The organism is Legionella steigerwaltii, from assembly GCF_001468065.1.
GTDB classification, from domain to species: Bacteria; Pseudomonadota; Gammaproteobacteria; order Legionellales; family Legionellaceae; genus Legionella; species Legionella steigerwaltii.
This window is the reverse complement of the sequence record NZ_LNYZ01000030.1, coordinates 38,880-96,550: the sequence shown is the minus strand read 5'-3', so window position 1 is coordinate 96,550 and position 57,671 is coordinate 38,880. Positions and strand designations below refer to the sequence as shown.

The window sequence follows — 57,671 nt, the reverse complement described above, 5'->3', positions numbered from 1 at the left end:
TCAATGGAGAGCCGGTTGCGCGATATTCTTGAAGCTATGGAATCGGTGAGGCGTGGTGATTTGTCCAAACGTCTAAAAAAGGATCAATATGATATTTTTGGAGAAATCGCGGATTCCTATAATAGTATGATGGAAGGATTGAGCAGCTTTACTTCAGAAGTAACCCGTGTTGCTCGTGAAGTGGGAACCGAAGGTAAATTAGGCGGTCAAGCTCTGGTTCCAGGCGTCACAGGTACATGGAAAGAATTAACCGATAACGTGAATGCGATGGCTGCAAACTTAACCAACCAAGTGCGTAATATTGCCCAAGTAACCACTGCAGTTGCCAGTGGTGATCTCAATCAAAAAATTACTGTTGAAGTAAAAGGCGAAGTGTTGGAATTAAAAAATACGATCAACAAGATGGTTGATAATTTAAGATCATTTTCTGGCGAAGTAACGCGGGTCGCGAAAGAGGTAGGTACCGAAGGTAAATTAGGTGGTCAGGCGCAGGTTCCCGGAGTGACTGGAACATGGAAAGAATTAACCGATAACGTCAATGCGATGGCTGCAAATTTAACCAACCAAGTGCGTAATATTGCTCAGGTTGCGACTGCGGTTGCAAAGGGTGATTTGAATCAAAAGATAACGGTTGAAGTTCAAGGTGAAATGCTGCAACTGAAAGAAACCCTTAATAAAATGGTGGATAGTTTGACGATTTTTGCTTCAGAAGTAACACGGGTTGCCAAGGAGGTGGGTACGGAAGGAAAACTGGGCGGTCAAGCACAAGTGCCAGGTGTTACGGGAACGTGGAAAGAATTGACCGACAACGTCAATGCGATGGCTGCCAATTTAACCAGTCAAGTGCGCAATATTGCGCAAGTTGCGACCGCAGTCGCAAAAGGTGATTTGAATCAGAAAATTACTGTAGAAGTACTTGGGGAGGTATTACTGCTGAAAGAAACAATTAATAAGATGGTTGATAGCTTAACGATTTTTGCTTCAGAAGTAACGCGGGTGGCCAAGGAAGTGGGTACGGAAGGAAAACTTGGTGGTCAAGCACAGGTTCCTGGGGTGACTGGAACATGGAAAGAATTAACTGATAACGTCAATGCGATGGCTGCAAACTTAACCAACCAAGTGCGCAATATTGCACAAGTTACGACAGCGGTAGCGAGTGGTAATCTGAATCAAAAAATTACCGTGGAGGTAAAAGGCGAAGTATTAGAATTAAAAAATACCATCAACGACATGGTGGATAACTTAAGATCCTTTTCAGGTGAGGTAACGCGGGTAGCGAAAGAAGTAGGTACTGAAGGTAAATTAGGCGGTCAAGCACAGGTTCCTGGAGTGACTGGAACGTGGAAAGAATTAACCGATAATGTGAATGCGATGGCAGCAAATTTAACCAGCCAAGTGCGCAATATTGCCCAAGTTGCAACCGCGGTTGCTGATGGCGATCTGAATCAAAAAATTACGGTTGAGGTCAGTGGAGAAATTCTTCAGCTTAAAGAAACACTGAACAAGATGGTTGATAACTTAAATCTTTTTGCCGCTGAGGTAACGCGGGTTGCTAAAGAAGTGGGTACTGAAGGAAAGTTAGGTGGTCAGGCATCAGTGCCAGGAGTGGGTGGTACTTGGAAAGAGCTAACCGCAAACGTTAATGCGATGGCATCTAACCTTACTGATCAGGTGCGCAATATTTCAAAAGTTGCGATTGCAATCAGTGCAGGGGATTTGACGCAAAAGATTACTGTTGAAGCCAAAGGCGAAGTATCACTTTTAAAAGAAACCATCAATAAAATGGTTGACGACCTCAATCGCTTAGCGAGTGAAGTATCCCGAGTTGCTCAAGTAGCGGGTAAAGAAGGCCGATTAAATGAGCGCGCTAATGTTGAGGGTGTTGGTGGCAGTTGGAAAGATATTGTTGATAAATTAAATAACCTTCTTAATTCCATTGCTACACCAGTGCAAGAGGTTATTCGTCTCGCGGTCGCACTTTCTATGGGTGACGTGTCGCAACGAGTCAGTATTGAAACCCAGGGTGATATCAGAACATTATCTGATGCACTGAATAAATCTTTTGATGATTTGGGTGCGTTAATTCGTTTTGCTATGGACAGTTCTACCAAAGTTTCTGGCGCGTCAGTGCAGCTAGCGGATATTTCCAAACAAGTCAGCAGCACGCTACAGCAGGCTGCGAGCACGACGCAACAAATAGCCGTTGGTGCGAAAGAACAAGCGAAAAAACTGGAATCCAGTACGCGGATCGTTACGGAACTTTCTAAATCGATTCAGCAAGGAGCCACAAATTCACGTACCGCAGCGGAAGTCACGCAAGAAGCAGCAAAACTTGCAAGCAGGGGTACCGATGCAGGAAAACAAGCGGCAACAAGGCTTAAGTCTATTGATGATATTGTGAAGTCTAATACCGATACGGTAAAAGATCTGGATAAACGAGCCAAAGAAATTGGGGTCATCGTCGGTACGACAAAAGACATTGCCGATCAAACAAACCTTCTGGCATTAAACGCAGCTATTGAAGCAGCACGTGCTGGCGAGGCGGGTCGGGGATTTGCTGTTGTGGCCGATGAAATTAGGAAGCTTGCTGAAGGTACTAAAAAAGCAGCGGTTCAAATTGAGGGTATGGTTAATACGATTCTTGAGTCGACTACCCAAGTGGTTGAAGGTATGACTACTGGTACGCAGAAGGTTACTGAATCAATCGATATTGTCAATGAAGCGTTAAGTATTCTTGGGCAAATTAGTTCTGGGACTCAGGAAATCACAGTCAAGGCGCAAGAAATTTCTACTGCAACATCAGAGCAAGCTAAGGCAGCCCTGGCTGTTGCAAAAACAACCGAAGAAATTTCGGCAACATCAGAGCAAGCAGCAGTTGGTGCAGAACAGATGTCTTCGTCAATTCAGCAACAAACTGCCAGTATGCAACAAATGACGGTGTCTGCTTCGAATTTATCAGTCCTTTCTGATGAATTAAGAACCGCATTGAAACGATTTAAAGTAGTATATATGACTTCTGAAACACAAGTGCTCAGAGGTGAATAATGCCAAATAAATCCTCATTAACACTTAAATCAAAAGAACAACGGTTGGTGCAACTTATTGTATTTCGCTCGGGGAATGAAGAGTTTTGTATCCCAATTAGTGAAGCACAAGAAATTATCAAGGTCGTCCCTATAACGCCTATTCCCGATTCGCCTTACTTTATACTCGGGTTGATCAATGTGCGTGGTGATATTGTAGCTATTATTGACATTAAGACCCTTTTTTTTCTTCCCTCGACCAATAACGATAATCCAAAGCACATTATCATCACAAAACAAAAAAGTGGGGTTTTTGGTCTAATGGTTGATGAAGTAGTAGAGGTTTTGCGGGTGAATGAGGCTGATATTAATCAGAATCCTTCCAGTATTATCAATATTCATGAAAAATATGTGAGTGGGGTAGTTATTGATGAAAATCGGTTAATCATTTTATTAAATTTATCGAGCATCTTAGCGCAAGAGGAACTTATAAAGCTATCAGCTGTAGAGCGTAATTAAAAAATGATTGCTCCGGAACTTCCGGTGGTCAGTGCAAACATGCCATACATCCATGCCGCTCGCAAAGGGCATCTTACCTTCGACAGTTTGCAAAAAACTGATCTGATTACCGGATTACTAGAGAATAGACGCTGTACATCTCAGTTGAGGAGAATATGATGGGTAAGATGGTGATGATTGTAGATGATTCCAATTTCATGCGGATAATTTTAAGAGATATCTTAAAAAATAATTTCGCAGATCTGGATATCATAGAGGCCGATGGCGAAAAATCTGCCTTACTTCAACTTAAAAAAAAATTACCCGATCTCGTCCTATTAGATGTAATCATGAATGCAAGTGAAACAGAAGGAATACAGCTCTTAGAAAAAATTCATGATAAACATCCCCACATAACGGTATTAATGATTACATCTGTTGGTCATGCATCGATTAAAGAACAGTGTAACGCCCTCGGAGCAAAAGGGTATATTCAAAAACCATTTGAGATTGAACAAATCACAAATGAACTAAAAAAATATTTATAATTCACCATAGGTGTCGTTAATGAATGATGACATGAATAAATACATAGAGGATTTTCTTAGTGAGGCAAATAATCATATCAAAAATATGAATTTGGCTCTTATTGATTGGGAAAAACATCAAGATAATAAGAAAAACCTGCAAGATATCTTTCGCTATGTCCATACATTCAAAAGTATTTCTGCAACCATGGGGTTTCAAAAAATAGCTAATCTAAGTCATGCTATTGAAGATTTACTCGATGCAATTCGCACTCAAAAAATTCCGCTCAAAAAGTGTATCAATCTTTTATTTAATTGCTTTGATTTCTTAAAAGAAGCTTTAAAAGAAATCTCAGAAGGAAAACCTGAGCCTGCTACAAAGGCAATGATTGAAGAAATTAGCTTGCTATTATCGCATGATGAGAAGCAAACTGCTGATCCAGCTGTGATCAAATCATCGAATACTGTGGAATCGGTTACAAGCATTGAAGTAAAAGTCGACCGTCTCGATAAATTACTCAATCTTACTAAAGAATTGCTTATTAATAAAATGAGATTGGAAAGTTTAAGTGAAACGATTCAATCCCCTGAATTAACTGCAACCGTAGGGATTTTGGATCAAACGCTCAATGAGTTACAGTATTACGTCATGCAAATTCGACTCGTGCCTGTAGGATTTGTTTTTGATCGTTTTTCCCGTATGGTCAGAGATCTCGCGAAACAGCAACAAAAACAAGTAGAATTACATACAGAAGGCAGAGACATTGAGGTCGATCGTTCATTAATCGACTCTATAAGTGAGTCTCTTGCCCACTTAATCAAAAATGCGATTGATCATGGTTTAGAATCCTCTGAGGTGAGAAAGACGAAAAAAAAATCTGCTGAGGGAAACATAAAATTAAGCGCGAAACGCCAAAAAGAATCAGTAGTCATTGAGGTGAGTGACGATGGTGCTGGACTTGATCTCGAGGCGATTAAAAACATTGCGATACGCCACAATTTATTACCAGTAACAGCAGCAAAATCCGAGGTAACAAACGCGATTTTTTATGGAATTTCCACTGCGGAAAAAGTTACGGATATTTCAGGAAGGGGACTCGGTTTGTCTATTGTCAAACAGACCATTGAATCCATTAATGGGACGATTGCGGTCACAACTGAAAAGGGAAAAGGGACTCAATTTACGATAAAAATTCCCTTAACCTTAACCGTTATTTTTGTTTTACTGGTGCGTCAAGGGAATCAGACCTATGCGCTTCCCTTAAATAGTATAGAACGTTTAATAACGATATCTCGCCAAGAGACAGCAAATCTCTTGCATCAAGAAGCTTTTGTATATGAGCAAATAAACGTTCCTCTTTTGCGTTTGTCCGTTCTTTTTAGGGAAAAAGTAGCAACCGAAGAACGGCAATCTATTGTTGTATTAAGCAAAGAAGAAGAATTATTGGGTTTAATTGTAGATACACTGCTTACCACGGAAGAAATTATTACTCAACCGATTAACCCAACCATTCGAGGGAGTAAATTGTTCTCTGGCACAGCATTATTAGGATCGGGCGAGACGATTTTAATTTTAGATGTCGACGAGCTTTTTCTATGTTTAAAATCAAAACAAGCAGGATGAATCATTATGAAGATAGAGAAACGATTCAATGAATTAATGAGCTTTGCAGCATCAGAAGCGACCTTTGCATTCTCAAAATTATTAAGCCAGCAGATGACATTAGCAAGTGCAGATGTCAGTGTTAACGTAAGTGAGGTACAAAGTAGCATCAAAGAGAGCATTAAAGAGGAAGTAGCTCAAATTAGTCCTGATATGGGAGGTGCTGTAATTATGACTACTCCTTTGCTTGGCACTTTAGAGGGCTTCGGTTCCTATATTTTACCAGGAACTTCTGCTTTAAGAATATGTGATGTTCTTTTGCATAGAAAGTTAGGGTCGACCCTACAATTAGGAAGTCTCGAAGAGTCAGCACTATTGGAGACTGGAAATATAATTGTCGGCTGTTTTTTAAATGCATTAGGCTATGTATCCGTATTAGATAATATTTTGCATAAAAAAATGACTCTTACAGTCAGTACCAAGAGTGAAATTCCTAATTTAAGTTATATTAGTTCTAATGGTGAATATAGAGTTCGCATTAGCTTTTACATGAAACATATTGTTCAGGACGAACGTCAGCGTATTGATATTGATGGAATTTGTGTTTTTTTCTTTGATAGTGCTAAAGTTACCGCGCTATTAAATAGGCCTCGCAATCCTGAAAAAAGCTTTTGAAATCATAGTAGATTTTAACTGCTTTTTTGGCAGGCGCCATACATTATTCTGAAATTAATCGTCTTGCAAAAAGCCGTTTATTGCTTATATACCGCCAGTCACTAAAGAAAAAGAAGAAAAAAAAAGCACTTAATAATAAATTAATATTAAAGTGGTACTATATAGGTGTAGCGATAATACTCCTAGGTTATAAATCACATTTCTATCGCTACACCAACTTCTTCACGTAAAAACTGCAAACGCAAATTAATTCAATCAAAGAGCTTTTTTCTATCTGAGGCAATGCTTGTTTTTTTAATGCTGTGTCACTAATTCTTAGTGCTTCTGGCCAATTATATTTGTCGGGCCAAGGCCCGACAAATAGGTCGTAATCATTACTTACCCTTGGTACACGTTGTAGTGCCGGTGTCTTTTCCGGATTGGGATATCCAGTTGCCTTGCAGCGATCCGTCTGGTTTTATTGTAATGGATAATACGCCAATTATCGTGTTATCTGCTACACCCCAAAAAGAACTGGACATAAAATTATTTACATTCGGACTCATTAATCCCGTACCATACAGCACCGGATTACCAGTACTATCATCCCATTCAGAGTTATAAGTATCGCCAGTTTGCGATATGGTAAGAGAAAAGTTCTTATTACCTAATAAAGTGCCATTCCATTGACATTTATAATTTCCTGCAAGTGATGGAGATGTGCTGGCAGTAGGATTGTCAGCATAAATTGTTGGGGTAATGAAATATAATATGGCTGTTAAAGAGATACCTGCCACTGCTGCTTTCATAACAAACTCCTTTTGTTAATTCACTATATACATGCTACGTTAAGATGATTTTTTGCAACTAAATGTGGCGGCTTGATTCCTACCGCTTTGCGCCCATTTACCTTCTAAAGTACCGTCAGGCTTAACGATGAAAAATTGAGCAAAGGTAGTCGTCATATCTTTAGACCACCAAAATAAAAATGCGTAAGCATTATTTAGATCCTTATTTTGTAAACCAATCCCAACAATACTTGGTGTGGTATCATTTATTCCTTTTTTCGACATTCTGTAATTATTGTCGCTGCCTTTTTTAATGGTAAGTATTTCTGTACCATCTGGCGGGGTAGAAAAAGGATCATGGAAACTGCATGAATAGGTGCCTGAAATATCTGTCGTTGAAGTTTGAGTTTTAGGTGCATCTGCAAAAGCGTTAGATAAAAAGGCGAAACAACTAAATGTCCCTAACATAATTGAGCGTGAAATCCGATTCATAGAAATCATAAAAAACTCCTTTTATTTATTTCATCATGTCCAACATCTTTAGCTTTTAGAATTCCGTTGTAAATATTATAGATTATCTTGCAAGAGTTAATAGAGCAATAACTAAATTATAGAAAGCGGGTTGTACTTAAAATGCTCGCCTTTACACGTGAAATGTCAATTTAGCCCCACTTACTCTCAACTTAGATCTATAATTAATCAATATCAACAAAAAAGAATATATATGCCCTACACAACAAAGCTATTAAATGCTCAAAATGAAGAACTGGCTTTTCAAACTGTAGTGAAGCCTTCACCTCGAGGTAAGAAATATCTGGCTTTTGAGGTTTATATCGGCGAAGGGAAAAATCGTAAACTTGTAGGCGCGATGGATTACAATGTGCGACCGCACTGTATTCACATTAATCGCATGGATAATTTTCAAAATGGGTTTCCACCCCAAAATCCCCAGTTTATCAAACACATGGGCTATCTATTTCTTGAGCACGCATTACGAGAGAGTTTTGCCAGAGGATTTCAAGGTAAATTGGAATTAGAAGCGATTGAGTATTCTCCTATTGCCTATTTTAAATTTGGAATGAGAAAAGACAGTCGTATGGCATGTGAAATGTCTGACTTATTTCTTGCAATCAATATGATAGAAAATTTTAATGAATCCATGCCTATGGATCAACGCAAACAGTTTCGTAGCGAACTACTTGATAGTTTGTGTTTTGGAAACTTCTTATTTAACAGCGAAGATCTTGAAACAAAGAAAGCACTTGAAATGGCAGTTGATAAAATGCTTGCAGGCGAGACTAAAGGACAGATACTTGAGGCTAAAGAAGACTTGCTTCAATTGATTGAGAAGCGGATGAAATTAATCAAGGAATCTACGTGGGGAATACCTTATCAATTATTACTCAGTACGGCTGCATCACAGTTAGGTATTCCAAAAGATCAAAGTGATACTTTAACTTTTAAACAAATCATCGAGTATGGTTGTCAAGATGTTGATAATTTAGAATTTTCTAATTGGGTAACGAATCCAGAAACGGCTAAATTACCCCCAGAAGAATTTGCTAAAGCCTATTTATCGCAAATGTTAAAGTGTAGGATGCAGAGCTCGATGCATCTTCCTGAAGCTGCCAGACAAAAAAAGATGCTTGAGCTTCAGATTGATCCGCAAAAACCATTTCATGGAATAGAACATCATGAGGATAAACGCATTCCACTAGTCGATAAAATGATTGGCAAATTAAGCAAAGTACCTTCGTCAAGTCATTTAAACTATCTGTTAGGGGAGCTTAAAGAGAATCTTCTTAAAGGCAACGAGGATTCTAAGTCATTACTACATGACATTGAATCAATAAAAACCAAAATAGAGCAGAAAAAAAAGCTTGCCCCTAAAGTCGATAAAAAGGAAGAGTCTGAATCGGGTCCATTTTCTTTTTGGTCAAAGCCGACTGACGTTTATGACGAATTGATGGACTTAATAGGACAACTTGAGCAGATTGCAAAAAACTCATCAAATTTGACTCTACAGTAATCAAAAAATCAATAATCAAGCGAGTTGCGAGTCATCACATCTTCTCATGGTGTGCAAATAACGATATAATTGCACAACGATTAAGAATACATTCTGTTAATAAACTCAATCGTCCATTATCCTGATTTAAGAAGAAGTCATTATGCAATCCACCAGATTCCAGCTACCGCTTGTAGCGCTCATTGTTATTTCACTATTAGGTTGTTGTATGGAAATCGATATTTCCTTACCCAGTTTTCCTAGCATTATGACTTTTTTCGGTAGCACTGAGGCACAAGTTCAAAACACATTAAGTCTTAATTTTTTAGCATTCTGCCTCTCTGGTTTGTTGTATGGACCATTATCCGAAACTTTAGGACGACGTGGGTTAATGATTTTTGGAGCGACCTGTTTCTTAATTGGAGCAGTTGGTTGTGTGTTTTCATTTTCTATTTACCAATTAATGCTTTGGCGTTTTATTCAAGGTTTGGGTGCCAGCAGTACTTTAGTGATGGGTTTTGCCATGATCTCCGATCGGTATAGTGGCGAAGTGGCTGCTCGTTATATTGGTAAAATTAACGCCTATGTCACGATTTTCATGGCAGCAGCCCCCATTTTAGGCAGTGCCATTATCAACTATTTTACTTGGCGAGCTAATTTTTCCTTCGTAGCGATTATTGCTCTGATTTCATGGCTTTTTCTGCTATGGCAATTACCGGAAACCAAAACAGAAAAGCAGCCTTTAAAGGTTATGAACATATTTAAAGACTATTGGACCGTTTCCACGCATGGAAAGTTTTTAATTTATGCCAGTATGCCCAATATGTTAGTTACGGCTTATTTAACTTTTGTAGGTAGTGCTTCGTTTTATTATATTAATACCTGTAAATTATCTTATTTCCAATTCGCTATGCAGCAAGGGCTCATTGTATTACTGTTTTCTCTCACCAGTTTTTATGCTGAAAAAGTAATCTCAAGAATCGGTAGTCGCAAAGCAGTCCATTTGGGGATAGTGTGTTGTGCAATATCCATTGTGCTGTTCACTTATTTTGCGTTCCAGTATCCTGATTCGCCACGTTTGATTACCTTTGCAATGTGCTGGATGGCGGTAGGTTGCGCATTTCCAATGAGCGTGACTTTTGCACAATCTTTAGAAATTTTACCTAATCTCAAAGGAGTGTGTTCTTCATTCATTATGTCAACTCGTTTGTTTATTTCGTCAGGAGCCGTTGCTTTAACGGGTCTATGGTTTGACGGCTCGATGCGTCCTGTTGCTCTTGTTATTGATGGAGCTATCATTTTAGGAATTGGCATGTATTTTATCATAGAACGAATGATGCTCCCAAAGGAAAGTCTATTGGAAACAGCTTGATTCTTTGTTGTGTTGGGCCAAGGCTCAACCTATCTTTATTGTTTTTTTCCTAATGTGTGCCCAAGGTGAAGTTGTGCAGAAAAAAATTGAAATCTTAAATCGTTACAAACCAGTTTCTACTATCCGTTTAATTTACAATAGGCTACAAATACTCTCTTTTGATGTTCGTACTGAGGCAACTAAGAAATATGGAACTTACTTTTTAGATCGGGTCATAACACCTAAAGGACTTGCGACGGTTATTGGAGTACATAATGATCATCTATGGTTTTGGGTTGATAATTCTACAGGCCCAAGCTATTGGGATAATATTGTTGATAATATTTTCCGTCCTCCTTATAACTTTCGTGAAAGTGCAGATACCAATTATCCTGTGGCAGTGCAAGAGGCACTCAATAAAGCGGTTGAATTTAGTATTCCCTTTAGGAAACTTAACCAATCTATTGATTTATTAATTTTGTTAAAGCAATTAGATGAGCATAACCCTGAATTTCTGGTGAACATGTTGAAGTTGGCTTTAAAGGAAAACCCAGGCGAGATGAACAAACAACTCGGGTCATTGATTCAAGAATTTGAGACTTTATCTGTTTCGGATCTGGAGTTTGTTGCGGAACTTGCTGAATCAGCTCAAGAGTCCAAAGAACCACAGTTGGCTCATTTTTTGCACGATACAAGGATGAACAAGGTGGCGATGATTCAAGCGATAACGGTCAGTAATGTGGTGAGTAATTTGCAAGCTCAAATCGATGCGCTTGAAGAAAGACTGAAACTGTTGAAGCAAGAAAGCCAACCTGTTCTTTATAGTAAGCTTGGTGCACTGAAATTAAATCTGGAAGAAAGCCGGAATAATTTACTCAAATCTGTTGAAACATTGAATGCCGTAGACTCCAAAGTCATTCAACTAAAAAAACTAAGCGCATACAAGTCTTTTCATTCTCTTTTAAATGCACTCATTGATGCATATTATGAGTTGCAAATCAATCAAAACGCCCCTGCGGATTTAGAGCATTATCTTGCAGGAGCCGCCAGAATCACGCAATTTTTATATGATCATGGTCATCATTTCTTTGATATGGAAGCTGAGTCCGCTTCCAGTAATGACAATAAACAAGAACAGTCTGGGTCATTGAGTCGACTTGAGCTGATGTATCTTTTCTTATTGTTGAGCGGTGGTGCTGCGATGTCCAAAACGTTACAGGCACGCGTTTACTTTCAGATCTTTGAAGCACTCAACATCAAGCCCAGTGATAATGAGAATATGCCTGAGACTTTTAATTTAGTAAATTTTGTTACGAACAAACCCGATGAGTTTGTAAAACTCTATCGTAATTTCTTTGTGATTGAAGGGCCATGCAAACAAAAGGTTGAGGAGCTGATTGCGAAAAAACACCCTGTCTTATTAGCGGAATTAGGTAAGTTGACCAACTATTACGCTGCAGCTTTGAACGCGAGTGTCAAGCAGTCTGATGCAAAACCTGGAGCCAAACAAGAAGCAAATTATTATTTTAAACAGGGGATCAATTATCTCTTACAGTCCCTAAAACAGGGCACACCTCAGGCAGTTGAGGCGATTGATATTCTGATGACCACAGATAAAGAGCATCAAATAGAGGGGATTGGTGAAATCGCAAAAGAGCTGGCTGCATATTTTACTCATACCAGGAACTTTGCTAAAGCACACCATTATTTAACGGTTGCCTTGGAATGCCAGGATCAGGGATCTAAGGAGCTGCAAAACGAATTACACATGCTGCAAGTCAAACTCACTCTTTTAGAACGCAGTGGTGCCGAGCAAAAAGGAGCTCTTGCGGTATTAATGCAAAAGGTAAAAGAAGGCGATCGATCTGCTCTTGCTTTACTTGAAGAATTAAGCGCCCATGTGCCTGCAGTTGCTTTTGCTGCGGTAGTTTATTGGCATGATGAAGACATCACGAAACTGTCATCCGCATTGTTGGAGATTGCAGCAAAGGAGAGCCCTGACCTTGTTGCATGGTATCAAAATCGCTATCGAGTAGTGTGCCAAGCACAAAAGCCTTCTCTTGATTTAATCTTGAAAGCAGTAAAAGCTGATTTTGCTCCGGCGATTGCGGAGTTTAATAGGTTACTCGATCCGATATACATACAAGATAAAAAAGACACGTTGTTACCAATTATTTCGGATTTTGAGATCTCGCAACATATTGATCCAGAGATTTTTATGAGGATTCTTGTGCACTATCGTACTGCACAAGATTTATCGAATGAGACTTTGAATCAGATCATAAATTCTTTAGCTCATACTTCTTTTAAGCAGCCAAACAGATATTTTGCACTGCTCTCGCTTGGGCTCTATGATTTAAAACATTGGATTGGCACCGAGGAGTTTATTGCCGTTCTTTACGCAATCAAAAGAACAGGATTACTGACTGATAAAAATGATATCTTATTGAAAACGATAGCCGGTCTATTTATCGATCTAGGCGCTGAAAATCATTCGATGTTTTATGCTTTTCTTCAAGAGTTTATCCAAAGCTATCCAGAGTTAGCTCATGCGCTTTATCAAAACTCCGATGCATGGGCTACGTTAAAAAACAATGACCAAATAGCCAGTATTGTTTCTAGAGTTGTGAAAGATAAGAAAGGACCTGAAGAAGGAAGCGCTCTCAGTAACTTGTCTCTATTTAATGATAAAAATAATAAAGAAAATCAGACCAAATTATCAAAAGAAGAAATCGATATGAAAACTGATGCCCAGGCGTTTCAAAAGGATGTTGACGGATCAGCTACAGTTGGGGATTCTGAAGAACGAGATCATGTTAGCTCCCCTAAATAAATGATTTTTTAAAACCAAATAAGGAAGATGTAGGTTGGGCCAAAATGCTGCGTTTTATGTGATTCGATACATTTGTACAATTTTTATCCACATAAACGTGTTTGTTTTTATTAGATGATTATGTTAAAAATCATCTACTTAAGATTGCAATAAATTTGCAAATATCTTTTTATCAAGAGATTTTCATGGACGAAAATAATAATAAATCCCTAACTTTCCATGTCTGGGTGGTCTGTGCACTGGGTTTGTTCATTGATGGTTATGATTTATATATTGCTTCAGTCGCTGAACCGTTCATTAATGCGATATATCATCCTTCTTCTCTTATGATTGGCCTCACTCAGGCTGCAGCACCTCTTGGTGCTGTATTTGGTGCGATCATTGTTGGGCGATTGGCGGATATGTTGGGTAGGAAAAGCATGCTCATTATCAATCTTATTTTTTTTGTACTGATTGCCATTTGTTCCGCATTTGCCTGGAGTATCACCTCTCTTTGCGTTTTTCGATTTTTACTTGGTTTTGGGGTTGGTGCTGATTATCCAATTTGTGCAGCCTATTTGGCTGAAATGATACCCGCTCGTAAAAGCAGCCAATTTATTGCAACTGCTATGTTTATCAATTGCCTTGCCTCTCCAGTAGGCGTAATTGTTGCCTGGTTTTTATTTAAATTGCATCCTCAACTTGATGTTTGGCGGTGGATATTTGCTTCAGGAGCGATCCCTGCAGTGATAGGGTTGTTATTTAGAGCCAAGCTACCAGAAAGTTTTTTATGGAAAGTTCATCATGGTTTAAAACCTCAATCAAGACGTTCTGTCTTTACACAATACCAATTGATTTTTTCTCCAAGAATGATAAGGATTACTGTTTGTCTCTGTTTTTGCTGGTTTTTATTAGATATCTCTTATTACGGAATAGGGCTTTTCACACCTTATGTCTTACAGGCATTTAATTTGTCTAGTGAGGCCAATTTTTTGAGTGCACAAACCGAAGTGCTGAAAAGCACTTTAGTGGTCAATGTTTTTGTTTCCTTAGGTGCTTTTGCAGTTATTTTTTTTGTTAATCAGGTATCGTTGATTAAACTGCAGATGATAGGATTCTTATTTTCATTTTTGGGATTATTAATCCTTAGCATAAGCTATCTGTTCCCAAGCATTGGCATTATTTTTACTGGTTTTATATTATTCAACTTTTTTATAAACTTTGGTCCAGGAATTACAACGTATCTTTTGCCTGCAAAAATCTATAATCCCGAATTTAAAGCCACAGGACATGGATTAGCTGCTGGAGCCGGAAAATTGGGTGCGTTTATTGGAACCGTATTTTTGCCGATTTTCCAAGCTCGATTGGGTATCTATATGACCTTAGCGATTCTTGCCAGCACTCTGTTACTAGGCTGGTTGCTAACAAAATGGCTAGCACAAGAAGAGGGTAAATTAGCTAATTTACCGGATTCAATTTCTGAAAGTACCGTGTTATCAACGCCTTGAAAGGGGAAATTATGGATTATCAATTGAGTGAAGAACACCACAGTTTTTGGAAGGAACAAGGATTTGTGATCTTGCGAGATTTTCTCTTTTGGGATATGAAACAACATCTGCAAACTTGGTGTGATGAATTAACATCTTGGCCTGAAACACCAGGAAAGTGGATGAAGTATTTTGAGAAAAATGCTAAGGGAGAGCGTCAGCTTTGTCGCGTTGAAAATTTTATTGATTACCATCAGGGTATGTATGAGGTTGCCAACAGCGCACGTACCTTAAATCTAGTCTCTTCATTGATGGGAGAGCAAGCGGCGATTTTCAAAGAAAAAATTAATTATAAATTTCCTGGTGGAGGAGGATTTAAGCCGCACCAAGATGCTCCCGCATTTATTAGCTTTAATCAGCGATTTCACATCACCATGATGGTTGCCATAGATGATTGCACCGTAGAAAACGGTTGTTTGCAAGTGGTTCAAGGGGGCGCTAATAAGCCTACTATTCTTCCTCAAGAAGTGGACGGTTCAATTAAAAAAGAGATTGCTACAGAGTTTCAATGGTCGCCAATTGAATGCAAAACAGGAGATGTTATTTTATTTGACTCCTATTTGCCTCATTATTCTGAGGCTAATCGTACGAATAAACCGCGTCGGGCGATTTTCATTACCTTTAGCAAATTTTCTGAAGGTGGGGTTAAACGAGAAGCCTATTATAAGGATAAGAGAGAAAAATTCCCTCCAGATTGTGAGCGCGATCCTAATAAAGATTATTCGGCAGGCGCTGCCATTTATAATGTTGCCAATCCTATTTCTGAAATGATGCTATGAACACAATGAATTACATAGACCAAAAAATTGATAGGGCGTTTCAATATTTGTATCGTGCTAAAGACCTGGATTACATAGGTGAGCACATTTCACAATTTGAGCACGCGCTACAGTGCGCTTATTTTGCCGAGCAAGCAGGACATAGCCAGGAAGTCATCCTTGCTTGCTTATTTCATGATATAGGACATTTTGCTTTGAATACCAAGCAAAATAAGATGGCAGATTTAGGCGTAGTGTATCATGAATGGATCGGTGCGAGTTTAATATATGAGTTAGGATTTTCTGCAAAAATCGCCTTACTCATCGGTAATCATGTGAATGCCAAGCGCTATCTTGCAGGAAAGAAAACAGATTATTCTGAGCGTTTATCTGAAGCAAGTAAGAAAACACTTTCTTTTCAAGGCGGGGTGATGTCCGAGGATGAAATGTTTCGTTTTGAAACGAACATCCATTTTAAAGATATATTGCGAGTACGGGTTAACGATGAAAAAGCCAAAGAAATAGGTTTGGTGATTCCCGAACTCGCTTATTACCGTCCTTATTTATACAAACATTTTGAAGAAACTGTTAAATCAACTGAGAGTATAGTGCTACCTGATTATGTTGATGAGGTATGGGTGGAAGAGTTTAAGGTATTTCTTGAGAGTGAGTGCAATGAGAAAGGGGTAATTTCGGGTTGATATCCCCTTGTTCCCTAGACACCCCGCTTTATGCCCGGTATCTAGAGATCTTGTAGAGGTAGCCTGGGTGCAGCGAAGCGGAACCCGGGAATGCACTATTACTGATCCCGGGTTCCGCTTCGCTGCACCCAGGCTACATTTCTGGACTCCGAATCGCTTTGAGTAGAATATTTTTTCTTAATTACTGCAAGAGAGGATTTATAACTTCTTGTGCAACAGGAGGTGCCGGATAAAAGAAATAAAAAAGCAGTAATATCAAAAAAATAAGCGTAGAAACATAGAATATAATTTTTGCAGGAAATATTGATGCAGGATTTGTTCCCTTAAATCTGATGTATCCTGAAATTATCGCTATAACTAAGAAAATAAAAGCTCCAGTCAACATTTTATCTTTTCCTTCTTCAGGTACTTATAAATAGTATAACATCTCTTCAGAGTTAGGTTATTTGGTTTTCCTGTGTTCATTGATCTTAATTGTCTGAGTTGACCAATTTTCTGTTTATAAATTGGCGCACTTCAACAGTTTTTAAAGTGATTCAATAATTGCTCTTTATGAAAAAATATAGTTCTATCGAAAAAAATGTTAGAATAATTGTTGATCGTTCAAGTCGGTTGTCCGATTATCTCTCAAAAGCCAAGAATTAAAATGCAAGCAACTCATGAAAAAAAACAACTCTGGGTAATTTTACTAATTGTTTTAATTAGTTTTCTCGGTTCATCCATTGCTTATCCTATTCTTCCACCTCTGTTTTTACAATCCACCGATCAGTTAATTATCTCTCCGGAATGGAGTGAAACCAGCAGACGTATTTTACTGGGGTTAACCCTTGCAATTTTTCCTCTGGGTCAATTCATTGGCTCTCCCATTTTAGGTAGAAATTCTGATTTGTATGGACGTAAAAAAATACTGGTCATCAGTTTGGCAGGAAGCATGCTTGGGTATTTATTGACTGTCATATCGTTTTGGACAAACAGTTTCTGGCTTTTATTATTCAGTCGCTTTTTAACAGGATTCATGGAAGGCACCTTTGCTGTTGCAAGGGCATTCGCATCAGAGCTGACCACCATTAACAAGTTTGTCAGTTTTGGTCGGATCAACAGTATGGCCGGTATTGGTTACATCATTGGACCAATCATTGGGGGCTTATTGTCCAATTCACGGATTGTTCCTTGGTTTTCATGGTCATTCCCTTTTACTGTTGCAGCACTGGTGTCCGTGATAACTCTGTGGCTTGCCTGGTGGAAATTGCAGGAGCATAAAACCCTACACAAACCCCAGAAAGAATCCATACTGAGGCAACTCAATATTATTCGACAATTCAAACTCTTGTTTCAGTATCACCCTCATTTGAAACCTTTGCTCGTTATCAGTACGTTGTTTACTTTTGCCGTAGATATGTTTTATGAATTTGGTCCTGTTTTTCTGGCCGGAAAATGGCTCATGTCGCCCAGCATGATTGCGATGTATAACGCTGCTTTATCCGCCGCACTTGCTATAGGTGCCTCATGGCTTCCACGCCTTCTTTCAAAATACTTGCTCATTCATAAAATTATTATTTTGGCTATGCTGGCCACTACGTTGATTTTTGCTGCGATGATTGTTTTTCAGTATCCCATACCGATGTTTTTATTTTTTGCACTCATCGGATTTAGCATCACCAGTGTGGTAACAACGCTGACCATTCACATCTCAAATAGGTCACATGCTACTATCCAGGGCGAAGTCATGGGCGCACAATTAAGTTTGCGAACGCTAGGTGATGCCATTATTTGCTTTGCGGGTGGTTTATTGATTGTTTTATCAATTATCTTGCCCATTATATTATGCTGTCTTACTGCATTGACTGCGAGCATTCTATGTTTGGTCTATTTAAAACCTGCGGCCGATTAAAACCTAATGAAATTGTGCTGAATTATTGTCTTTCTACGTAAAGATAAACATAATCCCTTTTTTTAAAAATTGGGATGTTTATTACATATAAATTATAAAAAGGAACGTAGATGAGAATACACTGGTTTTTCAAAACAAGAGAAGTCAATTCAATTGATGACATAATTGATACTCTTGGTGAGCAAAAAAATCTTTCACAGCTAGTCAATTTTTTTGAGCAAACATTAAAACAACATCCCTCTGTAATGAGTGGTATATATAGAGCGCCACAAATTTTAGTGTCTATTATGAATCGTATCCATGAAGTTTTTACTCAACAAAAAAAAGATAATACACAATTAAATGAGATTGCAGATCAAGAAGAATTATTATGGCCTAAACCTTGGCAGAAATATCCTTCATATAACGATATGAAAGGTTATTTAGAGCTTCTAAAATCGGTCATAACGCCAAGCAGTGATATTCTTCTGACGAGCACAGAAGATTCAGATGAAGAGGAGGAATCATCATCTAAGCCGGATTCTCTTAATATGTTTGGTTAAGTTGCATTCGTAACTTTAACCTAAGACATTTTTTTGCTCCGTGCATGTATCATTCATTTCTGGTTCGGCACGGTTGCTTTCAACAGGTGAGCGATTTGATAAGAACCCATGGTGAAGCATACTTGATATTGGCCATTGTACTTGCTGATGCTCGATTACTTTACCATGGCATGAGCTTAAAATAAGCTGCCCTTGATTATTGAATATAGAAAAATTTTGCTTATCGGGTAAATTTTTTATCGCTTCCATAGATAAGGATGTAATTCTGGGGTTCGTGATGAGCGCCGCATACAAAGAGTCCATACGACTTTCTATTGTGTCCCGCATTGATTCAAAATATTTTTGCGCGCAAAGAGATAATGAGGCTGCACTGCCCGCAAGAGTTTTTACCAGGCCTTTTTCTCCAGAAGGCAATCTCCCTTCTTTCATCAGAAAATGCCCCTCATCATCTGCCAAATAGAAACTGTCTTTTTCTTTACGGATATCCAGAGTCCCTAGTTTATATGATCCATCGTTACAACCTGTGGGGCCTAAGGCATCGGTTATAAGGATAATTTTATTTTTGATTGCACTGTGTATCAATGAGATAAATGAGGAGGACAAATGTACCCCATCAGTGATGAGTTCCACGCCAGGGGGGCAACGATCAGGATTTTCGAGAATCCACTGTACCACATGACTTTTGGGATCTTTTAAAGTAAGTTGCCGTGTTTCTCTGCTACACGATTCTTGACAAGCATTTCCTAAATGAGTAAATCCACAAGCACCTGCTGCGATAGCACGGCCAATGACCTCCTTATCCTCTGGATTACAGTGGCCAATAAATACTTTTACAAAAATACCTTCTTGCTCTAGAGTTTTTGTCTGTTTAATAAATTCTTCTGCTCCGGGTAAATCAGGGGCAATGGTTATTTTCCAGTGTTTAATATTCGGTGCTGCATTAATAATATCCCTAAATTTATCCATACAAATACTATCTTGGAGCGTATCTTCAGCATGAGCACCCTTACAATTCTTTGAAATAAACGGACCCTCTAGATGCACACCAACAATCTGAGTACAACCAGGAGTAGGATTTTGTCCTTGTTTCGCTATAAAACCATTAATTTTTATCAATGATTTTTTTAAGGCGGGTATTGGCATAGATACTAGGGTGGCTAATGCATAAGAAAGCCCTGTTTTTCCTAAAGCTCTGACCAGGCGATCCAAGCCTTCGTCACTCATTTCATCGCTTAAATCAGCAAAATCAACACCACCTTGTCCATGAACATGAGAATCTAACATTCCTGGCATTAAGAAATAACACCCTTTAGCATCAATAATTTTTTGATCGTGAAGAGATGATAAATCATCATCAAGATGGAAGATTTTCCTTAAGCCATCTTCAGTAATTTGCACATGTTTTAATTCTTTAATCCCAGCATCGTTATAAACATAAATATTTTTAATGAGCATTTTAATATCCTTTTAGGGATAAACTTCGCAGAGTTTTAACTTTTCCTGTCTCAAAATCTAACTGATATTTTAGAACTGAGCCCCTCAGGAAATGCCCTAGAGTTTCGCTGCTAAATTAGCTAAAATCGAAGTCTATAATCAAGTTTTCTTTATTATTCATTGGCATCCTGCACAAAAGTCATTGTAACAAAATATGGGAAAGAGATGAATTGAGGGCTTTAATGATCCTATTAATCCGCTCATTCTGAATTCTTGTTTATATGGATATAACGCCTCGAATTCGCGGAGAAAATATTTATGTTTGATCACATTTTGGTTAGGGAAACACCTGAAGGTATGGCAAGTAGAGCTGCTCGAGCAATTCAAAAAAAAATTATGGAAAATAATGAGAAAAAAATACCTACGGTCTTGGGACTTGCAACAGGAAGTACTCCTGAACCCGTATATAGAGAGTTAGTGCGTTTACATAAAGAGGAAAACTTAGATTTTTCATTAGTCATCACATTTAACTTAGATGAGTATTGGGGGTTAGAGCCAACTCATATCCAATCTTATAATTACTACATGCACCATCATTTTTTTGATCACGTGAATATCAAAAAAGAAAATATTCATTTGCTTGATGGAACGGTATCACTTGAGCAAATGGAACAGCATGTGAAAAAATATGAAGAAATGATGCAAGAGGTTGGCGGGATAGACATTCAAATTTTAGGATTGGGGGTAAATGGTCATATTGGTTTTAATGAACCTGGTTCTAAACTGGATTCTAGAACACGATTAATCCAGTTGGATGATAAGACTCTTGAGGCGAATAAACGATTTTTTAATTCAAAAGATGAGGTGCCAACTCATGCAATAACAATGGGAATTGGAACGATTTTGCAATACAGCAAAGAGTGCTATTTGCTCGCATCCGGCGCAACAAAAGCAGACATTATTGCTGCTGTTAATGCAGTTTCTGCACCGAATCAAGATATTCCTGCAACCGCTTTATATGCACATAAAAACGTTACGGTGATGCTCGATGAAAAGGCGGCGTCCAAGTTACCGCTATCGGTGAAACCAATAAAATCACCCTTGTTATCTCGAAGTATCTATGCTTCTAAGACTCCTGAGGAAACAGGAGTATTGCCTGTTTATGGTGATCCTAAATCCGATCTAAGAGCACTATTCAATTCATAAGATATTGAAAAAATAACACGGTGCGAGTGCAACCCCATCAATGAATCGGGCAAGTATAGGTTGGACCAAATCCTGCCTATATTTGCTTCATCAATTATACTTGGAATATCACTGAAAAAGCGTGCAGAGGTGAGTACTTAAGAGCATATCATTCTATTTGAAAAAAGTTCAGAAGGAATCAAACTTTTCTCTATTTAGATATCTCAATATTGAGGATTAAACGTTTTAAAACACGTACTTTATTTTTCAAAGTGATCTAATATTTATATATATAGCGATGTTTGGAGAAAAAAATGCCTACTGATGCTGAAAAATTTTTAGAGGAAGCACGTCAAAATCAGAAAAGAGTTGAACAGGCTTATGAAGAGCAAATGCAAAAGTCGACTAAAGATCAAAAAAAATTTCAAACCCTTTATGAGGATTTAATAAAATCTCAGAATCCAGATCCTCAGAAATTTTTGAGCGCTATGGAGAGCACCGAAAAAGCCGCTTATGCGACTTATCTGGCGAGAAGGGATGTTAATGAAGCTAAAGCTAATGTAGCGGTGGGTGAATATAAGAAATCGCTAGAAGACTTAGATGCTCAAAAAAGTACGCTTGAGAGCCAAGGCAAGTTTACTGAGGATGCGCGCAAAGAGTATGAACAAAAGCGTGAAGCGGCTTATCAAAAATATCTGGATACAAAAAAACAATTAGATCAAGATAGCATGAAGGGCTTTGATGAATATAAACAGTTTTGTAAAGAGAATAGGGAAAAATACGACCAACTTATAAATCCTGAAGATGACGTGGTTTTAACAGAACCTCTTAAAACTCAGACAGAACCAATAGTAGTTACACCGTTACCGTCTGCTCCTAAAAAAGATGTGACTGTTGCCAGTGAACTAAGTGAGGCGATTTTTAATAAATTTCAAGAGGCCTTTAAGGATGATCCATGGTACCAAAAAAACCCATCGAAAAAAGGTGAGGATGGTAAACTCAACTTATCCTTTAAATCAGAAGAGGATATGAACTCATTTTTCCAAAAAATGGCTAAAGAAAATAAAGACGGTAGCTTCCTAATAGTTGATTCAAAAACAAATCAAGTAATGGCATATGGAAATAAAGGACAACTATTTCATGCAAATGGAGATGAGTTTAAGACAGGAGACAAGATGAAGCCAGGAGGTACAGCGCTTGATTCTTTTAAAATACCAGAACAGTCTGAACCAACACAAACCAAAGCGTTGAGTTAGGTAAAAAGGAGCTTCATTCAGTATATTTTTGTTCCTCGATAACCGTTTCAAGAGATGTATGATGAAAGAAATGTTGGGCCAAGGCCCAACTTACATTGGAGGTGGACTGCTTAAAAGGCAGTTGTTGAAAATTAAACTTCAGCAATTGCAGTATGTTCTACAGAGTCTACATGCATTTGATTCTTAGCAGTTTTATGAATCAAATAAATCAGTACGGTTCCCAAAAGGGCACAGATTGGTATAACAATCAGCGCATGGTGGTACGATTGAAGACTGTATTGTCTTAATCCATTGGCGCCTAAGCCTCCCTCCCAGTAAGAGTCCATTATTTTACCTATCAACGTATGAAAAAATGATCCGCCCAACATGTTGATACAATTTAGAAACGCTATGGTTATTCCCAAATGTTTGTTGGATACGAGGGCAGAGCCTGCTGCAAAGACAATCACTTGATAGCAGCACATCAGTCCGATAGCAAAAAATAGAGCACTAAGTATCCACCAATTGCTTATATTCTCTATGAGAAGTACCAGAAAAGCCAAGGATAGCCCAACGCCACACATTCCTATAACCGTGTAATTCCCTAATTTTTTGCTAAGAAAAGCAAGTATAGGTCCACCAAATAACATACCCACAAAAATAAAAGAGACGAGTAAGGCAGCATTTGATTTAGTCAAACCATAGACAGTCGTTAAATAGGGGACCCCCCATACATCTGCAAAACCTTCAAGCGCACCAACCATTAATAAATTAGCTAGGGCAAGAACCCATAATCTCTTTAAAGTGAATAAAACAGATAAATGGGATAGGTTTATGTCATTCGATTTGGTGGTTGCAAGATTTTTTGGGCTACGTAAGATTAAGTAGGTTAAAAATCCTACGCTTATGGAACATAAAGCTAAGATTAAGCCTATATGCTGGCCACCGTAGATTGAGATCAATTGGGTTAATGGTTTGCCGCCATAGACCGCTCCTAAAAGCCCAACACTAAAAGAAAATCCAATCATTTGAGAATACTGATTGCTACGAAACCATTCGGAGACAACTTTGGATACTCCCAAAAAACCAACCGCCGAACTTGCTCCAATTAAAAATCTGCTGAATAAGGCTAAGTAAAAATTATTGGTAGAAGTAAAGAGTAGGGCGCCTAAGCCGCATAGGAGTGCGAAGATAAAAACCACTATTCTGGCGCCAAATTTATCGAGCAAGAGCGCCATAGGAATTTGCATTCCTGCATATCCATAATAATAAAACGCTGCCAAGAAGCCAAAGCTGGAGGCATCGATTGAAAATTGAGTCATTATTTCTTGCATCATCAATCCTGGCCAAAGGCGCAATATAAATTGAAGCGCAAAAAATGAAAGTGGGAAAAACCACATTACAAAGGGCAAGCAATTGTTTTTTAAGCTAAAAAATTTGGTTTGAGTCACGGTACCCTCCAGTATTGATATCAGTTATTTAAAAACCCGATGTCTCTCCCTAGAGAGGTTCGGGCTAAGCAATAACTGACCGCTCTAGGGTAACGAGGGCAAAATAATAATAATATGTGCTGAAGAGATTGCTGCAGACAAAGAATCATGGCATAGCAACACTTTTGCAGTTAAAACTGCAGAGAAGGCATTGCTTTGGTGCGTAGTGCGATGATTCATATTGATGACAGATTGATTAAATTTTATCTATTATCTGATTAACATATCAAACTAGGCTTCATGGTGTCAATTAATTTTTTGAGTTTTCAATTCAAGGTAGCTCTAGAATTCCCCTTCTCCCCTAAGGGGAGAAGGTGTCCGTTAGGACGGATGAGGGTTAACGCACCCTCACCCATACCCATCTCCCACAGGTGGGAGAGAGAATTTCTTCATAATGTACAAATTATATTAATACAACTCTAAATTAAGTACTAAAATTAACACATGGATATAAATAACAAACGCATATGGATATAAATTACAAGCTGGCAAAAACTTCAATTGTTTTTAAAGACTATGTGAATAAGTATGCTTACATCGGCTTAGCTATTTCGATTTGTAGCATCATAATTGCTTCATTTATTGTGTCTTACCAAATAACAGGATATATCAATATAAATGGTTTTGTTCGAGCCCAAACTACAAATCCTGCCATTTGGATACTTGACCTAAGCCCATTTATTTTCGCTTATTGGGGACAGTCGTTTTGTTATGGATTGGCCAATACGGCAGAAACATTTGTTGCAGATAAAACTCAGGAACTTCTCTATAAAAGCGGCGATCTTGAATCAAAACTAAAATATGAAAGTGAACATGATTTTTTTACTCAGCTGCCTAATTCGTTTCTGTTTCGTGAGCAAATTACGCAAGCTATTCATAAGATTGAGAAACCGAATGAGCTAGCAGTTATTCTATTAAAGTTGAACGATTTTAAATCAATTCACAACAATTTTGGTAATTTTAATGCCAACAGTGCCTTAATTCAGTTCGTAAAAAAATTAAAAGACATGTTACTTTCCACGTTTATGCTCGAGGCTACCATGGGTATCAATAGTGTTGCTCGGCTAGAGGGAGACGAATTTGTGTTGTTGCTGCCACGATTGAATAAAAATATTAATTGGGACAAGCTGTTGAATGCCATTATTGATGCAACTACTCTTGATTTTATCGTGGACAGCATTCATGTAAACATCACTACTACTGCGGGTGTAGCGATTTATCCTCATGATGGGGATGATGAGGTCTCATTAGTCAATCATGCTCGAACAGCAGTTTTTCATGCCAGAAAGAAGGATAAGCCTTTCGCTCTTTACCATTCAGATATGGAAGAGGATTTTACTACAAACCGAATTGTGCTGAATGGGTTAAAAAAATCAATCGAAAATCAAGAGATGAAGATCTATTTTCAACCCACAGTTGAGCTGACAACAGGTAAAATCATTGGTGCTGAGGCTATGGTCAGCTTTGTGCATGAGAAATACGGATTAATCAGTATGGAAAAGTTTATTTCACTTATTGAGGGATCGCGTTTAATCCAGCAATTAACTTTGTTTATGCTAACCCATGTCACAAAGCAATTAGCACTTTGGCATCAAAGTGGGCATAAAATTTTTGCATCGGTTAACTTATCTGTCCAAGATGCTAGTGATAAAAAATTACCTGCCTTTATAAAGAAGTTACTTAAAGAGAATAAAGTTCCTCCTGAGTATCTAATACTCGAATTCAATGAACGAGCCTGTTTATCGGATCAAGCAAAATCCATTGAAGTATTAAACCAATTAAGCAGCTTGGGTGTTAAAATTGCGATCCATGATTTCTGCAGTGGTTATGCTTCCTTTATTTATTTAGTCAATTTTCCTATCAATGAAGTAAAAATAGAAAAATCTCTTGTTTTGGGCATGGTTAAAGACAAGAAGAAATCAAAAATTGTAGAAGCCATTATTAAGCTGGCAAAAACTTTTGAGTTAGAGGTTTTGGCCGATGGAGTAGAGAGTCGAGAAATTAGAGAACAACTCAAACATTATGGTTGCAAGTATGGGCAAGGATTTTATTTCTCTCGCCAAATGAGCCCTTATGAGTTTATGGCTTTGTTAAATTCAGGTGTAACAAAATAACAATGGTTGTTGAGCCCTTGGGCTCAACATTTCTTAACCAGTTAGGCCAGGTGTATCCGTATCTGTTTTTACTTTATCTTTATCTTGACTCGGTGTGGGAGTGGACTCACTCGCAGGACTAAAACTTCCAAATTTTCCTAATGCTTCAGCTAAAACATGGGGATCTCGAACAGGAACACTGGGTTGCGCAAGTTCACTTGGCTTTGGTTTTGGAACAGATAAATCCATTTTACTGTCTTGTATTACTGGTTTAGGGTAAACTTGAGATAGCGTTCCACTCCCTGTTTTGATTTGAACTACTGCCCCCTTCAAGTGCATTTCATCTGCCATTGCTATACCATCCCGTACATATTCTTCATTGGCTGACTCTAAAATTAAATCAACATCTTTTCCAGCATAAAAGCGATTAAGCGTGCCATCAAATAAATAAGGAGCTGGTTTTTTGTCGCTAGTACAGAGATTTAAATCACCTTTATAGGTTACTTTATCATATTCCCCTGGAATTGAGGCTAGTAATTCAAGCAGTTTGGCTTTTACGGCAGATTCAATAGCCTCTCCTTCTAAATATTTTAAGTCTGTCAATTTGAAGCCTGGCTCTTTTCCTCTAATTAAGGGCAAAGCATTGGCTTTGGACTGGAGTTTACTATGATAACTAGCGACAACCAGTTCTTTGCTGGAAGTGATTGCATAGGTGAGATAAATTGATGGCATAATAATAACCTCTCTTATTTTCGATAAAATAAGAATCAAAGCTAATAATTATAATATAGACTATTTGCTTTATTTTTGACTAATTATGGCTGCATCACATGGGCTGATGGTGTTGATTCAAGCGCTGTCTCATAATATTTAATAAAAAAATCCTTTGCTTGTGAGGGGAATTCAAATCCTTGAGAGTTACTGCATTTAAGGCCCAGGCCCATACTCGCATTGTGTATGCTGTACTGGCTGTCTTTTAAAATTAACTGTGCATAATCTAGTGATTCTAAAGCACGCGTATAGGCCTCCTGTGCTTTTTCCATTTCAGAATTTTTGAGTAGCCAAAAGCAGTAATGAGCCAATGCCTCGGCTAAAACCATATAACCGTAACTGCCATAATGGGGAAGCATGAGTTTGCTATTGGAGATAAGCTCTTGGTAAAGAGGTTCGGACTCTTTATCATGAGCATGTTGGAGTTGAGAGTAAATGTATTCATTATAACGCTGAATCGCATGAACAGAACCGTATCGAATCGCCAGCTTAAGCGATTCAATCTCAGAATATCCAAAATCGCGTTTTATTTCCTTTCTTATTTCTTGAGAGAGATAAAAGAAATAGGCGCCTCGTACTAAATTAAACTGATTTAATTGAAGATGAGAAAAAAACAAAATTAAAGGCACATTTTTTTGTTGAGATAATGCCACACCATAGGCACACCAAATTTTTTCCCAATAATCCTTTAATTCTGTACGATTGCAAAATGTTGCAAACTCATGATGGTGATGCGCTATTCGAGCAATCGCTTCAATTTTCTGGTTTTTAATTAATTCAAGTTTTCTTTCATCATTTGCATGATTAAATACATAAATAAATAATTGGTCTTGTGTTGTTAATTTTAATGCCGTATTGAACGTCTTAAAATTAAAAAATGAGTACATACTTTTATGCCTTTTTCTAAATTTTTAATCCATTACTTGATACTCTATTGAGTAAGTTGGGCCTTGGCCCAACATCATGGATAAATATTTTTCAAAAACCAGGGTATCATGAAAAAAATGTTGGGCCAAGGCCCAACCTTCGTTTGATTGATATAATACTCGATGTGGGCCTAAAAATAGCAATTAAGCGCTAATGCTCCGGTTACGAATTCAGCTGCATGTGGTCCTGTGACAGAAAACCAAACACCGCCAATAAGACCCAGATTGGGACTAAAATTATATTCGAGGGCTGGGGCCAGTGAAACTTGTTCATTTGCCCTTCCTCCTACACCGGCAACTGTCCCGCCTGGGGTGAATCCAGGATTACCGTCAAAGTTAGTTCCTGGGCTGTGTACGTATAATACTTCGAAAACAGGAACCCAGTTCTGCGTTAGGGTATATTCAAATGCTAAGTCTGCTGAATAACTGTTATCAAGCTTTACTCTGCCCACGGTATCAGGCGCGCCACCAAAGACGCTTACTCCATGTACTGTGACGTCACTAAACTTTGCACCAACTAAACTTAAACGGGTGCGCAGATAATGTTTATTAGGCAATTGCACCAATTTTTGAAAGTTAAAACCAAGGTAGGTCTGGAAAGAACCTAAACCTGTTTGATCAGTGCCCAATTTTTTGGGATCTAAATGTTCAAAGCGTCCTGTAGGAAAAACTTCTTGGACTACCACACGAAGATCAGGAAGCCAGGTATTTTCTTTTGCCCGCAAAACTTGAACTCCTAAAGCCAAGCTCAAATCGCCCATACCATTTCCATGTTCCCCTTTATCCCAGCTGTAATCATAAGGCAACGAAGTTTGTAAATCTAAAAAGCTAAGAACTCCTAAACTTACAATGGGAGTCACTTCAAAGTTTCTAAATCCATGTGGATAGCCACTATAAAACGCATAAGGTTCAAAATTAATATGGCCGGCTGGTATCGTTTTTCCAGCTGGCGCAAGTAAGGGTCCTGTGAACCATGGATCTGCGAATGCTGCATTGACAAAAAATACTAATAAAAATAAGAGTTTTGATTTCATAGTGGATAGTTTATGTTAAAAGATAAAATTTAAAACTTTTTTCATATTAATGGAATTTATTTTTAACTAGTTTCTTGTGCTTTTCATAAAAAATTTTGTTTTCGAGGTATTTAAGTTTATATTTTTTACAAAATGGAATATTTTTCGCATTATACAGAAGTGGGATTAGATAAAATTTATAATTAAGGCTCGGAGCATATAGCTCCGAGCTAACTCTTTATTTTGCAGGAACTTCTTTCCACCAATTTGTTTGGGTATCTGTTGCCCAGTGTCCATCGCGCATACGTGCAACAAAAGCCTCAGCTTTTTCAGGAGTTGATGATTTTTGATCCAACTTAATGCACCAGTCCCAATCACCTGATGTAGACCACATTTTTTCTACGCCATCCCATTTTGCCATTGCATTCATGTCAGACATAGATTTATTACTTTTTACAAAAATTACACTGTTCCATGCATTCATCATTATTCATATCCTTATAAAAATATTTAAAAAAAGAAGCTTGAGTCGATGACTCAAACTTTTTAAGAATAGAATACTTCGAGAATTCTTTCCAATGTATCCAGAAATTTTTTTATGGTTTGATTTTTATACTTATTTAAGAAGTGCTTCGAAAACAAATAGAGTGTGCAGGTTGCGCCTAGGTATAACATGTTCTGCATTTCAATTTTTAAGCAGCAGGAGCAGTAAGTAATTGAGTCTCACTTTCCTCTGTAGGTGGTAATTTTTTGTATTTACAAAGCCATTGATTTCCAAACTCCACTTCTCTATCTGTTTTTGCACTACTAAAAAACAAAGTCTTGCCTGCAGCTAAACGTCCTAAGCCTACAAAAAAACCGATACCAAAAAAGGCGGTAACTATCATGGCAATATCCGCGATTAGTCGACGTGTGTCGTGACGAGGACTAAATTCATGTGTAGCCGCTTTCATTAAACCATCCGCTTGATTTCGCACTGGAAGGCCTGATAAGCGTATGTTCAATGCTTCTTCATAAAATTGATTAATTGATTGATCGTATTCGTTTCCATATTTTTTCTTTTTGCTGAGTTCAATTTTTTTCTCTCGGAACTCTTTTAGGGTAAGTAAATCCCGGATCAATACTGAGGTGAATTTTTTATTCCCCACTTTTTTTAGAATTGCTTGATGCAAGGTATTATCATTTAGCGCCGCTCCTATTAATTGACTATGCAGAGAGGTTTGGATGTTATCAAGTATTGGTGCGAACTGATTTATAAGTGTATCCAGAGGCTTCACTAAGTACTCTTGCCCAATGAGCTGAGCATCAAGAAGTTTTTCATAAATCAATTTGGCTTGAGTTAATTGTTTATGAATTTTTTTTGCACTTTCAGAGATTAATGGACTAGTTAAACTTTCAAAATCCTCGATTGTTTGCCGCAATATTGGGTCATCAAATATACGTTTCTTATCGGTGACTGTGGTTGCATTTTTTAGCCGGTCACAATATCCATACAAAATATTTTCTATTTGTTTGATTTTATGTTCCATCTGAAATTGCTTTTGTACATCAGGAGGCAGTTTTCCAAATAATTGGTTTAATATAGTAAATAGTGTTTTCCTCTCTTCAATGTTTTGCGATGCATTGATTTTCTCAAGATAAAATTGATAAGTATCTTTTTTTGCCTGAATCAATTGAGATTCATAGTGTTTTCGTTGTTTTTCTGGAAGATTATTATGTTTTTCTTCGAGTAAGCTCAGTGCTATTGCTTTATCTTGCTCTGTTGCTAAATTTTGCTGTTGTAGTACATACTCTTGCAGTTGCCCCATCTCTTTTTGAGCATTTTCAATGGCTTCAGCAGCTCCAAAGATAGAGGAGGATTCTTTCAGGGCACTCTGCAGTGTCACAAAAATGTCCTTTTTATTTTCCAGAGCCTCCTGTTCTTGAAACTGTTGGACTAACTCCCAGAAATACCGAATTTGCCGTAAGCTAAGAATTTTTTTCTCGACATCTATGCTTTTTTTAAATTTAAACTCTTCACTTTGGAATGATTGATCCATCCGTTGCCACAATGCTTGATGGTTCGTGATACGTTTTACCAAAACACTGGGTGCTGTCGCATTCAATTCTTCCAGGCATACGGCAGCAAGTTGCACTCCATTCATTTTTTGCAGTGCTTCATTGTTGAGGGCATAGAAAAAAGGGCTTTCAAAAACTTCTACAGGAGATTTTTGAGCGGTGTTGTGGAAATGTTGCAAGTCCTTATTCGTTTTTTTGAATTGCTCTATAGCTCCTCGAAATAAAGTTACTGTATGACTCATATCCTCCCATGAAGATTTAGCATTTTGTTGTGTTTTTAAAACGCAGAGTGTGCGAATTATGTCATGGCCTGCTGCAAGAAGTTCGTTGACTTTACACCAGTATGAATTAGGGTGATGTTTTTTATATTCTGCATTAAGTTCTTTATAGGGTTTAAAATCCAATGGATTAAGACATGCGGGATCTAGGTAAAATAAACGTTTAAGGAGCGTACTTTCGCGGTATTGCACAACAAAATCATGCCCAAGTTCATACTCAGGTTGTTTGGTGAAGAAGTCAACGAAGAGATTCGTTGTTTGGAGGGGTTGATGATTCCAAAAGTTAAATAGTTCTGATTGTTGCGCTACAGTATCGACGTACTCATTAAATTGCTTAGCCAAATCGCTCAGGTTGAATTCTCTATAATCAATAAGATTGATTTGAGTAAAAGGCAAAAGTTTTTCTTCCCAGACTGATATGAGTTCAGAAAAAGACAGTGCGTCTTTGCTTGTTAAGGTGATGGGTTGAGTGAATGATTTGGCATCCTCTATGGTTTGTTTTAATTTCTCAATCGAATCCATGGTGATGGAAGCAGGAGATTCACACATGACCCAACTTGAAGATAAATCAATCTCTTCTGAAATAGTGGAAAACGGATTTTGTAGTGCCTTAATGTGCATCTCAATTTGTTGGAGAAAGCGTTGTGGCGATTCCAGCTCATTTACATTAGGTAGTTCTTGGAAATGCCTTTGAAATCCCAATAGTCTTTCCAGGATAATTTTACTTTCCTCTTGTAAATCATCATATAGATTTTTTAATAAGAGTTCCTCATGCGTTTGCTTAAATTTTGGATCAATTTCAAGCTGCAATTCAAATAAATTTTGAATACGAAGAATAGCCCTTTGGTACTCAGGTTGCGTATCTTTGGTTTCAATAATTTCGGTAATTTGATCTTTAAAGGTCTCATAACTCTCAATATGGCCTTGTTGCAACTGTTTAATTGTCGCTAATAACTTAGATTGTAAATTAAAGAGGGTTAGTTGTTTTTCAACGTCCAATTGACTCTGAACAATGAAAATTTGATAAATACGTTTTAAATAACTATCGAAATCAAGCGCAATATAACTTAGGTACTCCCGTTTAGCAGCAGTTGCTGTTGCGGGTTTGCTTAACAGAAGTTCCAATAGCTTCTTTTTGTGACTTTCATCTTCAGCAAGAGTTGCTTTCAGTTTACCTAGAAATTGTTTGATGTATGGCCAATTTTCGTCGGTAATTGTGACTTGCATTGCCCCGTATTTATCCGGTGGAAAAACTCCTTTTTCCAATAGGAGTTTTGCTTGATAAACGGGGTCACTAAAATATAAAGAACCTGCAGCAGTGTACGTATCAGAGGCTCCTTTTAAGGAATGTCCTTGACCAAATTGGTCGTGATTTTGTTGTACCTCTTCAGGATATTTTTTTGCCCCTAATAGGAATTCTAAGGCGGAAGCTGGGGGTGCTGTTTGTTCAAGTCCAAACAGGAGTAAGTTATCGCTATCATTGCGGTGAAAATACAAATGTCCACTGCAGCCATTGTCTGATATTTTATTTCCATAAAAATTTGTCTTTCCCATTCCACCCATGGCGATGTTAATACCAAAATCTTGAGGTGTTTTGATTAGACTGGGTAATTGCCCCGCCAGACCCAACAAAACCCCCTTGCCTTCGATAACTGTTCCTTTGATGTTGCGACTCACATTATGAGTGGCCGAGCGGGAAAAAACAGTATTTTTTACCCCTGGAGTGGGAAAATAATTTAATAGCTCTTTTCTATTCGTCTCAGTCAGTTCTTGATAGTCCAGAACAATGCGGCTGGCATGGGATAAATAATCCGCGATGGTTAATTGATCTGAGGGGGCTTGTAATTCAGATGACCGGGACAGATACGTACGTGTCTTGAAGTCGCCGCAAGCCAAACAAGCCAATAGTAACTGGGACATGTTTGCGGCAATGTCATCTTTTGAATTGTATATAAATGTGTCAGCCCATTGATTGGCAACTGTAACTTGATCCTGATCAATGGTGTACGAAAGAATGTCAAATTTCTTATCAGGCATTTTTTTTAGTTTTAATTAAATTGCCGGTATGCTAACAAATAAGGCACTTCAGATGCAAAAATAAGCGTGTTGAAATTATTTAATCATTTATAACTATTCATGACCTTTCCTCTCCCTAGATGGACGTCATCATATTATTCAAATCTCTCACGCTGGAGAGGGAGGCGGATCGAAAAGGGATTTTGTTTTACTAAAATTTAATTATTCATATCAATGAAACACTTTGCTAAGTACTATACTTATAGATGTAAAAGGTGAGTTGAAAATTATCGGTTGTATATCGCATACTCCGTACTACATCAATTAACGAAGATTGTTATGAGTAACCATCAAAAAATTATCTGCCCTACGTGTGGGAAACAAAATACCTGGTATCCGGAGAACCCCTTTAAGCCTTTTTGTTCAGACCGATGTAAACTCATTGATTTAGGAGAATGGGCTAGTGAAACTCGTAAAATTCCTGGAAAACCCATGGATCCAGAGTTTATAAATGGAATCGATAATAGCGGAAACGACTATACTTAAATTCTTAAAGAAAAACTTGGGAGTTTATTTTAAGACATGGGATAAGGAGTTGCTATGAGAAATCAAAAGTGTTCTGCCTCAAATAGCATTACCATGCGAATTCGCATAAAAAATGTTCCTGGCACTTTTGGAAAATTAGCGGCTGCTATCGAAAAAGAAGGTGGGCAAATTGGCGCGATTGATATTGTTCGTGTTGAAACAGATGCTCAGATACGTGATATTACCATTTACACATGTGGCCCAAAACATGCAGAACTAATCGTTGATCTGCTGCGCGCCATTCCTAATTTGGAAGTAATTCACGTGTCTGATCGTACCTTTCTCGCTCATCTAGGTGGAAAAATTGAAATTAAAGGTCGTATTCCATTAAAGACACGAGATGATCTGTCGATCGCCTACACCCCTGGTGTTGCGCGAATTTGCACTTCGATTTATAAAAAACCTGAAGATGTTTTTAATCTAACCATTAAAAAAAATACAGTCGCGGTAGTTTCTGACGGGACTGCAGTGTTAGGTCTGGGTGATATGGGACCTTACGCTGCCATTCCAGTTATGGAGGGGAAGGCATTACTGTTTAAAGAATTTGCGCATGTCGATGCATTTCCTATTTGCTTGAATACTCAAAATGTGGATGAAATTGTTGCAACCATAAAGCATATTGCCCCAGTATTCGGTGGGATTAATTTAGAAGATATTTCCGCACCCCGTTGTTTTGAAGTGGAGGAGCGACTTAAGAAAGAACTGGATATCCCGGTATTTCATGATGATCAACATGGTACGGCGGTAGTGCTGGCTGCGGCAATGATTAACTCACTCAAATTAGTTAAGAAGAAATTGGAAGAGATTAAAGTAGTTGTAGTTGGTATTGGTGCTGCCGGGACGGCAAGTACCAAAATGTTATTAAACTTAGGGGTGAAAAACATTATTGGATGTGATTGTGATGGGGTGCTTTATGCCGGAAAACCTGGTTTACATCCAGTCCATCAGTGGTATGCGGAACATACAAATCCCAATCTTGAAAAAGGTACTGTGCATGATGCGATTAAGGGAGCAGATGTATTTATTGGTGTTTCAAAACCTGGTGTGATTGATGCCAAAGACATAAAAAAAATGAATCGAGATGCGATTGTTTTTGCCATGGCTAATCCCATGCCTGAAATAATGCCTGAGGATGCAAAAAAATATGCTGCCATTGTTGCAACAGGACGCAGTGATTATCCAAACCAAATTAATAATGTACTCTGTTTTCCAGGTATTTTTAGAGGCGCGCTTGATTGTATGGCTACTGAGATTAATGAAGAAATGAAGCTCGCAGCAGCATATGCGATAGCAAACTCTATAGAGGAGCAGTATTTAAGCTGTAGTTACATTGTTCCCAGCGTATTTGATACAAGTGTGGTAAAAAGGGTAGCTCAAGCAGTTAAAGAGGCGGCCATTAAAACTGGAGTGGCGCGTAAAATTAAAACATAATTTGGCAGCGGAGCATTTTGAAAAGAATGTTTGCTAATTCTTTTCAGCAAAGAACCATTTTGCTTTTGCTACTGCAAAAATGAAAATTTATTAATATGGGAACAGGGAACATATCAGAAAGAATAAGAGGAACTGCGAAGTGGTTTAACGATTAATGTAATGGTTTAGATTATTTTCTCATATCTTTGTCGTCCCTGTGGAATGACAGAGTGTCTAATGTGGGGCAAATGACCAGAGGGATTTTCACCTTTTAAAACTGAATATCTTTTATTCCCTACGTCCCGCGGCTTGTCCGCGGGACGTAGAAGTTACGGAGTAAACAAATTAAAAGGTGAGAATACATCAAATCAAATGGCCCAATCTACCTTCATAATGATGTTTATAAAAATTAGTATGAGACATTTTTATCGATTTCATCGATCTATTTTAAATTTCATTCTCTTCCTGCAATTCAGTATCAAAGCTTGGCAAAAGTTCGTTCTTTACAGCATATTTTTTCAATAGATACAATACGATACCATCGATTTGATCTTCTGTTTTTTCATACAACGTCTCTAATTTTTTATTATACATAAAGACTTCATTCCTAGATTAGTCCAGTTTCATTAAGAGATATGACAGCATAGTGGTTACATGTATTGACCACCATTTAAATACACTCGTCAAGTTGGTGTCTATAGTTTGTTGCCATTGTTCAGGAGACATCTTTTTAAAACTCGAGTCACAGGTAATGCCAGCATTGTTCACAAGAACATCAATGCGGCCAAACCATTCCAGGATATTCTGAGCGAAGCGTTCACACTCTGCAAATTGCAGAACCAATACCACCGTTTCCCCCCGTAACTATAGCTACTTTACGACCCATAAATAAAATATCCTTATTGAATTATTTTTCTGAAACAGCGATTCTTTGACAAGGGACTAGAAATTTTAATTTCTAGATGTGTTGGTTAACAATTGCGATTCTCCCTAATAAAATTGAGGGAAGTAGGTATATTTTAAAAAGATACGAATATGGAAATAACGAGTCCCCAAATTTTTGAGGACTTAGAGATTTATTTTAGGCGTTTGTAACGTTCACTTTCTTATACATACCTGCCTCAAAATGGCCTGGGATATTACAGGCAAATACTACCTCATGTTTTGGATTTGATTTAAATTTCCAGGTTAACGTTTTCGTCTCACCGGGATTAATTGTAATTGTATTACCGTCTTCATGGACCATACCAGGCATAGCCCGCATCATTTCTTGGTGTGCTTTTTGTTCCTTTTCATCACCAACTGAAAACTCATGAGGTACTTTTCCTATATTAGTCACTTTAAAGGTTATAATTTCACCATCATGAAATTTAAGTTTTTGTGAAAAGTTAAAACGCATGTCATCGGAAGCAGTCACTTGAATCGTTTTGGTAGTTTTTGTTGCATTCGCTGGACTTCCTACCGAGCTTGTTTCATGGTGCGCATGTGCAAATGCTGATTTGATAAAAGCTCCTGAGCATAAAATGGTCACAATAATCGTTTTTGGAAATGTATGTATCATATTTGAAACCCTACGTGAATAAGTAGGTGTAGATTAAACGAACAATTCAATGAATTCTACTGCTTTGGTAAAGTAAAAATAAACCAGGAATGTAAAGTTTACCGCCATGCAGCTCGATAAGATCTCTACAAATAGTAAGTCCTAAACCAGACCCTTGAGCTTTAGTGGTAAAGTAGGAATGAAAAATTTTGTCTTGATGTTCGGGAATAATACCTGGTCCGTTATCACGGAAATGAATTTCAATGTATTCATACTCTTTATCAATTGTTTGAATGGTGAGCTCAGGAGTTGACGTACATGAGTAATATCTTTCAAAGTAATCAATATTAACTCATCTTTTAATAGCTATTGGGATGGGATCTTTTTCAGGTATGTTTAAAGCTTCTTGGCCATCATGAACGGCCGCAGTTGAAAATCCTGCATATTCCAAAGCCCAAACTAAAGCTTCTCATCGGAGAAAGCTGGGGAATCAATAATTCCGTCATAAATTAGATTAATTTTTATCAGCTCAGCTAAGGATTTGACTTCCATTTTTCTCATGACATTAGCACGATGAACTTCAACTGTGGATATAGATATATTAAGTTCATGAGCAATCTGTTTATTAAGTTTGCCTTCAACAACCAAATCCATGACCTGTTTTTCACGCCTGGTTAATCCGTTCATTCGTTCTTGAAGGTCTGTTTGTGATTGCGTTGTATTCCGTTTAATTTTTTTGAGGCATCTTTGCGTGATTTCTAATAAAATTTGATGATTGACTGGTTTAAGAATGAAATCTTCGGCTCCTGCTTTCATAGCGCGTATGGCCATAGAAATATCACCATAACCTGTAATGATGATTACTGACAATTGATTTTTTGATGCATTCAATTGCTCTAATAATTCTAAACCGCTCATTACTGGCATGCGCACATCGATGATCAAGCATCCACTTTGATTATTATAATTATCGAGAAAATCTTTAGCATTTGTATAAGTTTGAACGTGAAGATTTATCGATTCAAATAACCAGCGAAATGATTTGCAAATTTCAGGATCATCATCGACGATAAAAACGTTTGTATTGTTATATGGCATATCCATTACCTTTAGTGATTATTATTTGAAAACAAATACCATTAGCTAATAAATCAGCCGATAAGGTTCCATTATTTACATTGAGCAAGGTACGACAATAAGCTAACTCCCTTTCCAAATTGTCTTCCTTCATTGGCAAATTACTTTTTATCATAATGTTAATAGCGTCCTCATGAATGATGGTTTGGATTTCCAACTGGGCATTTTGTATCTTGTTTTCTTCTACAGTTGCGATGCAGTGCTTCAATAAGCGAAATAAAACCTGTTTGAGGGGAAGTTTATTTATCGGGAGGTCAGGAATATTTGCATGAAAGTCCATGCTTAACCCAATGTTATGGTATTCAATTTCATAGGAATATAACGAAGTAATTTCTGTAATCAGAACGTCAATACTTTGTGGCGCTATAAAATTTTCTTGGGCTATGAGGTCATGCAGGGAATAAATTTTCTTTTGCAATAACTCAATGTGTTTATTAATTGTTTGTAAAACATTCATCATTTGCACTGAGCTTAAATCATTTTTTTGCAATCTAAGTTCACAACCACCTAGATAGGCTTTAATTGCTGTTAATGGTTGATTTATTTCATGGACTAGTTTTGAAATATTACATGTGTGAGAACTTTCATTTATTTCTTTTTTCATGTAACTATTTCCCATATGCACTAAGTAGTAAACCCCAGATTTTCCGGGTTGGATTTGTGTTTCCAATATAGAAATTTATTTTTCCATTGTGCTGGGAAAAACTTAGTCCGCCTTTTATTATTTTCTTTATATAAAAGAAAGGTTGCTTCATATTAATTGATGTACACTTTATAGTTTATTCTGGTTAACCTTAGTTATCAGTTCAGGCTGTTCCTATTGAAGGTAAAATTAAGTGCCTTATAATAAATTTCTTTTTTATTTACAATATGTTAATTAAATTTTTTCATCCTGAAAGCAGAATTTGATTGAAAATAAAGTATTCAACTGTATTGAACAGTATGCGATTTTTTATGAATTGTGTTTGATACGCTTTTCGGGTAGTTTATGTTTAAAATACAATACCATTACCAATGGACGGTGTTATGGCTAATTTGATTGCTTTGGCAATGAGCAATTTCACATTGACCTTTTTTATACTTGGTTTGATATGCGCCCTTCTAGAATGTTTAATTTACTCAAGACAAATGAAAAAGGCCAAGGTTATTGAAATCATTTTTTCTTGGTATTTGTTGTTTAATGTCGGATTGGCCTATTTGTTTAACTTTGTAATGCATGTTTTCTTCGGCGATTTTACTGCTCAGTTTATTGGCTGGCCACAAAGCCCATTTCAAATGGAAGTCGGCTTTGCCAGTTTGGGAATTGCTGTGAACGGAATAATTAGCTTTAAAGGTTCAATTGCTTTTCGTGCTGCAACGATTATAGTTCCTGCCCTGTTCTTATGGGGGGCGGCGGGCGTGCATCTTTATCAAATGATCGTTGCTCATAATTTTGAACCTGGTAACGCAGGAAGCGTATTTTGGACGGATATCTTCATGCCTGTCATTGCCTTCCTCTTGCTTTGGATGAATTACAGAAATCCGGAAAAACAAGGTATTTAATGGGGGTCACTGAACCATTTTATATCCCTATCTCTTGAAATGTTTACTTCATATTGCTCTCTGACGAGCTCATTTGACAAAGCTATTTTATGTACCAAAATTTTTATTAGGTACCATAGATTATATGGAGGTGCATCATGAGTAAAGTAACGCAATTTAAGAAAGGAACTCCCAGCAAAGGAGCGTCCAGTAAAGGGAGGTCCATTCAAATTAATCGTTCACAAAACCCTTTTTTAAGTCTGCAAAACGAAGTGGATAGATTATTTAGTGACTTTAATGACTTTTTTTCCCCAACCAAATTTAATTGGGGACAATTTGAAAAACTGGATCTTGCTCCTTCAATGGACATTGTTGAAGATAAAGAGCATTTTTGTGTTCAGCTAGAAATGCCTGGCATGGACGAAAAAGACATTAAGGTCTCTATTTTGGACAATATACTCACTGTAAGTGGCGAGAAATCCTGTTCGACAAAAAATGAAGGTAAGAAATATATTGCCCGAGAAATCAGCTTTGGGAAATATGAGCGATCTATCTCTTTGCCTTCTACCGTTGATTTAACTAAAGCGAAAGCGACGTTTAAGAAAGGGATGCTTTGGGTTGATTTACCTAAAAAAACGGAATCTAGAACCGGAACTCGAGATATAAAAGTGGAACAAGCCAAATAGCCCTAAAATAACCCCGTAGGCTCAACTATGGGGTTACTTTATCCAAAAAATACGAACTAAAATATACAAAATCGTCATGCCAAGAATAGGAATAACGAGAAAGGCTAAAAAGTTATAAAATCCTATTCTATTTTCGGCTGAGGCATTATAAAACTCTTTAAATTTTTTCCATAGGGACATTACGAAATAGCCTCCGTTTTGATTAGACCTTATTTTATAAGATTATAAGCCTTAATATAAAGGCGATTTAACTCAAGAATTATCAGCATTGTTTTATAAAAAACACTTCAAATTTTAAAAGAAATGAGTACTATATTAAACCATTTTTGTTCGATTTAATAACAAGCATGAGCTTGTTCGCAATGAGGATGTAACATGTTACTTTTTAGCACGGCATTATTTAAACATAAGTTGGTTTTTACCCCATTATCAAAATGTATGGAGCATTTACCGTTGGCTGCAGCTTGGGCAGAAGGAGAGTGGGGGTATATTCGTAATAAAGGAGTTGCTTACCGTCAGGAACTTCTGGGCTCTTTGAAAGAGCAAGTATATGTGGGGACATTAAACGGCCAACCTGTTGCTTTATTTGCTTTGTTTCCAAAAGAAATGGCCGCTGAATTTAAGGAAAAGAAGTTTAAAGCACCTTCTGTGAGCGAATTAATGTATGTTTATGTAGATAAACCATATCGTGGATTAAACTTTGGCAAGCAAATTATCGAAGAAGCAAAGGAAATAGCAAAATCACAAAAAGCGGAATTCATCATGCTGGATACATTAAAACCCTCATTAAATCGATTTTATAAAAACGCTGGAGCGGAAATTATAGCGGAAAATCAGTTGTTCTCTCATCCTACGGATGTATTAACCATTAAACTATAGAGAGAATAATTAGAGCGCTTGAAGGGAAGAGATACCACAAATTGTAGCCTGGGTGAAGGCAAGGCTGTAACCCAGGATTCGGATAAAAAATCAGATCCTATAACCGGGTTTCGCTGCGCTGCACCCAGGCTACAATGGTCACAAAAATTCAGATGCAGGGCAGAGTCAGGATTGCGTTAAAAAAGGGGCTTATGGTGTAGCAAGTCCAGGTTTACAATTTATAAAGTCGAAATCACCAATATCCGCGCCAAATCGCGCACATGCTTGAACTAAGGTGTCTGTAATAACGGCTTCCATAATTTCTGCTAGAGGAGTTGCCTTATAGCGTCTCATGGTCTTAACGCGCTTTTCCAAATTCTGTCCAGCAAGGGTTTGAGGATTGGAATGATCCAATTGAAATTGTCCTAATCCAATTTCACTAGTTAATTTATCCAATGCTTGTTGATATGAAGCAGTCGTTCCGGATTTTATCGCGTGTACCACCGAATCAACGGTAGAATCCTTCTTCAGCAATTGAGCACATAAAGCTGCTAATTTTTTGATTTCATTGATATAACTTTGCTGATTACCTAACATGAGTATTTTCATGGCAGAAGCGGCTGTCGATTGGACTTGGGGCAAATCAGCTACCCTGGCGTCTTCTTCAAAGAGGGCATCTAAAGAGGATAAAGCTTGGCTTGTTAAATCACTTTTACTTAGCACAATTGACTCCAAAAGCAGGATTAAGGGGAATAATTAGTGTTCGATTAAATAACTCGAAACGCAAATAATTGCTCATTATGTGGCGCTTTTAATCAGTTGTAAAGATTTTTGAAATACTGATTTGCATACTTTTATCACAATATACTACAGTCTGTATGGTATAATTGGTTCTATTTTGAAATATGTTTTTTAGTGAGTTGTTCAATTGATTACTCATCGGGTTGATCTTCGTTCTTACCATACTGAAAGTTGCAGTCATTCTCATGAGTTTGCACAATTGGTTTTACCTCTTGCCGGCTCTATGGAATTGGAAGTAGGTCATTATTCTGGAGTTGTTAATCATCATGTTGGAGTCTTTATTGCACCCAATGAACGACATTGTTTTGCCGGAAGCCAGGAAAATCTTTTTTTAGTGGTTGATGTAGCAAGCCAAAATGGGCTCAGTGAAGAACACGGGTCTCATGTTTTTAATTTAACAACGAGCATTAAAAAATTGATGCAATTTACGCATCATTATTTAGCGTCGCATGAAGGAGATTTTTTTACTGATTCTTTAATTAATCAATTGCTTATACATTTTGCCACAAAATCTTTTTCACCCGAGTTGGACCGAATGGTGATTAAAGCAAAAAATTGGATTGATTTTTATTTCGCAGAGCATGTCAATGTGAACAAAGTCGCCCAGCATTGTCATTTGAGTGTCAGTCAACTACAGCGCCGGTTCAAACAATCTCTAGGATGTAGTATTGCAGAGTATTGGCGGTTTAAAAAATTAAATCAGGCCAAACAATTGCTTGCTTCAAAACATCTTTCTATTGAAGCCATTGCTTTTGCGGTAGGTTATGAAAATTTGCCAGCATTTAGCCGACGATTCAGTATGGTATTTGGTGAGTCACCTTCTCAATGGAGAACAAAAGCATTATCAGCAAAGAAAATGCGTGAAATGGATAACTCATACTGATTTCAATATTGATAAACTACAGATTGTTTTCGTGTGATTCAGAGAAGTATTTATATGAAAAAATCTAATGCGTATTTACAAGGTATGTTCTTTCTTATCTTGGCTCAAACTATGGTAGGCGTGAACATTGTTTTTTCCAAGTATGTGCTTTCCTCTATTCCGTTGCTGTTTATATTGGCTCTTCGATTTACTTTGGCAGCCATTATTTTATTACCTTTGCACTGGCTCACCCCTGCGCGAAACAAGCCAGTGAGTTATTATTTTTCTCAATTAAAACAACGTGATTGGTTTTTTATTGGTGCGCAGGCGGTTTCTGCTGGGGTGTTGTTTAACTTCTTGATTTTATGGGGATTAAATTATACAGATGCAAATGTAGCAGGCATTATTACCAGTGCTTTACCTGCGATCATTGCGATTATGTCTTGGATCATCCTTGGTGAAAAGATTTCAGGTAAGAAAGCCATTTGTGTGGGTTTTGCCACACTTGGATTAATCGTTATTGCATGCGATAAGCTAGTAGGGATGCACGTGAGCCATTCTTTTTGGGGGGATGCGCTTGTTTTAATCTCTCTTTTGCCTGAAGCGACTTACTATATTTTAAGTAAAATGCATGCGAATTCACTACCAGTATTTTTAATTTCGTCTTTACTCAATGCAATTAATGCCATTTTGTTATTGATTTGTTTGGGCTTTAGTTCCTGGGGGGGGATAACCATCCAATTTTTAGATTGGCTTATTTTGATTATTTTAGGCTTAAGTTCAGGTCTTTTTTATGTGTTTTGGAATTTTGGTTGCCAGAAAGTGGATGGGGTAATGGCTTCATTATCAACCGCAGTGATGCCATTAGCTACGGTACTCATTGCTTGGGTATTGTTGGGAGAACGGCTGACTCCCGGACAAGCAATAGGCATGGGAATGGTGATTTTTTCAATTGCTGTCTATGCGAAGCGGTAAGTAGATAGTTTTACAAAGATTGGTTTAAGTGAGATAAAGTAATTTTTAGGGTCTGTTTACAATTCGCTAGACTGAGCCAAAATGGGGTGTTTTAGAGCACCGAAACGCAGCATACGCGAAGTATGTGAGTATCGGAGCACATAAAATCACACCATTTTGGCCAGAATAGTAGAATTGTCAAGACCCTAGCGAATATAGGTTATTTTCCATGAGTGCAACAAAAAGATGGGAACATTTTTCTCATGAATCGGATATAGGGGTCAGAGGTTATGGAGCCACTATGTCGGAAGCTTTTGCCATGGGAGCTCTTGCCTTGACCAATGTCATTACTTGTTCGCAATCAGTCCATCCCCACAAAAAAGTACATATAACTTGTGAGGCACCGAATCAGGAGATTTTATTTGTCGATTGGTTAAATGCCATTATTTATAACATGGCAATCCATAACATGCTGTTTCGTGAGTTTGATGTCACCATTAAGGGACTGAAGTTAACTGCTATAATTGCAGGGGAACCTGTAGATATTAATCGACATCAACCTGCAGTAGAGGTAAAAGGTGCTACATTCACCGAATTAAAAGTGTACCCAAGCAATAACATCTGGGTGGCACAATGTGTTGTTGATGTGTAAGACAGCTAAGGTAGAAAATCAATGGACTTAAACCGATTAGAGAAAATTAGTGACTTCGAATGGCGAATTCCCCAACATGGGAAGATGCGTGTACCGGGGATTATTTTTGCTTCAGAAGAGTTGATTCTCAATATGGATATGAAAGTCTATGAACAGGTCACGAATGTAGCTACTTTGCCTGGAATTGTTCGTGGCTCCTATGCGATGCCTGATGCGCACTGGGGATATGGGTTTCCTATAGGGGGTGTTGCGGCATTTGATCCCGATAATGAAGGCGTTGTCTCAGCAGGAGGTGTTGGTTTTGACATTTCTTGCGGTGTAAGGCTCTTATCTACTGGACTTAAGCGTGAAGAATTTGAACCTTATAAAGAACAACTTGCAGATGCTTTATTTGCTCATATTCCGGCTGGTGTAGGCAGTAAAAGTCGTATTAACCTAAGCATGAAGCAAATGGATGATATGTTGCGTGGTGGCGCTGTTTGGGCTGTGAAGCAAGGATATGGTGAACGAGAAGATTTAGAGCGAATTGAAGATAGTGGCTGCGTAGAGGGTGCCTTACCTGAGCATGTTTCAGAACAAGCAAAGAAACGTCAAAAAAATGAAATGGGTACCTTGGGTTCTGGTAATCACTATTTGGAAATTCAGGAAGTACGCAAAATATATTGTGAACAAACTGCTGCAGCATTCGGTTTATCACATGGGGATGTGGTTGTAAGTATCCATTGTGGCTCAAGAGGCTTAGGTCACCAAATAGGAACTGATTTTCTACGTTCCATGTTAATTCATGCACAACAGCACGGTATCCAACTCGTTGATCGTGAATTAGCGTGTGCACCTATTCGTTCAACCATGGGGGAAAGTTATTTAGGTGCCATGCGCTCAGGAATTAATTGTGCGCTGGCTAATCGTGAAATTATTACCCATTTTATGCGTGAAATATTCCAGGATAAAATGCCAGGAACCCGAATCAAACTCATCTATGATGTATCCCATAATACCTGCAAGGAAGAAACACATCAGATTGATGGTAAATCAAAGCGTTTATTTGTTCATCGCAAAGGAGCAACACGAGCTTTTGGCCCAGGTCATCCTCAATTGCCAAACGCATTTCGTCAGATAGGACAACCTGTAATTATTGGTGGCAGCATGGGAACCGCATCTTATGTTTTAGTTGGCATAGAAAGTTCGGAACATAAATCATTTGGTTCTGCTTGCCATGGTGCGGGACGTGCGATGAGCCGACATCAAGCAACCAAAAAATGGCGGGGGAGTGAGATTATTGAGCAATTGGCAAAACAGGGTATTTTAATTCGCAGCAGTTCTTATCGTGGCGTAGCAGAAGAAGCTCCAGAAGCCTATAAGAATGTTGATTCCGTTGTTGATGCAGCACAAGAGTCCGGTTTAACCAAAAAAGTTGCCCGACTTGCACCCATTGTTTGTGTTAAGGGATAGATTATTTCTCGAGAGAGACACGTATAGGCTGGACTCTAAGTTGCAATTATAGCTTTATTTGCATGGGGGCTATAATTATCCCTAATAGGTTTGCCTCAACAAAGTGTAGGTTAATTTGATATGGACAGCTCTTTTACCTTACATCCTATAGCTCCGTTTCGGTTGGATTATACTGTTTTTGCTTTGCGGAGGAGAAGCAAAAATAATGTAGACCTTTGGGATGGTCAACGTTATACGCGATTATTGGTCATAGAGAATGTACCCGTTAAGGTGGTGGTTGAACAAAATAAAAACTTCAATGAACCCGAACTGGTATTATTGATGAACAGTGAGCATTTAGAGGTAGCTCAAAATCAAATTGCCCATGAACTAGAGAAAATACTTGGGTTAAAACGTGATCTGCATGATTTTTATCATGTTGCACAGCAAGACCCTCAATTAAATCCTTTGGTTCTTCAATTTAAAGGACTTAAACCACCTCGATTTCCTTCCATCTTTGAAGCGCTTGTTAATGCGATTTCTTGCCAACAAATATCTTTGGAAGCTGGTTTGCAAATTCAAAATCGATTGGCTGAGTTTCTGAGCTTGAGGGTTAAAGACAAAGAGCAACTACTTTATGCGTTTCCAAGACCTAATGAAGTTGCGAATTGCTCCGTTCCTGAATTAAAAAAAATTGGCTACAGCACTCATAAAAGTGAGACTCTAATCCGATTAGCAAAGGCAATAATGCAAGAAGAATCAAGTTTTAGCTCCCTGGAAAACCAATCAAATGACGCGATCATTAATTTTTTGTGTGATTTTAAAGGGATAGGGCGCTGGACTGCAGAATACGCTTTATTGCGAGGTTTAGGGCGAGTTGATACTTTTCCTGGCGATGATCTTGGCGCACAAAACAATTTATATCACTTTCTGCATCTTGATAAGAAACCGGATTATAAAAAAATAGCCGAGATAACCGCAAAATGGCATCCCTACGCGGGTTTGGTTTATTTCCATTTGCTTTTAAAGCGTTTGCATGAAAAGCGAACGTAGCAAAGTCCCTCAAATTTTTTCAATTAAGAATTCCCCTCTCTCACTTGTTGTGGAGGGGGAGGGTTTATTATCCGCAATGAATACTCTCATCCGCCCTACAGGCACCTTCTCCCTGTAGGGAGAAGGGAAAATTTTCTTAACTTAATAGCAGCGAGGATTCTGTTTTTTTCAGTAATTTTTCTATAAAATTAACTGCTTAGTTTATGTTTAAATCAAAAATTGTTAACACAAGGAACGTGCTAAATGGATAGTATACCCCAGAATATTGCTACAGAGCCCATGAGCTCCGATAAAGTGGCTAACGTATTAAAATGGATTCTTTTAATCACAGCAATTGTCTGTTTTGCAGTAATAATTTGGGGTACCTACAAAACCTATCAGCTTGCACCTCCTTTACCGCAGCAATTTCAATCGCCTTCTGGACAGATCGTAATGACCGCGGAGGATATCGTTGCGGGCAAAGCCGGTTTTCAACGTGCCGACCTTATGGATTATGGAAGTCTTTATGGAATGGGCTCTTATTTTGGCGAAGATTACACCGCAAAATATTTAGTAAGCCTTGGCAGAATTATAGAAGATAAAATGGCACAACAACATTTTAATAAGCCCTTTATGAATCTGGATGCCGGACAGCAGTATGTCATACGTCAAACAATGCAACAGGATCTGCAGCACACCGATTTGAGTCAACAAACCAGTATTTTGACACAACCAGTCGCTGATGCAATTGCACAACTACGCAATCAAATTTCACAAACTTTACTGAATCATGATGCAGAAAGAGGTTGGACTAAAGCGTTTAGTTTGGATGAACAAAGCGCTTTACAAACTGCGGACTTTCTTATTTATTCTTCTCTAACTACGATTGCACATCGACCAGGTCAAAATAGTTCCTATACGAACAATTGGCCCTATGAACCTACCATGGGTAATCATCCAACAGCACACACTTTTTACTGGACTTGGGTATCATTTTGTTTTGTATTCTTGGGTTTTGGTGCCGTGCTTTATATTTATCATCGATATTTGAGTGCTCCTGATGATACATTTAAAACACCTGTCTTTTTGGGGTTTGAGACACTGACCCCCAGTCAACGTAAGGTCGGCCAATATTTTGTTGTCGTGGCACTCGTTTTACTGCTCCAGATTGCTGTAGGTGCAATTATGGCGCATTACTATACTGAGCGTACGGGTTTTTATGGAATTAATATTAACGAGTATTTGCCCTTTAACTTCTTGCGCGATGTGCACATTCAAACGCCAATTGTTTGGATTGCTCTTTCCTGGGTAAGCTCTGCTGTGTTTATGGCCCCTCTTATCAGTAAAAAAGAAGCGAAGAGACAAGGTTTTTTTGTTGATCTCTTATTTTGGGTCACTCTGTTTATTGTAGGGGCTGCAATCGTTGGTAATTATTTGGGGATCATGGGCTATGTGAATGAATCCTGGTTTTGGATTGGCAATCAGGGTTTATCTTATCTGCAGCTCGGCCGATTATGGCAAATTGGATTTTGTGTAGGACTTTTCCTTTGGAGTTTTATTGTTTTTCGTGGAATGTGGCCGACCTGGAATGGCTTAAAAATTGCTACGGTTGAGTTTTGGACTGGACGTATTCGATTAGAGCATCTTTTTTGGGCCAGTACTCTAAATATTGCAGTATTGTATTGCTTTGGGATGATCCCATTAACTGGGATTGAAAAATCGTTCACGATTACTGATTTTTGGCGTTGGTGGGTAGTTCATCTTTGGGTGGAGCAGTCTTTTGAGTTTTTTGCTGCATGTGCTACAGCCTATCTTTTAATGGGAACAGGGTTAATTTCGCGTTCTTTAGCAGAACGAACAATGTACTTTGAAACAATTCTTGTTTTTTTAGGCGGTATCATCGGTACAGGTCATCACTGGTATTGGACAGGGACGCCGGATATATGGGTGCCACTGGGATCCATGTTTTCATTTATTGAAGTATTGCCTTTAGTTCTTCTTATTATTGATGCAATCGAAAACTATCAATTAATTAAACGCCAATCTGCATTTGCTTATAATTTGGCTTTTCTTTATATTTTGGGGGCTTCTTTTTGGAACTTTGTGGGGGCTGGAGTATTTGGTGGAGGGACACTCAATGCGCCCCTTGTAAATTATTATGAGCATGGGACTTTTCTTACTTTAAACCATGCACATACAGCATTATTTGGCGCGTTTGGCTTGCTCGGTCTAGGTTTAATTTATTTTTGCTTACGTTATGCTGCAGGTGATCGTTTTCCTTGGAGTGATCGTTTGGGAACCTGGGCATTTTGGTTGTATAACTTAGGCTTAGTTTTATGGATTGTGTTGAATTTCTTCCCTGTGGGTTGGGCACAATTAATGGATGTGTACGAAAACGGATTTGCTCATTCAAGAAGTCTTGAGTTTTATAATACAACGCTAGTATGGCAGTGGTTACGATTGCCTGGAGATGTGATATTTGCTCTAGGTGCATTATTTATGGCTTATGATTTTATTAAAAAGCTGGGTCCTTTTTTTCCAAGATGGGTGGGTGCTAAAAGTATAGAACAACAGCCTGCTCATGAAGCTTAGGAAACTATAGGATATTACTATGTCTGAGCTTTTTACGATCGGACACTCAACGCATACTTTGCAAGAGTTTCTTGAAATAGTCCATGCACATCAAATCACTCATCTGATTGATGTGCGGACTATTCCTAAATCACGTACCGTTCCCTGGTTTAATAAAGAAGAATTCAAAAAATCACTTGAAAAAGAAAAAATTGCATACACACACTTACCTAAGTTAGGTGGTTTACGAAAGGTTGATAAAAATTCCATCAATATGGGATGGCGAAATGCAAGTTTTCGAGGATTTGCCGATTACATGCAAACGGAAGAATTTCTTGAGGGGCTTGATGAATTAAATGGCATAATAGATAAAGGGCACAAGGTGGTAATCATGTGTGCAGAAGCAGTGCCCTGGCGATGTCATCGCTCACTTATTGCCGATGCAGAACTGGTTCGAGATTATGTCGTTTGGGACATTATGAATAAAACGACTGTTAATCCTCATCAACTCACTTCTTTTGCAGTGGTAAATAAAGAGAAGAATCCTGTGCAAATTTATTATCCATAGAGTCGACGAGGGAAATTTTTTTGATTGCATTATCAAGAAAAATTATAGTTGATATAATAACTTGCGATTTTATTGTTTAAGCGTATGTCATTAACTACTTTTTAGGAAATAAAATGTTAAGGAAGACTTATTGGGGATTGGCGGTTTCTTTACTATTAGTTACCCCTTCTTTTGCTGGATTTTATGTTGGTGCGGGTATTGGGCCGGAATATGCTCAATTTACTCAAAAATCTCATGTTTTTGATAATCACGGTAATTTTGATGTGATAGATGAAGAGAACTTTTCAGGGGCCGGCATTTTCGGGACTTTTTTGGGAGGTTATTCCTGGATACGCAATCGACTTTATTTGGCTGTTGAAGGCAATTTTAACCCAAGTTCCGTTCAATATCGATTGGTTAATAAAGAGTATATTCATCATGATTTCAAGAAAACCTCTTTTACCATTCACTATAGTGAAGGCGTGAGCGCATTACCAGGGTTCTTACTCACAGAAGATGCTGTAATTTACGGAAGAATTGGTTATGCAAATGGTCATGTTGCACTTCATAACTCAGATAATACAGTACGTAGTTCCGTAGCAAACCGCAATGGTATTCGTTACGGCGTTGGCGTGCGCTATAATCTGACACCTCAATGGACTTTTATGGCGGATTACAGTCAAACCAATTACGAGAAATTCAGTAGCCACACTTTTGAACCTTTTGGTGGTGTTACAAAAAATACTCGAATTTATCCAGTTTCAGCACAATTTGCTTTTGGAGTTATTTATAATTTTGAAAAACCCAAACCCGTTTTTGTTAAGTAATATGGGAACTTAGAGCCCAGCGAAACTTGCATTGATTACTCAGGAACTCTTGGGTTTCACAGACTTATCGGTCTCTTAGCAAAGAACGTAATGATTATCTAATCGAGATCAGGTGTGTTTTGATTCGTATTCTCTTCTTCCTTATCTTTTTGTTTCATTCCATTTAAACCAAGTGGTGAAGAATAAGGGCCGTACAGCGGTACATTTTTAAAAAGGGTATGAAGATTAGGTAATGTATAGGTTGGTAAAGAAGTTGTATCCTTCTTTTTGAAAACGGCCTCAATAAACTGACAATGTTCTTCTTGGGTATCTTTAAAATTTCCTACGCCAATAACTAATAAATTAAAATCTTGTGGTGCTGATTGGAGCCAGCGATAAAACGCCGTTTCAAGTTTGAAATAGTTTTTATCAAGAGGATGAACACATTTTCCTTGATTATAGTTTTTCTCGGTCAATAGAATTGCCTGTTTCACGCCAAATGCTCTTAATTGATCCCATGATGGTAATTTTTCGGCATCAATTGCAGTGAACCCATGGTTGGGCTCAAGTATTAAACCTAATGAAGAATCGTGTGATGCAGAAGCGAGTAATAACAGTTCATCGCGTGGTAAAGAGTCTTGTAATTGGTCCATAATTCGTGTTTGAGACGTCTCATCGCACAGTATGGATAACTGCCAGATGCAATCAATCCCATTCATATACAATGCATTTGCAACAGGTGCTTCATGGCCAGTAAAGTTAATAAACAAGGTATTATCGAGTCCATGTTGGGCAGCTAATTCAGCTAATACCTTATTTGTAGTATCCTCGATATTTTTATCAATCTTTTTTATTATATAGTGTCGCCCTTTTGGTATCACATCATCTGGGCTATTGAAACGAATAAAATGCATTTGCGGTCCTAGCCTTGATAGGATCTCTTTTGAGGGTTTTAAAGTTTCTAATAATTTTTTTAAGTTATGTTGACTTGTTCTGCTGAATTGAACGCTTGGTTTTGAATTGTCATTTTGAACCGTGGGTTTTTGTAAGGTATTAATCTTATCGGTAATGATCTGCAGTTTGCTTAATTCATCGAGTGGAATTAAGAAGGCATATTCTCCTGTTAAGTTTTCAACAGGAACACCTAAATATTTTTTAAAGAAATTATCGCGTAAGGCATATTTATTATCTCTGCTTGCTCTCTCATTCTCAGGGATAATTTGAGTAGAAATCAACAGGCGGTTTCCATCTTCTATAAATTCTATTTTATCCAAATAGCAGTTGAAATCCTCCGTCTCGTCGATAATGGCTTTTAGAGCATCTACAACACGTTTTACATCAGACTTCATTTAGTTCACTATTTAAAGATAGAGTGGATGATGCTCAAATTAAAAAACATGGCGCGCACTCTGTGTGTAATAATTACAATTATAGGCCATAAAGAATAGAATTTTTGCGAGCGATGGATAAAATATATACAAAATCTGGATCAGATTACCATCCACCTTGATAGGGTCTATGTTTTTTCATTTGGCTTTCATTTTCACCCCGATGATAATGCAATCGCCAGGAGGATTCTTTGGTTTTGTTATCCCAAAAGGGATGGTAGTCAAGGGCAAAACAACGTTTGAGTTTGCCATTTGCCTGTTCCTTATAAATATTCAGGCCCCCTCCACCTTTATTATATAAAAGAAAAGCAGCTCGGTAATTGCCTTTGCGAAGCAACGCATAAAGCGCAATAGAGGTAGATAAAAAACCAACAGTACCGTTAATTAGTTTTTGATTTTGTGCGGAAATTTTTTCGTGTTTGTCCTTCATTTTTGGGTGCGTTTATTATTGTAGCCTGGGTGCAGCGTAGCGAAACCCGGGGGTTGGACAATAGACCTCTTACCCCGGGTTTCGCTACGCTGCACCCAGGCTACATGGTTATTAATTGGCGAGATTTTATATTATTTTCAAGCAAGTTACTTCTATTTTAAAAGATTATAAAATCAATAAGTTAGATAAATAGCTCTCTGAATGAATGTTTTGGTATACTTTGAAGATTATCAATATGAATCTTTATCAAAATGTACCTCGAATCGAACCGATTAGTTTTTTCGCCCTCTGATCTTACCCAATTTATGGGCAGTCCTTTTGTTTCTTGGATAGAACATCTTGCGGTGGTGCATCCTGATTTATTACCCACGCCGGATGAAAAAGATGATTTAATTGATGTACTGCAACATTTGGGAAATCAACATGAATTGGATCTATTGAGCCTATTTGAAAAACAAGGATTATCCGTTGTCAATTTGCATCAACAGATTAACTCTTATAATTCAACTTTAACTGCAATGAAAAATGGAGCGGATGTTATTTATCAAGCACGTTTACAATTGTTTCCATTTCAAGGGTATGCTGATTTTTTAATAAAAATACCAGGTAAAAGTCGATTCGGTGATTATTGTTATGAGGTTTGGGATACCAAGCTTGCTAAATCTGTAAAACCTAGTTTCTTATTGCAATTGTGTTGCTATGTAGAAATGCTTGAAGCGATGCAGGGGAGCAGAGCGGAATACATCACTGTCGTTTTGGGGAACCAGGAAAGGAGGCGCTTTCGCGTTGCAGATTATTTTTATTTCTATCAGAATCTGAAACAGCAATTTTTATGGACACATGAGCATTTTGATCCTACTGTTTGCCCTGATCCTGCTGCATCTAAAAATTGGGGGAGATGGAATAATTATGCCGAGGAATTATTAGCTAAAGCAGATCATTTAATCCAAGTTGCAACCATTACCACAGGGCAAGTCAAAAAATTACAGCAAGTGGGCATCAATACCATGACCGAATTGGCTCATTCAACGTGCTCTTGGGTAAAAGGGATAAAGCCTGAACGTTATGTACGTTTGCAAGCACAAGCGAAAATTCAGAAAGAAAGCAGTGGCAAGAAAATTCCCTTATATCAAATACTCCCACATGTTCCAGGACAAAAACAAGGCTTGGCGCTACTACCTCCTGCATCGCCACGGGATATTTTTTTTGACATTGAAGGGTTTCCTCTTGAAGAAGGTGGTTTGGAATATCTTTGGGGGATTGCTTATTTTGATGAAAAAGCTCAGCGTCAATATAAGGATTTTTGGGCACATAACCCCGAACAGGAGAAAGCAGCCTTTCAGGCGTTTGTGCAATGGACATATCAACGCTGGAAAGAAGATCCGAAAATGCATATTTATCATTATGCAAATTACGAAATTTCTGCATGTCGTCGATTAATGGGACGATATGGTGTTTGTGAGGATGAGGTTGATCAGCTCTTACGTAATGAAGTATTTGTTGATTTATATAAGATTGTTAAAACCTCCCTGATTGTTGGCGAACCGCGCTACTCCATTAAAAATATAGAGCATTTATATCGGGGTAAGCGCGATACTGAGGTAGGATCTGGAGGCGATTCGGTTGTTGTTTATGAACATTGGCGAGAAAAGCCAGATGGAGAAAGTTGGCAAACATCAAAAATATTAAATGATCTTCGCGCCTACAATATTGACGATTGCAATTCCACTCAGGAATTGGTTGATTGGCTGAGAGCGCGGCAAAAAGAGCAAGGTATCAGTTACTTAGGTAAAACAGAACCTGTTGAACTTGAGGTTAAGGAAGAATTGGGTGAGCGTATTCAATTACGTGATCGATTGTTGATGCAAGCGGAACACTTGAAGGCCGAAGGAGATTTGCAATTAGCTAAAATCAATCTGGTTTTTGCATGGTCTATTGAGTTCCATCGACGTGAAGCCAAACCTGTGTTTTGGCGTATGTTCGAACGATTAGGTCTCACTGGAGAAGAGCTACTTGATGATATTGATTGCTTGGCCTATTGTCGACGAACTGCTAAGCCATCTTACAAACCCTCGCCAAGAGCACGCAATTTAGCCTATGAATATTTTTTTGATCCGGAACAGGAATTTAAAGGAAATGCCAAACAATATTTTATTTTAGGTAAGGAAACAGAAGAAGGGAAGGCGGTTGCGGCCAATTATTATGAAGACGATAGTGACCTGGAACATGGGATTATTGTGTTACAAATGAAAGAGGAACCCGATGATCCGATTACTTTGATTCCCAATGAGTATGTTGATCCTCATTCGATTCCTGAGGCGATTGCGAAGCAGGCTGCATCATTTGAGCAGGGATTACTTAAAAACACGGCGATACTGGATTTTCTAAGCAAATCGTATCCGCGAATTAAAGATCACCAACCAGGATTGGCTATCGCACCAAGTCATCATCCTGAAGAACGATTAGCAGAAATTATTCATGCAGTTTTAAATTTAAATAACAGTTATCTTACTCTTCAAGGACCTCCGGGTGCTGGTAAAACCTATACTGGAAAACATTTGATTGCAGAGCTTGTGCAAAGAGGGAAAAAAATAGGTATTTCGTCAAACAGCCATAAGGCAATTAACAACTTATTGATGAATACGGTTGCCTATTGTCATAAGGAAGGAATAAAAGCACATTTTGCTTGTACACGTAATACAGAGGAACAAATTGAAGTTTTAGATATTACCGTATTGGAGAATAAACAGCTCATTGATTTTATTCAGCCTGGGTGTGTTGTAGGTACTACCGTTTGGGGTTTTGCTCGGGAAGAATTGGTTGATGCTTTTGATTATTTATTTATTGATGAGGCAGGGCAAGTCAGTGTGGCCAACTTAATTGCGATGAGTCGTTCAACACGCAATATTATTTTAATGGGCGACCAAATGCAGTTAGGTCAGCCTTCACAAGGAAGCCATCCTGAAGAAAGTGGTTTATCCATATTGGATTACTTATTGCATACAACTCCCACTATCCCAGACTCTATGGGTGTTTTTTTAGGTACTACCTATAGAATGCATCCTGCAGTGAATCAGTTTATTAGTGATGCAATTTATGAAGGCAAACTGGAGACCGCCCCTGAAAATGCACAGCAATTAATCAGCATTCCGGAGGGATATAAGGGAGTTCTGGATAAAGAGGCAGGCATTATTTCCATACCTGTTTTTCATGAGGGAAATACACAAGCCAGTGATGAGGAAGTGGAGCAGATCGTGTTATTAACTAAGGAACTTTTGGGGAGAACTTTTAAGGAAAAAAATGGCTCACAAAGAGTGATTGGTTGGGATGATATTCTTTTTGTTGCTCCATACAATCATCAAGTAAGTAAATTAAAAGCAGCACTTGGTGAGCAAGCTAAAGTGGGTAGTGTGGATAAGTTTCAAGGACAGGAAGCTCCAATTGTTTTTTTGAGCATGTGTGCGAGTAATGTGGATGAATCACCACGAGGACTTAATTTTCTTTTTGATAAAAATAGAATCAATGTTGCGATTTCTAGAGCTCAGTGTTTGGCCATCGTTGTGTACTCACCTACGTTGCTAGAGGCTATTCCGACTAATGTTGAGCAAATTGCAATGATGAATATGTTTTGTCGACTGGTAAAAAACTAGATGAAGGATATTGCGTCGCCTGGTATTTCGTAGCCTGGGTGAAGTATAGCGTAACCCGGGAATGCAGTATAACTGATCCCGGGTTACGCTATACTTCACCCAGGCTACAAGCTACATTCCCTATTAATTAATGGCTAACTTAGCTCATCTTAGAAAATCGTCAAGAGTACATTCATCATTTTCTAATAACTGGGCCATTATTTTATTCAATGCATTCGCTACCTCGTCTTTACAGTATGCTGTTAAAGGTCCATTAATCGATAGTTGGTACTGTCCTTCTTGGTCTTTTGAAAATAAAATCCATAAAGATCGGTTACTTATAGGACGATTCTCACTGCTATAATGACTTGGATGCTGATAACTAAGATTTGCAAAATGTGTATCAGGAGTTTTTTTACTGAAAAAAGAAGGAATAATATTAATAAGTACTCTTAACCTTTCGGGCTTTTTCAGGGGCATATTTAACTTAAAGAGTTGGTTCAGTTTATATTTGATCGAAGTATTGTGAGTAACCGTTTGTGCCCAACTGAAATACTTTATTAAATAATCAATGAGGATTGAATGTAACTTGCTTTTTTCAAGATCCTTCCTAAGGAAGAATTTATTCCATATATAGTGCAAATAATGACTTATTGCTAGCCCAGCACCTTTAAACTCTCTATTCTTAATGATATGAGAACATTTCTGATAGGGCGCTGTTATAAGTAGTTGTTCTTCAATAGACCTAATAAAATCAATAAAGTTATCCTTCTCACTTAAGGTAAGGTTGATTCTTTTATACTCTACGAATACGCCTACTATGGAATTATATTGACTTCCTTCCCTACCACTATGCATGAGAACAAACGGTATTTTCTTTTGCTGGCTCAACTTATAAAGCGCAATATGGCATGCAGCAATTAATCCTGTGCTGACATTAATATTTTTTGTCCTATGCCATTCTATAAACTGTTCAACCCGATGAGAATCAAGAGGATAATGAAATAAATACTTCTCCTGCTCGTCTGTATCAGACATATAATATTCATGTCTTAGTGACAGCATCTTAAAACCTTGATTATAGTGGTGCCAAAAATTAACTTTATCTTTTAGATTGGTTTCATAAAGAAGATTAGTCTTTTTTACATAGCTAAGAAATGAATCTTTTTCTGGCTCATGAATCATTTTTTTGCCACGGTAAAGGGCTTCATAGCATTTTTTGAATTGATTCAATATAATCCCACACGAAGTCCCATCGACTATGATATGGGGCATCACGATATGCAACTCGTGCAATTCGCTATTTAGCTTATAAAGATAAACTCGAATTAGTGGGGGTTCTGATAAGGGTATCGTACTCATCATATTGTCTTGGAATTCTTGATGAAGCACGGTTTGTTCGTTGCTTAACGAAACGTCTTCATAGATTAACTTGAATTGCCCCTGTTTCTTCAATGTTTGAACAGGTACCTCTCTGTTAAAACTCAACCAAAATACACTATTTTGCTGAACAACAAAATCAAATGCCCGAGATACATATTCCTTATTAAGTTTGCCGTGTATCTGCAACTGTGAGCCAATATTATAAGGATAATCCATTTTATTGAGCACCCAGAATACGTATTGAAA

49 protein-coding genes and 1 pseudogene (1 of these 50 only partly in view) are annotated in these 57,671 nt (G+C 37.9%); 30 read left to right on the top strand and 20 right to left on the bottom strand.

The features are described from left to right. From Lstg_RS14630 to Lstg_RS14610, 5 genes are all read left to right on the top strand, one after another. Window positions 1-3,045: the 3' portion of a HAMP domain-containing protein gene (locus Lstg_RS14630; RefSeq protein WP_058478412.1), read on the top strand. It extends 72 nt beyond the left edge of the window; the window shows 3,045 of its 3,117 coding nt (coding positions 73-3,117); the start codon falls outside the window, past its left edge; its stop codon occupies window positions 3,043-3,045. After that, window positions 3,045-3,542 (top strand): chemotaxis protein CheW, encoded by a 498-nt coding sequence (locus Lstg_RS14625; RefSeq protein ID WP_058478411.1) that lies wholly within the window; start codon window positions 3,045-3,047, stop codon window positions 3,540-3,542. The genes Lstg_RS14630 and Lstg_RS14625 overlap by 1 nt, the downstream gene beginning before the upstream one ends. Window positions 3,543-3,697: 155 nt before the next feature. Continuing rightward, window positions 3,698-4,069, top strand: coding sequence for a response regulator (locus Lstg_RS14620; RefSeq protein WP_082650866.1), 372 nt, complete (start codon window positions 3,698-3,700; stop codon window positions 4,067-4,069). 19 nt (window positions 4,070-4,088) lie between these two features. Further along, on the top strand, window positions 4,089-5,672 hold the full coding sequence (locus Lstg_RS14615; RefSeq protein WP_058478409.1) for a chemotaxis protein CheA: 1,584 nt from the start codon (window positions 4,089-4,091) through the stop codon (window positions 5,670-5,672). Window positions 5,673-5,678: 6 nt separating this feature from the next. Further along, window positions 5,679-6,326, top strand: coding sequence for a hypothetical protein (locus Lstg_RS14610; RefSeq protein ID WP_058478408.1), 648 nt, complete (start codon window positions 5,679-5,681; stop codon window positions 6,324-6,326). A gap of 374 nt (window positions 6,327-6,700) precedes the next feature. Here Lstg_RS14610 and Lstg_RS14605 read toward each other — a convergent pair whose 3' ends face one another. Next, a complete protein-coding gene (locus Lstg_RS14605; protein ID WP_058478407.1) occupies window positions 6,701-7,114 on the bottom strand; it encodes a hypothetical protein in 414 nt (137 codons plus the stop codon). Window positions 7,115-7,153: 39 nt separating this feature from the next. Further along, window positions 7,154-7,594 carry a hypothetical protein gene (locus Lstg_RS14600; RefSeq protein ID WP_238585448.1) on the bottom strand — a complete coding sequence of 147 codons (441 nt, stop codon included), beginning with the start codon at window positions 7,592-7,594 and terminating at the stop codon, window positions 7,154-7,156. Between the two features lie 223 nt (window positions 7,595-7,817). Between Lstg_RS14600 and Lstg_RS14595 the strand changes: the two genes are divergently transcribed. From Lstg_RS14595 to Lstg_RS14570, 6 genes are all read left to right on the top strand, one after another. Next, a complete protein-coding gene (locus Lstg_RS14595) occupies window positions 7,818-9,122 on the top strand; it encodes a hypothetical protein (RefSeq protein ID WP_058478406.1) in 1,305 nt (434 codons plus the stop codon). A 142-nt stretch (window positions 9,123-9,264) separates the two neighbouring features. Continuing rightward, entirely contained in the window at window positions 9,265-10,473 is a 1,209-nt protein-coding gene (locus tag Lstg_RS14590; RefSeq protein ID WP_082650865.1) for a multidrug effflux MFS transporter, read from the top strand. A gap of 73 nt (window positions 10,474-10,546) precedes the next feature. After that, complete coding sequence (locus Lstg_RS14585) at window positions 10,547-13,285, top strand: hypothetical protein (protein WP_133129205.1); 2,739 nt, start codon at window positions 10,547-10,549, stop codon at window positions 13,283-13,285. A gap of 185 nt (window positions 13,286-13,470) precedes the next feature. Next, a complete protein-coding gene (locus Lstg_RS14580) occupies window positions 13,471-14,772 on the top strand; it encodes an MFS transporter (RefSeq protein WP_058478403.1) in 1,302 nt (433 codons plus the stop codon). Between the two features lie 11 nt (window positions 14,773-14,783). Further along, on the top strand, window positions 14,784-15,590 hold the full coding sequence (locus Lstg_RS14575) for a phytanoyl-CoA dioxygenase family protein (RefSeq protein WP_058478402.1): 807 nt from the start codon (window positions 14,784-14,786) through the stop codon (window positions 15,588-15,590). A gap of 5 nt (window positions 15,591-15,595) precedes the next feature. After that, on the top strand, window positions 15,596-16,270 hold the full coding sequence (locus Lstg_RS14570) for an HD domain-containing protein (RefSeq protein WP_082650868.1): 675 nt from the start codon (window positions 15,596-15,598) through the stop codon (window positions 16,268-16,270). Window positions 16,271-16,451: 181 nt separating this feature from the next. Here Lstg_RS14570 and Lstg_RS14565 read toward each other — a convergent pair whose 3' ends face one another. Continuing rightward, window positions 16,452-16,655 carry a DUF1328 family protein gene (locus Lstg_RS14565; RefSeq protein WP_058478400.1) on the bottom strand — a complete coding sequence of 68 codons (204 nt, stop codon included), beginning with the start codon at window positions 16,653-16,655 and terminating at the stop codon, window positions 16,452-16,454. 261 nt (window positions 16,656-16,916) lie between these two features. Here Lstg_RS14565 and Lstg_RS14560 point away from each other — a divergent pair, with 261 nt between their 5' ends. After that, the gene (locus Lstg_RS14560; RefSeq protein WP_238585447.1) at window positions 16,917-18,161 is read left to right on the top strand and encodes an MFS transporter; all 1,245 of its coding nucleotides are present in this window, start codon (window positions 16,917-16,919) and stop codon (window positions 18,159-18,161) included. A 110-nt stretch (window positions 18,162-18,271) separates the two neighbouring features. Then, complete coding sequence (locus Lstg_RS14555) at window positions 18,272-18,703, top strand: hypothetical protein (protein WP_058478399.1); 432 nt, start codon at window positions 18,272-18,274, stop codon at window positions 18,701-18,703. A gap of 15 nt (window positions 18,704-18,718) precedes the next feature. Here Lstg_RS14555 and Lstg_RS14550 read toward each other — a convergent pair whose 3' ends face one another. After that, a complete protein-coding gene (locus Lstg_RS14550) occupies window positions 18,719-20,158 on the bottom strand; it encodes an N-acetylglucosamine-6-phosphate deacetylase (RefSeq protein WP_058478398.1) in 1,440 nt (479 codons plus the stop codon). 297 nt (window positions 20,159-20,455) lie between these two features. Between Lstg_RS14550 and nagB the strand changes: the two genes are divergently transcribed. Further along, window positions 20,456-21,343 (top strand): glucosamine-6-phosphate deaminase, encoded by an 888-nt coding sequence (gene nagB, locus Lstg_RS14545; protein WP_082650864.1) that lies wholly within the window; start codon window positions 20,456-20,458, stop codon window positions 21,341-21,343. Between the two features lie 293 nt (window positions 21,344-21,636). Next, the gene (locus tag Lstg_RS14540; protein WP_058478397.1) at window positions 21,637-22,578 is read left to right on the top strand and encodes a hypothetical protein; all 942 of its coding nucleotides are present in this window, start codon (window positions 21,637-21,639) and stop codon (window positions 22,576-22,578) included. Between the two features lie 131 nt (window positions 22,579-22,709). Here Lstg_RS14540 and Lstg_RS14535 read toward each other — a convergent pair whose 3' ends face one another. Continuing rightward, window positions 22,710-23,957, bottom strand: a complete 1,248-nt coding sequence (locus Lstg_RS14535; protein ID WP_172462859.1) for an MFS transporter — start codon at window positions 23,955-23,957, stop codon at window positions 22,710-22,712. Window positions 23,958-24,514: 557 nt separating this feature from the next. On the opposite strand from Lstg_RS14535, the gene Lstg_RS14530 reads away from it, so the two are divergent. Next, window positions 24,515-26,161: a putative bifunctional diguanylate cyclase/phosphodiesterase gene (locus tag Lstg_RS14530; protein WP_058478395.1), complete on the top strand. Its 1,647-nt coding sequence runs from the start codon at window positions 24,515-24,517 to the stop codon at window positions 26,159-26,161. 33 nt (window positions 26,162-26,194) lie between these two features. Here Lstg_RS14530 and Lstg_RS14525 read toward each other — a convergent pair whose 3' ends face one another. From Lstg_RS14525 to Lstg_RS14505, 5 genes are all read right to left on the bottom strand, one after another. Then, window positions 26,195-26,872 (bottom strand): hypothetical protein, encoded by a 678-nt coding sequence (locus Lstg_RS14525; RefSeq protein ID WP_058478394.1) that lies wholly within the window; start codon window positions 26,870-26,872, stop codon window positions 26,195-26,197. An 83-nt stretch (window positions 26,873-26,955) separates the two neighbouring features. After that, a complete protein-coding gene (locus Lstg_RS14520) occupies window positions 26,956-27,798 on the bottom strand; it encodes a DUF5630 domain-containing protein (protein WP_058478393.1) in 843 nt (280 codons plus the stop codon). Window positions 27,799-27,968: 170 nt separating this feature from the next. Beyond that, window positions 27,969-28,871, bottom strand: a complete 903-nt coding sequence (locus tag Lstg_RS14515; RefSeq protein ID WP_058478392.1) for a transporter — start codon at window positions 28,869-28,871, stop codon at window positions 27,969-27,971. A 217-nt stretch (window positions 28,872-29,088) separates the two neighbouring features. Continuing rightward, window positions 29,089-29,334, bottom strand: a complete 246-nt coding sequence (locus Lstg_RS14510) for a hypothetical protein (RefSeq protein ID WP_058478429.1) — start codon at window positions 29,332-29,334, stop codon at window positions 29,089-29,091. A gap of 208 nt (window positions 29,335-29,542) precedes the next feature. Beyond that, window positions 29,543-33,223, bottom strand: coding sequence for a LepB GTPase-activating domain-containing protein (locus Lstg_RS14505; protein ID WP_058478391.1), 3,681 nt, complete (start codon window positions 33,221-33,223; stop codon window positions 29,543-29,545). Window positions 33,224-33,541: 318 nt separating this feature from the next. Between Lstg_RS14505 and Lstg_RS14500 the strand changes: the two genes are divergently transcribed. Then, window positions 33,542-33,748 (top strand): DNA gyrase inhibitor YacG, encoded by a 207-nt coding sequence (locus Lstg_RS14500; RefSeq protein WP_058478390.1) that lies wholly within the window; start codon window positions 33,542-33,544, stop codon window positions 33,746-33,748. 54 nt (window positions 33,749-33,802) lie between these two features. Then, window positions 33,803-35,218 (top strand): NAD-dependent malic enzyme, encoded by a 1,416-nt coding sequence (locus tag Lstg_RS14495; protein WP_058478389.1) that lies wholly within the window; start codon window positions 33,803-33,805, stop codon window positions 35,216-35,218. A gap of 426 nt (window positions 35,219-35,644) precedes the next feature. Here the strand turns inward: Lstg_RS14495 and Lstg_RS17905 are convergent, their stop codons facing one another. The 6 genes and pseudogenes from Lstg_RS17905 to Lstg_RS14475 form a co-directional block, all read right to left on the bottom strand. Further along, window positions 35,645-35,791, bottom strand: a complete 147-nt coding sequence (locus tag Lstg_RS17905) for a hypothetical protein (RefSeq protein WP_165481747.1) — start codon at window positions 35,789-35,791, stop codon at window positions 35,645-35,647. A gap of 78 nt (window positions 35,792-35,869) precedes the next feature. Next, a pseudogene (locus tag Lstg_RS14490) lies at window positions 35,870-36,037 on the bottom strand (SDR family NAD(P)-dependent oxidoreductase); the annotation flags it as partial. Between the two features lie 241 nt (window positions 36,038-36,278). Then, window positions 36,279-36,758: a cupredoxin domain-containing protein gene (locus Lstg_RS14485; RefSeq protein ID WP_058478387.1), complete on the bottom strand. Its 480-nt coding sequence runs from the start codon at window positions 36,756-36,758 to the stop codon at window positions 36,279-36,281. A 46-nt stretch (window positions 36,759-36,804) separates the two neighbouring features. Beyond that, window positions 36,805-36,996 carry an ATP-binding protein gene (locus Lstg_RS17575; protein WP_238585449.1) on the bottom strand — a complete coding sequence of 64 codons (192 nt, stop codon included), beginning with the start codon at window positions 36,994-36,996 and terminating at the stop codon, window positions 36,805-36,807. 200 nt (window positions 36,997-37,196) lie between these two features. Beyond that, window positions 37,197-37,835, bottom strand: coding sequence for a response regulator transcription factor (locus tag Lstg_RS14480; RefSeq protein ID WP_058478386.1), 639 nt, complete (start codon window positions 37,833-37,835; stop codon window positions 37,197-37,199). Then, entirely contained in the window at window positions 37,825-38,478 is a 654-nt protein-coding gene (locus tag Lstg_RS14475; RefSeq protein ID WP_058478385.1) for a sensor histidine kinase, read from the bottom strand. The genes Lstg_RS14480 and Lstg_RS14475 overlap by 11 nt, the downstream gene beginning before the upstream one ends. Before the next feature lie 422 nt (window positions 38,479-38,900). Between Lstg_RS14475 and Lstg_RS14470 the strand changes: the two genes are divergently transcribed. The 3 genes from Lstg_RS14470 (at window position 38,901) to Lstg_RS14460 (ending at window position 40,960) form a co-directional block, all read left to right on the top strand. After that, the gene (locus Lstg_RS14470; protein ID WP_058478384.1) at window positions 38,901-39,416 is read left to right on the top strand and encodes a DUF6790 family protein; all 516 of its coding nucleotides are present in this window, start codon (window positions 38,901-38,903) and stop codon (window positions 39,414-39,416) included. A gap of 137 nt (window positions 39,417-39,553) precedes the next feature. Continuing rightward, window positions 39,554-40,081, top strand: coding sequence for an Hsp20/alpha crystallin family protein (locus Lstg_RS14465; RefSeq protein ID WP_058478383.1), 528 nt, complete (start codon window positions 39,554-39,556; stop codon window positions 40,079-40,081). A gap of 375 nt (window positions 40,082-40,456) precedes the next feature. Further along, window positions 40,457-40,960 (top strand): GNAT family N-acetyltransferase, encoded by a 504-nt coding sequence (locus tag Lstg_RS14460; protein ID WP_058478382.1) that lies wholly within the window; start codon window positions 40,457-40,459, stop codon window positions 40,958-40,960. A 189-nt stretch (window positions 40,961-41,149) separates the two neighbouring features. Here Lstg_RS14460 and Lstg_RS14455 read toward each other — a convergent pair whose 3' ends face one another. Continuing rightward, window positions 41,150-41,662 (bottom strand): hypothetical protein, encoded by a 513-nt coding sequence (locus Lstg_RS14455; RefSeq protein WP_058478381.1) that lies wholly within the window; start codon window positions 41,660-41,662, stop codon window positions 41,150-41,152. A 205-nt stretch (window positions 41,663-41,867) separates the two neighbouring features. Between Lstg_RS14455 and Lstg_RS14450 the strand changes: the two genes are divergently transcribed. The 8 genes from Lstg_RS14450 (at window position 41,868) to Lstg_RS14415 (ending at window position 50,616) form a co-directional block, all read left to right on the top strand. Beyond that, window positions 41,868-42,623: an AraC family transcriptional regulator gene (locus Lstg_RS14450; protein WP_058478380.1), complete on the top strand. Its 756-nt coding sequence runs from the start codon at window positions 41,868-41,870 to the stop codon at window positions 42,621-42,623. A gap of 54 nt (window positions 42,624-42,677) precedes the next feature. After that, on the top strand, window positions 42,678-43,577 hold the full coding sequence (locus Lstg_RS14445) for a DMT family transporter (protein WP_058478379.1): 900 nt from the start codon (window positions 42,678-42,680) through the stop codon (window positions 43,575-43,577). A gap of 208 nt (window positions 43,578-43,785) precedes the next feature. Next, entirely contained in the window at window positions 43,786-44,208 is a 423-nt protein-coding gene (locus Lstg_RS14440) for an archease (protein WP_058478378.1), read from the top strand. Between the two features lie 21 nt (window positions 44,209-44,229). Continuing rightward, window positions 44,230-45,660 (top strand): RtcB family protein, encoded by a 1,431-nt coding sequence (locus tag Lstg_RS14435; protein WP_058478377.1) that lies wholly within the window; start codon window positions 44,230-44,232, stop codon window positions 45,658-45,660. Window positions 45,661-45,780: 120 nt separating this feature from the next. Then, window positions 45,781-46,692 (top strand): DNA-3-methyladenine glycosylase family protein, encoded by a 912-nt coding sequence (locus Lstg_RS14430; RefSeq protein ID WP_058478376.1) that lies wholly within the window; start codon window positions 45,781-45,783, stop codon window positions 46,690-46,692. 243 nt (window positions 46,693-46,935) lie between these two features. Further along, the gene (locus tag Lstg_RS14425; RefSeq protein ID WP_058478375.1) at window positions 46,936-49,263 is read left to right on the top strand and encodes a nitric-oxide reductase large subunit; all 2,328 of its coding nucleotides are present in this window, start codon (window positions 46,936-46,938) and stop codon (window positions 49,261-49,263) included. A gap of 19 nt (window positions 49,264-49,282) precedes the next feature. Next, on the top strand, window positions 49,283-49,810 hold the full coding sequence (locus tag Lstg_RS14420) for a DUF488 domain-containing protein (RefSeq protein WP_058478374.1): 528 nt from the start codon (window positions 49,283-49,285) through the stop codon (window positions 49,808-49,810). A 113-nt stretch (window positions 49,811-49,923) separates the two neighbouring features. Then, window positions 49,924-50,616, top strand: coding sequence for an outer membrane protein (locus tag Lstg_RS14415; RefSeq protein ID WP_058478373.1), 693 nt, complete (start codon window positions 49,924-49,926; stop codon window positions 50,614-50,616). A gap of 98 nt (window positions 50,617-50,714) precedes the next feature. Here Lstg_RS14415 and Lstg_RS14410 read toward each other — a convergent pair whose 3' ends face one another. Together Lstg_RS14410 and Lstg_RS14405 are read right to left on the bottom strand one after the other, a co-directional pair. After that, window positions 50,715-51,944 (bottom strand): hypothetical protein, encoded by a 1,230-nt coding sequence (locus Lstg_RS14410; RefSeq protein ID WP_058478372.1) that lies wholly within the window; start codon window positions 51,942-51,944, stop codon window positions 50,715-50,717. 145 nt (window positions 51,945-52,089) lie between these two features. After that, on the bottom strand, window positions 52,090-52,413 hold the full coding sequence (locus tag Lstg_RS14405) for a hypothetical protein (RefSeq protein ID WP_058478371.1): 324 nt from the start codon (window positions 52,411-52,413) through the stop codon (window positions 52,090-52,092). A 251-nt stretch (window positions 52,414-52,664) separates the two neighbouring features. Here Lstg_RS14405 and Lstg_RS14400 point away from each other — a divergent pair, with 251 nt between their 5' ends. Next, window positions 52,665-56,063, top strand: a complete 3,399-nt coding sequence (locus tag Lstg_RS14400; RefSeq protein ID WP_058478370.1) for a TM0106 family RecB-like putative nuclease — start codon at window positions 52,665-52,667, stop codon at window positions 56,061-56,063. Window positions 56,064-56,207: 144 nt separating this feature from the next. Here Lstg_RS14400 and Lstg_RS14395 read toward each other — a convergent pair. After that, a partial coding sequence (locus Lstg_RS14395; RefSeq protein WP_238585446.1) for a condensation domain-containing protein occupies window positions 56,208-57,671 on the bottom strand: 1,464 nt, incomplete at its 5' end.

What these genes read in the sequence shown, in the direction of transcription:
- nagB (WP_082650864.1), top strand. Translation starts at nt 20,456, where the DNA reads ATGTTTGATCACATTTTGGTTAGGGAAACACCTGAAGGTATGGCAAGT.
- Lstg_RS14570 (WP_082650868.1), top strand. Translation starts at nt 15,596, where the DNA reads ATGAATTACATAGACCAAAAAATTGATAGGGCGTTTCAATATTTGTAT.
- Lstg_RS14595 (WP_058478406.1), top strand. Translation starts at nt 7,818, where the DNA reads ATGCCCTACACAACAAAGCTATTAAATGCTCAAAATGAAGAACTGGCT.
- Lstg_RS14600 (WP_238585448.1), bottom strand. Translation starts at nt 7,594, where the DNA reads ATGATTTCTATGAATCGGATTTCACGCTCAATTATGTTAGGGACATTT.
- Lstg_RS14440 (WP_058478378.1), top strand. Translation starts at nt 43,786, where the DNA reads ATGAGTGCAACAAAAAGATGGGAACATTTTTCTCATGAATCGGATATA.
- Lstg_RS14610 (WP_058478408.1), top strand. Translation starts at nt 5,679, where the DNA reads ATGAAGATAGAGAAACGATTCAATGAATTAATGAGCTTTGCAGCATCA.
- Lstg_RS17905 (WP_165481747.1), bottom strand. Translation starts at nt 35,791, where the DNA reads ATGTATAATAAAAAATTAGAGACGTTGTATGAAAAAACAGAAGATCAA.
- Lstg_RS14410 (WP_058478372.1), bottom strand. Translation starts at nt 51,944, where the DNA reads ATGAAGTCTGATGTAAAACGTGTTGTAGATGCTCTAAAAGCCATTATC.
- Lstg_RS14420 (WP_058478374.1), top strand. Translation starts at nt 49,283, where the DNA reads ATGTCTGAGCTTTTTACGATCGGACACTCAACGCATACTTTGCAAGAG.
- Lstg_RS14495 (WP_058478389.1), top strand. Translation starts at nt 33,803, where the DNA reads ATGAGAAATCAAAAGTGTTCTGCCTCAAATAGCATTACCATGCGAATT.
- Lstg_RS14560 (WP_238585447.1), top strand. Translation starts at nt 16,917, where the DNA reads ATGCAAGCAACTCATGAAAAAAAACAACTCTGGGTAATTTTACTAATT.
- Lstg_RS14525 (WP_058478394.1), bottom strand. Translation starts at nt 26,872, where the DNA reads ATGCCATCAATTTATCTCACCTATGCAATCACTTCCAGCAAAGAACTG.
- Lstg_RS14565 (WP_058478400.1), bottom strand. Translation starts at nt 16,655, where the DNA reads ATGTTGACTGGAGCTTTTATTTTCTTAGTTATAGCGATAATTTCAGGA.
- Lstg_RS14425 (WP_058478375.1), top strand. Translation starts at nt 46,936, where the DNA reads ATGGATAGTATACCCCAGAATATTGCTACAGAGCCCATGAGCTCCGAT.
- Lstg_RS14480 (WP_058478386.1), bottom strand. Translation starts at nt 37,835, where the DNA reads ATGCCATATAACAATACAAACGTTTTTATCGTCGATGATGATCCTGAA.
- Lstg_RS14605 (WP_058478407.1), bottom strand. Translation starts at nt 7,114, where the DNA reads ATGAAAGCAGCAGTGGCAGGTATCTCTTTAACAGCCATATTATATTTC.
- Lstg_RS14515 (WP_058478392.1), bottom strand. Translation starts at nt 28,871, where the DNA reads ATGAAATCAAAACTCTTATTTTTATTAGTATTTTTTGTCAATGCAGCA.
- Lstg_RS14535 (WP_172462859.1), bottom strand. Translation starts at nt 23,957, where the DNA reads ATGTGGTTTTTCCCACTTTCATTTTTTGCGCTTCAATTTATATTGCGC.
- Lstg_RS14590 (WP_082650865.1), top strand. Translation starts at nt 9,265, where the DNA reads ATGCAATCCACCAGATTCCAGCTACCGCTTGTAGCGCTCATTGTTATT.
- Lstg_RS14615 (WP_058478409.1), top strand. Translation starts at nt 4,089, where the DNA reads ATGAATGATGACATGAATAAATACATAGAGGATTTTCTTAGTGAGGCA.
- Lstg_RS14400 (WP_058478370.1), top strand. Translation starts at nt 52,665, where the DNA reads ATGTACCTCGAATCGAACCGATTAGTTTTTTCGCCCTCTGATCTTACC.
- Lstg_RS14555 (WP_058478399.1), top strand. Translation starts at nt 18,272, where the DNA reads ATGAGAATACACTGGTTTTTCAAAACAAGAGAAGTCAATTCAATTGAT.
- Lstg_RS14415 (WP_058478373.1), top strand. Translation starts at nt 49,924, where the DNA reads ATGTTAAGGAAGACTTATTGGGGATTGGCGGTTTCTTTACTATTAGTT.
- Lstg_RS14430 (WP_058478376.1), top strand. Translation starts at nt 45,781, where the DNA reads ATGGACAGCTCTTTTACCTTACATCCTATAGCTCCGTTTCGGTTGGAT.
- Lstg_RS14485 (WP_058478387.1), bottom strand. Translation starts at nt 36,758, where the DNA reads ATGATACATACATTTCCAAAAACGATTATTGTGACCATTTTATGCTCA.
- Lstg_RS14530 (WP_058478395.1), top strand. Translation starts at nt 24,515, where the DNA reads ATGGATATAAATTACAAGCTGGCAAAAACTTCAATTGTTTTTAAAGAC.
- Lstg_RS14625 (WP_058478411.1), top strand. Translation starts at nt 3,045, where the DNA reads ATGCCAAATAAATCCTCATTAACACTTAAATCAAAAGAACAACGGTTG.
- Lstg_RS14465 (WP_058478383.1), top strand. Translation starts at nt 39,554, where the DNA reads ATGAGTAAAGTAACGCAATTTAAGAAAGGAACTCCCAGCAAAGGAGCG.
- Lstg_RS14520 (WP_058478393.1), bottom strand. Translation starts at nt 27,798, where the DNA reads ATGTACTCATTTTTTAATTTTAAGACGTTCAATACGGCATTAAAATTA.
- Lstg_RS14510 (WP_058478429.1), bottom strand. Translation starts at nt 29,334, where the DNA reads ATGAATGCATGGAACAGTGTAATTTTTGTAAAAAGTAATAAATCTATG.
- Lstg_RS14540 (WP_058478397.1), top strand. Translation starts at nt 21,637, where the DNA reads ATGCCTACTGATGCTGAAAAATTTTTAGAGGAAGCACGTCAAAATCAG.
- Lstg_RS14470 (WP_058478384.1), top strand. Translation starts at nt 38,901, where the DNA reads ATGGCTAATTTGATTGCTTTGGCAATGAGCAATTTCACATTGACCTTT.
- Lstg_RS14500 (WP_058478390.1), top strand. Translation starts at nt 33,542, where the DNA reads ATGAGTAACCATCAAAAAATTATCTGCCCTACGTGTGGGAAACAAAAT.
- Lstg_RS14580 (WP_058478403.1), top strand. Translation starts at nt 13,471, where the DNA reads ATGGACGAAAATAATAATAAATCCCTAACTTTCCATGTCTGGGTGGTC.
- Lstg_RS14445 (WP_058478379.1), top strand. Translation starts at nt 42,678, where the DNA reads ATGAAAAAATCTAATGCGTATTTACAAGGTATGTTCTTTCTTATCTTG.
- Lstg_RS14435 (WP_058478377.1), top strand. Translation starts at nt 44,230, where the DNA reads ATGGACTTAAACCGATTAGAGAAAATTAGTGACTTCGAATGGCGAATT.
- Lstg_RS14505 (WP_058478391.1), bottom strand. Translation starts at nt 33,223, where the DNA reads ATGCCTGATAAGAAATTTGACATTCTTTCGTACACCATTGATCAGGAT.
- Lstg_RS14550 (WP_058478398.1), bottom strand. Translation starts at nt 20,158, where the DNA reads ATGCTCATTAAAAATATTTATGTTTATAACGATGCTGGGATTAAAGAA.
- Lstg_RS14575 (WP_058478402.1), top strand. Translation starts at nt 14,784, where the DNA reads ATGGATTATCAATTGAGTGAAGAACACCACAGTTTTTGGAAGGAACAA.
- Lstg_RS14460 (WP_058478382.1), top strand. Translation starts at nt 40,457, where the DNA reads ATGTTACTTTTTAGCACGGCATTATTTAAACATAAGTTGGTTTTTACC.
- Lstg_RS14620 (WP_082650866.1), top strand. Translation starts at nt 3,698, where the DNA reads ATGATGGGTAAGATGGTGATGATTGTAGATGATTCCAATTTCATGCGG.
- Lstg_RS14475 (WP_058478385.1), bottom strand. Translation starts at nt 38,478, where the DNA reads ATGAAAAAAGAAATAAATGAAAGTTCTCACACATGTAATATTTCAAAA.
- Lstg_RS14405 (WP_058478371.1), bottom strand. Translation starts at nt 52,413, where the DNA reads ATGAAGGACAAACACGAAAAAATTTCCGCACAAAATCAAAAACTAATT.